The sequence below is a fragment of the Phyllobacterium sp. LjRoot231 genome, from assembly GCF_964253365.1.
GTDB lineage: Bacteria > Pseudomonadota > Alphaproteobacteria > Rhizobiales > Rhizobiaceae > Phyllobacterium.
The window spans coordinates 4,184,425-4,238,163 of record NZ_CAXUQT020000001.1 but is presented as its reverse complement, the minus strand read 5'-3'; the positions used below and the strand labels follow the sequence as shown (position 1 = coordinate 4,238,163).

Below are 53,739 nucleotides of genomic sequence, written 5' to 3'. Positions count from 1 at the left end.
TGTATTACAGTTCGGCCTGCTTGCGTGATCCACCAGGACGTCCGTCGTCCGCTTGCCCCCGTTTCCTGGTGTCTTGCTGTGTGCGGTGCAACGGAGCCCGCGCGCCGGAACGTTCAATCGTCACAATATCCTTGGCGGAAAATTTGACAGTTGCAGGTCGGCCTTTTCGACGTTCTTGCCGTAAGCGAGTTTCTGCCAATAGCCGGCGGGTGGTCTTGCGATGTCGTAAAGATCGCAAGCCTGGGCGATCTGCAAATCGCGGACACCATAATGCTTTGCAATCTCTGTCATCGGGTAAGACCAGACCAGCTCGTAAAGCACGGCACGGGTCAGCTTCATCATCTTCATTCCAATTGCGTTGGCCCAGCTTGGTGCCGGCTACGTCATCGGGTTTGCAACGAATTCAAACGCCCTTCAGCAGACAGCCGGCTGCCAGGACGATGAAAGCGACTAGCAGGAGCCAATAGCTATAGACGCCAAGAATGGCGACTGCGATCCCAAGCACAGGCAGCAGTGATATTACCGCCAGGATAACCGCAATGAAAAAGACGATTTTCGTGGGTGCACTCAGATTCATTCTGACTTTCCTTTCAAGCTTAGCACAACCCTGTCAGCATGCCGGAATTTCAAATAGAAATGATATCAAGTCCCTTTCGGCTGCCCCGGAAGAAGTTGAAGAACCACCGGCAATAGCCTCGACGATGCCGAGAATGATATCCGGAATCATGCCCTGACCGCTTTTGTTGACGATTTTACTACCAAGAAATCCAAGGCCAAAGAATGATCCATCAGATAACAGACATGGAGTATTCCTCCTCCGTCCATTACATCAATGTCATGCTTTCTCATGGACAGTATAAAATCAAGATGTGTTTTTCTTTGCTAACAAGATAGTTAATTGTAGACCTGGGTTGGCAAGATACTCTTGTGCTGCAGACCTTGTAAGATTGAAGAGGCGGTCGAATATCGGAATTTCTGACAACGCCGATCCAGGCGGAAGCATAAAAAGCGTTGAGCATTGCTCTCGGAGCGCTGCTCTTGATGAAATGTTCAGCAACAACGCAAGTCAACCGACGCCTGGCGATCCGCAAACGGCGGACAACAGCAATTCGGAAGGCCGTCTTCCCCGGACAGCTCCCGGAGTAGCTGAACAATGCCGATCACGGTGACAAGGCGAATTCATGAGTCTAGCCTGGAGACAACGAGTCCGTTCAGCGGTTGAACGTGTCGCGCGTTTGACAGTGATAAGGCATAGCTGCCCTAATTCTGGCCCGGCCCGGTCGATCCGGATGTCAATCGGCATTGAACTTTTGCATGCCGGAACACACACGTTACCAGCGATTCAAGGGCCAGCGCTCTGCCGCGTTGCGGTTTTATGGCTCCTTGATGTAATGTTTGAACAGCATGGTGTTCTGGTCAAACAGGCTCATGGCAGCCTGGCCTTCCGGGGACTTCATGAAGACTGCCGCACCATTCTCGGCATCCTTGAGCGAAGCCCAGTGCACGATCACAAACCATTCACCCTTGGGACCGGCACCTGTCTCGCGGGAGATGAAACCGGGCTGTTTCGCGATCAGAGCAGCCACCGCCTGGTCGGCATTGCGAAGTGCATCCATATTGCCGCCGGCCTTCATCTGGCCAGCCACAACTTCCAGAGCCACACGCTGATCGGCGGCACTGGCGGGCAAGGCGGCTGATGCGGCCAGCACAGAGGCGGCAAGCGCCAGTGCGAGCGGGATTGTACGGGTCATGTTCATGGGTCCCTCCGGTTTCACGCGTTCCGATGCGCATCTCTTGAAGGAGCCAGAAAATTCTGCTTCCTTGTGGGCTGGTCGGATAAAGAAACGAAACAGTTTCATTTTATTATGAAGCAATATCGATGTAAACTGCTTTCTTCAGGGATAGGCTTTGCCCATGACAGATCTGATGAAAAAAACCGTTGGAAAGGCCGGTCGCCCGTCCCGAGGGGAAATGGCCGGCCGCCGTGGGCAGCTGCTCGCAAAGGCCTTGGAACTCTTCACAAAACAGGGGTTTGCTGGAACATCCCTTGATCAGATAGCCAGCCAGGCTCATGTCGCCAAACGCACCATTTATGAGCAATTTGGCGGCAAGGAAGAGCTGTTTGCCGCTACCATTGAGCAGGCAGCAACCGCGCTGATAAGCCGTTTCCCCACGCCGAAAGCCCGGTGCACAGATCTGAAACAGGATCTTCAGGAGATAGGCTGTCTTGTGCTGGACCATGTCCTGCAACCCAGGAGTCTTGCTATCTACCGTCTTGTGGTGGGCGAATCCGGACGGCAACCAAAACTGGCCCGTCTGTTTTACGAACACGGCCCAGCACGGGTGATCAGTTGTGTTGTCTCCCTCATCGCCTCTTATCTGCCGGAAGGAGCGCCGGAACCGGTCTGTTTGGCTCGGGATTTTATCGCCCAGGTCGTTCTGGAGAAGCAGCAAAGGGCATTGATGGGATTTGCCGGAAAGATGGATAGGGCAGAAATAGCTGATGAGGTCGCCAGAAATGTTACGAATTTTCTGGCAACCCTTCAAAAGTAATGGACGTTTTCCCACTCGATCATTTCGGCGCTCCGGAATTTGCTTTCAGAGGTCGCCATCGGTTGCGCCGTTCTCAACCGCATGCTGGCATACGGACGCGCGGAGTCCGTCCGCCACCATGACAAACAGGCATAACAGGCGGCATCGAAGATCGAACTGCGTCGAACTTCGGCTCAGTGCACCAACGCCCCCGCTGCTACTGTGAAGACCAAACACTCAGTCCTCAAGAGTAATGACAAGGCCCGGCACAGCAGGGTTATTGGTCCACGACGGACCCGTCCTTGTGCAGTCGCGTATGAATTTTTCGTGGTCTGTAGGGAAATTTCTCGGCAGCGTCCGGTCGCAGCGTGACGCCTATGCCAGGTTCGTCGCTGATTGTCAGGAAGCCTTCTCCATCGTGACGGGCGGCGCCCACGAGGAAGCTGTCGGAATCGGGACGCTTGTCGGTCACATCCCATGTGTCGTTCGGAAACTCCTGCAGGACGAAATTTGGCGCGGTAGCGGCGATCTGCAGGCAGGCGGCCGTTGATACCGCACTGAGTGGATTGTGTGGGACGACACCGGCATGCGAGGCTTCCGCCAACGCCGCGATTTTACGAGCGCCAGAGATACCGCCGACAATGCAGACATCAGGTCTTATGAGCTGGACCGCGTTGCGCGCCAGCAGCATCTGGAACTCCCAAAGGGAGGTCATGCGCTCGCCGGTCGCGATCGGGATCGAAATTTTTTCAGCGACGTATGCCATTTCATCGAGATTGTCAGGAAGGATCGGATCTTCGATGAAAAGCGGATAGAAAGGCTCGATTGCCCGGCCCAGCTGCACTGCTTCATAGGGCATCATGCGCCGATGGATTTCGATGCAAAGGTCCATTTCCGGCCCAGCGATCTTCCGGTATTCCCGGACGGTTTCAACGGCATCGCCAATCTTCTGGGCATGGGTCTGAAAATAGGGCACGTCGCGTTGCGTGTCGAGAAACGGTGTCAGGTGTCCGACCGCTGTGAATCCCATTTTCTTGGCGTCTTCGATACCGGCGAACAGCTCCTCCTTTGTTTCACCGAAGACGTGGTAATAGGCTCTTGCCTTGTCGCGTACCTTGCCGCCGAGAAGCGCGTAGACGGGTGCCTCGAAATGTTTCCCGGCAATGTCCCAGAGTGCAATGTCGATGGCACTGATTGCGGCCATGATCGCCGAGCCGCGGAAATGCGCCCAGCGATACATATACTGCCAATGATGTTCAATCCTGAGAGGATCCTGACCAAGCAGGTAGTCCTTGAATCGGAGCACGGCGCCGGCCGTGGCCTCGTGGAAGCCCCAAGCACCACCTTCACCAAGGCCGACAAGCCCATTGTCCGTACGAATTTCGACAAACAGATACTTGTCGATAAAGATGCTTTCGACGCTTTCGATACGCATGAGAATTCCCTTTTTGGTTAGATAAGGCACTTGTCGTGTCGACTAGCGCTCCGAAATAAGTGTCACGGCTTCCGGGTCGATGCGGACCGTAATTGTCTGGCCGACATTGGGAGGATTTCGCGCGGGCAAATCGGCGCGAAGCGTAACGCCGCCAATCTGGAGGAGGCAATTGACGACCGCTCCAAGGAAATTGACTGATTTGACGTGCGCGTCGAAACAGTTGGCGCCGTTTGGGCCCGATGGTGTCACCGGAACGATGCTTTCTGCCCGTATGCAGACTAGAACGAGTCCCGCCGCCGTCGATTGACCCGGCCACGCGAAGCGACCCTCGATCGTCACGCCGTCTGTCAGGGTTACAAGGGTGTTTCCGCCACCGGCCCATTTGGCGACGTTTCCTTCAAGGATATTCGCATTACCGATGAATTCCGCAGCAAACCGGCTCGCCGGACGATCATAAAGATCCCTCGGCGTGCCGGATTGGACCATTTTCCCATCTTTCATCAAAATGATCCGGTCGCTCATCAGCATCGCTTCAGACTGGTCGTGTGTGACGTAAAGCGAAGTTTTGCCTAGCCGCCGCTGTAGTTCGACAAGTTCGAACCGCATGCGGTCGCGCAAGCCGGCATCCAGATTACTCAGAGGCTCGTCGAACAAAAGAAGCCTCGGGGACGTCACAATCGCCCGCGCGAGCGCTACCCGCTGCTGCTGGCCACCGCTCAATTCGGTCCCGTAGCGATCGGAATATCCGGTCAAGCCGACAGTGCTCAGGGCTTCGCTTACTTTCGCCTCGATTGTTGCTGCTGGTTCGCGCCGGGTCCTGAGACCGTAGGCAACGTTCTCGTGGACGGTCATATGGGGCCAGACCGCATAGGACTGGAAAACCATATTGATGTCGCGTTTTTCTGGCGGAACATCCCGTCCATCGGCGGCAACGATTTCCCCGTCGATGCGGATCGTTCCGCCGGAAGAGGCTTCCAGGCCGGCGATGCAGCGCAGTGTCGTCGTCTTTCCGCAGCCACTTGGACCAAGGAGCGAAACAAATTCGCCGTCTTCTACAACGAAGCTCACATCCTTGACGGCTGTGACGCTGCCATAGGTAACCACGAGATCTTCAACGCTTAGCTGAGCCAAGTCATCACTCCATATTCACGCAGCTGTACGTCAGCCACTCTGGGAAAGCTTCACACGAAGAAGGAACCGGCTGACGAGAATTCCAACCATCAGTATGAACGTCTGGAGAATGCCGATGATCGCCGCATTTTGAACATTGCCGAATTCCAGATAGTCCCACGACATCACCGACAGGACCTTGTTGCTCGGTGAAGCGAGAATGATCGCTGCGCTGATCTCACGAATTGAGAAAATGAACACCAGAATCCATGCGGAAAGGACGCTTGGCCGGATAAGCCTGAAGGTTATTTGTGACGCCGTGCGCCAATGAGACGCTCCGCAAAGCGCCGAGGCCTCTTCCAACGACCTGTCGATCTGAATGATCGAGGTATCGATCATGCGGTAGGCATAGGGGATGTAGGTTGCAACAAAGGCGATAACCAATATCCATACCGTTCCGTAGGCTGGAGTCATCAGATAGGTCCAAAAAATTCCTGTACCAAAGACGATGCCCGGCACGGCAATCGGGAACATGGCTATGTAATCGAGAATTCCCGCGCCACGGATACGCAATCGACGGATCGAATATGCGAGGACAATCCCCAGTAGGACGCAAAAAGTCGGGGAGACTACGCCTACAAGCAATGTATTGCCGATTGATTGTCTAACGGCGACTGAGGCAACGACAGAGCGGAAATTGTCGAGTGTATAACTAGCGCTGAGTATATTCGACGAAGTAAAGCGCGTAAAAGCGACATAAAACAGCGCGAAGTAAGGAAGGATAATCGCCAGCGTCACATAGGCAAGGATGAAGCCGATGGCAGGAATTCGCCAGCTCCGAAGTTTGAGAAATCGTGTACGAAAGCCACGCGCCGTCACCGTTACGAAGCGCGTCGCTACCCGGGATGCGAACCGGTAGAAGGCGACGCCCATCAGTGAAATCCAAAACAGCAATGTTCCGATGGCCGCTGCCCGGGCGTAGTCGACCGGATAGGTCGCGGTCGCACGGTAGATGTCGATGGCAAGAAACGGCATCGCTTGCGTCCCGCCGAGCGCGGCGGGGATGGAGAACGTACCGCACGTCAGAACGAAGACGAAGAAGAATGCCGAAATAATCGACGGCCGCACGACGGGAAGTGTGACCTTGAGTGCGGTTGAGAAAACACCGGCTCCGTTGAGATAGGATGCTTCTTCCATCGAAGGGTCCATGCCCTTCAGAGCGGCAGAGACTGTCATATAGGCGTAGGGAATATTGTAGAGGGCCATGACGAGAATGACGCCCGTCGCGGTCATCACGTTGATCGCATAGCCGGTCACCCCAAAAACCTCGCGTGCAAGAACATTGATCAGTCCAGCATTGGGCGAACCGAGAATAAGCCAGGCCAAAGCGCCAACGAATGGCGAAAGATAAAGCGGAGCAATAACGGCATTTTCCATCCACGCCTTTGCAGGGATGTCGGTCCGCGAGATAAGCCATGCCAAGGCGATGCCGACAAAACATGCGAGGAAGGAGACCGCAAGCGACGCTCCAATCGTCACGATCAAGGTCGTGAGATATGGCATTGTGGCGTATACAGCGATCACACTGCGCAAGGAAAAATGGGCACGTGGGTCGACAAACGTACCGGTCCGCACCGCGCCGAGAAACATCAACACAATCGGCAGCAGGACCAGAACAGCGAGAATTAATCCGAGAATGACCGGAAGCGCCAATCTCTGGCGTTTCCTTCTGACCAGACCAACGGGAATTTTATCCGTAATGGGTATGGTGGCTGAAATTGTCATCGGACTGTCTCAGCGACCGAAGATCTGGTTCCACTCGGCAATGATCGGCTTGGCCGGATCCACGTAACCAGGATCGCTCAAGTAGTCGATGTAGAGATTTTCCGGATCCTTGTACCAGTCTTCCTTGTACCAATCCGCTTTGGCAGTCTTGCGAGGATCGACCGTATCTTCACGCGCGGAGCCAACACCTGCGACGCTGAACCATGCAGCCTGGCCTTCCTGACTCATTGCCCAATCCTGGAACAATCGGGCGGCATTCGGGTGGGGTGCTCCGGCCGAGATAGTCTGCACGGTGAGGTTGGCAGGTGTCGGGGTTGGGAAAACCCAGCGGATCGGTGCACCCTTGAGGTAAAACCCGCCCATGTCGCTTTGCGATGCCTGATCGACGATGGCATGTTCTCCGGCGGCAAGCCGGTCATACATGGGCGATTTGCTGTCATAGACCTGAGGCTTGAGTGCTGCCATCTTGGCAAGAAAATCTGGTCCGAACTGATCGCGCTTGCCGCCCAGGAACATATAAACGTAAGAATAGCTGCTACCGCCGGAAGCGGGCGTCCCCGTCGCAATACGTCCTTTCCAGCGCGGGTCGGTAAGTACATTCCAGCCACCTTCCCGGATAAGTTTTTCTTCCTCCGGCGAGACGAGCTTGGAGTTCCAGGCGATGCCCATGGCGTTCACAAACGCCGTATACCAAACACCTTCCTTCTTCATCTCGGGCCGAATCCCGGCAGCGGAGGCAGGCGTATAGTCAGCAATCAGTTTTTCGTCATGGGCAGATTCAATGAGGACAGTGTCCGTTATCTGAATAACATCAGCTACATGCTGGCCGACACGTTCCTCCGTCAACCAGCGCTCGAAAAGCGGATAGCTCGGACCGCGGACGTTCTGTGTCGTGATGCCATACTTTTTCGTAAATACTGCCGTCCAGACAGCCGTGGGGTCTATTGCGGTGGTATGATAGAACGTGAGCGTGCCCTCGGCCTTAGCCGCTGCAATCGAGTCACCGCTCGGCTGTGGGGCGGATTGAGCGCTTGCGCCTTCAGGGAAAATTGACAGGCTGGCAGTACCAAGTCCTGTGACTGCGGCCATGCGAAAAAGATCGCGCCGTGTGAAAGTTGTTTCCGGCAAGCCACTGGTATTTTTCATATCGATCTCCTCCCAGAGTAACGATTTTCAAGACGTAGGCGCGCGCCCTTCTCATGTGGGCGGCTTTACTATTTTCGTACATTTGCGCAAATATATTTGACTGTCAACATACATTTGCGCAAATATATTTGCGTTTGAAAACGGCTTCGCGTAACGATGGCTGATTGGTAAAACGGGGACCCCGAGGTGGACTTGTCGAAGAGCATACCCGAAAGCGCGCCGCTGAATGAGCCGACTTATCTCCGCGTAAAACGCGCCATCATCGGCGATCTGGTGTCGGGAAATTTCGCGCCCGGCACGCATCTGACGATCGAGACGCTCACGTCGCGCTATGCCGTGAGCCATATGCCGATCCGCGAAGCGCTTCGCCAACTTGAGGGCGAGGGTATCCTGATTTCAATCGCGCACCGTGGTTTCAGGATCGAGGCCCTCACTGAGACCTACATCCGAAACATTTACGATATTCGCGTCGGCATTGAATCGATGCTGGTGCACCGTGCTGTCGAAATGGCAATGGACAGCGATATAGAGGCGCTGCGTCATATGCACGAGGACCTCAATGCCTTGATACGGTCTGGAAAGCCCATGGTGGCGTCGCAAGAGAATATCGCTTTCCACAAACGTATATATGGAATCGCGAATAACCCGGAAGCTGAACAGATACTTGAAGGCCGAACCAGGGTAGTGCGAACGGTCGCCGACAGTCTGGGTGGATACACCCCGGATATGTTTGAAGTGGTAATTGCCGAACATGAGAAGATAATCTTGGCCTTCGAAAGCCGAGATCCGGAAGCCGCGGGGCGGGCAGTATTCGATCACGTGAGCGCCGCCCGTGACAGGCTTCTGCGGCGGATGGCCGCGAAAGAAGTCTTCAACCAAGAGGGTACTGCCGCTGGAGCGCCAACCTCGCTCGAAGCCCAGTAATAGCGGATCGATCTTCCGATCATAGGGAAGTTGTTCATGGTGTAAAACTGACTTTATGATCAGAGGTGCGGCACAAGGAATCTTATGTCCGTACCGGTCTCAATTCCGGTACCAAGCATTGTCAACTAATTACGGCCCAGGAAGACGCTGAAAGGTACGTACAGCCGACAACGAAGTAACCACAATTCGTACGTGCCTCCAGCATTTTTTCCAACAAAATCAAAGATATGCTGCCGCTATACTGCGATTGTACAATTTAGGGCGCCAATCGAATTTGGTTATTATCGGCATTTTCAAACGAACGTTTTTTCATCACTTGTGAGTTCGTACATGCGCCGTCGTGGTGGAGAAATCAGACTAGTCGCTTCGCGTTATTCTTATGCGGCAAGGCGAGCAAGGGTGGCGCCGGGGTCACCTCCACTATTTTAGGCGCGCAGTTTCCGATTTTTTAATAAGATCGGCTATTCGCTCTGCGATCATGATCGTCGGAATATTAGTATTGGCGCAAGGTATGCTCGGCATCAGTGAGGCGTCGCAAACGTGTAAATTTTGCACTCCGTACACTTTGCCAGATGGCGATGTGACAGCCATAGGGTTGTCTTCCACACCCATCCGGCACGTGCCGGATGGGTGCCATGTACCACCCACATATTTGCGGACAAAGGCAGTGAGCGCATCATCGTCATTGATCAGACCATCGAGCGTAACCCCGAGCGTGATGAAGCCATGAATGAGGTTCTTGCGCAGGGGGCCGGCATAGTCGAGCATCGCGGCAAGCGCACCGCGTTGAATCGCATTGAGCAGGCCGGGTGCTGTGACCTTGGCGACGCGCGGCGAGTAGCTCGAAGGAAAGATGGTGTCCCCGAAACCGTTCATCAGCGGATCGGCCAGCGTGCGTGCGCCGAGGCGTAGCGCGAGTTTCAGCCGTTCCAGATCGCGCTCGTCTGACAGCATCCTGAAATCGACAGCGGGTTCCGTCCTAGCATCGGGAGAGGCGAGTCTCAGCATGCCGCGCGAATAGGATTTGTTGACCCAGAAGAACATGCTGCCCATACGCCTGCCGACCGAATGCCAGCCGGATCGAGAAAGGATTGCCGCGTGCATGTCGCCTTGCGGCGTTCCTTCCAATCCTGACGAGAAGCGCAGGATGCATTGTTCGTGATGTTCTGCCTCGTCGGTTACACGGGCAGCACGTGGCAGAAAAGCGGCGACGGCGATGGAGGGATGTTCCATCAGGTTGCGCCCGACGCCCGGCCGATGAGCGACAACAGGAATGCCGAGGCTTGAGAGTTCCGCGGCCGGTCCAATACCGCTGCGCAACAGCAATGCCGGGCTATGGATAGCACCGGATGAAATGATGATCTCGGAAGCCCGGATTGTTGTGGCAGGCTCACCGCCATTTGCGAGGAGCGTGGCCCCGATGGCGCGTGTCCCCTCGAAAAGCAGCCGTTCAATGGTCCGCTCTGTGATGATACGCAGATTGGGCCGCTTTCGCACCTCTGGTGTCAGATATACTACCGACGTTGGCACCCTTTCACCCTTGTCGCTGACCGCCACTGCACCAACGAAGACACCGTCCTGCCAGTCGCCGTTCTGGTCGGGCCTCATCGGATATCCACTCGCGGACAGTGTACGCGCAACGGCCCCGACAAAGGGGGACATCCTGCCTTGCGCCAGCCGCCTAATGGGCAGGGGACCGTTCTTTCCATGCAACGGGCCGTCGAAATCGCAATCATTTTCAAGCTTACGAAAATAAGGCAGACAATCGTCCCAGCCCCATCCCTCGGCTCCCAGCGATTGCCATTCATCGTAATCACCGGGAGCGCCGCGATTGGCCATCAATGCATTGATGGCCGATCCGCCGCCGAGGAGCTTGGCTTGCTCATAACGGCGGGTCATGGGGGGCGCACTGTTGCTTGCATTGAAGCCCATGCGGGCCGTCAGGGAATTCCAGATATTGCTTGTGTTGAGATAGGCACGGCCGGGATAGGGGCTGCGAATTTCGTCGGGCATCGTATCCAGTGTCAGGTCACGGCCAGCCTCGACGAGGGTCACGGTCCTGCGCAGATCCTCCGACAGACGCGCGGCCAGCACGCACCCGGCCGATCCACCGCCGAGAATAAGGAAATCGCTTATCACGCCGGCGTTCTCCAGATCTCAATGACCATTGGCGCGCTCTTCCGGCACCGGCTTGGTCTCTCTGGCATTCAGTGCGATCAGAATGACGAGGAGAAATGATACTGCGGTCAGGAGCGAACTGATCGCCGCAATGGTCGGATCGATCTCGTCCCGCAACGCGGTAAACATCCGCTTGGTCAATGTCTGATTCTCACCGCCTGCGATGAAAAGGGCAACGACCGTCTCATCGAGCGCCGAGATGAAGGCGAACAACATTCCCGAAATCACACTCGGCCTGATCTGGGGCAGCGTGACCACGAAGAAGCTGCGCAGCCGGTTCATCCCGAGACTGCGGGCGACCATTTCCTGCGTGGGATCGAACTTGCGCAAGCCCACCAGCACCGCGGTGATGACATAGGGAATGCCCAGCATTACATTTGCCAGCACGAGCCCCGGTATCGTCGCAAGCAGGCCGACCTTTGCGTAAACGAAGAAGACCCCGATGGCGATAATGACGATGGGCGTTACCAAAGGCAGGAGCAGGATGATCTGGAGGCTTTGCACCAGCCGCGATTTTGAGTTGTTGAGGGCATAGGCGGCGGCGGTGCCGAGAACGGTGGAGATAACCGAGCTGGATACTGCAAGGATCAAGCTCACTTTCGTCGCCTGCATCCAGGCCGTGCTGCCTAGATAAGCTTCATACCAGCGTAGCGAAAAGGACGGTGGCGGGAAGCTGAGGAACCGTGCGCCGGAGAACGACATGGGCACGATGATGATGACCGGGATCATCAGGTAAAGCAGGACCAAGCCGACAAAACCGTACAGTGCAATGCGAGCTGGTGTCATCGGAATCACCTCATTCCCATCAGGCGTTCGACCGGGATCACGCGGCTGGCCGCCCAGAAGATGACGAAGACACAAACAAGCAGGACAACACTGATCGAGCTTGCAGCGCCCCATTCGTTATAGAGTTCGACATTGCGGCTGACGAGCATGGAGACCATGAAGGTCCGGCCGCCGCCCAAGAGCTCAGGGGTGATATAGAAACCGAGTGTCAGGACAAACACCAGCACAGCGCCGGCGATGATACCCGGCAGCGACAAGGGGAGGAAGACGCGGAAGAAGACGTGCGATGGCGTGCCGCCAAGGCTTGCGCCGGCCATGGTCAGTTCGGCGGGTATTTTCTGCATGGTGGCGTAGAGTGGCAGCACCATGAACGGCAGCAAGATATGAACCGTAGCCATGACCGTGCCAAATTCATTGTTCACCAGGATCAATGGCGCATCGATCAGACCCAGAGATTTCAGGGTGCTATTGATGATGCCTGTACGTTGCAAGAGGATTAGCCAGGCGTAGGCGCGTACGAGAACGCTTGTCCAGAACGGGAGCACCACCATCGCCAGCACAACAATGCTCCAGCGGCGCGGCAGCGATGCAGCCACATAGGCGACAGGATAGCCGAGCAGGGCCGTCGCCGCCGTCACGATAAAGGCGATGCGGAATGTCTGGAGAAAGCTGTGCCAATAGACATCCTCGCTCAGGATGCGACGATAGTTCTCCAACGTGAAACCGTCGTGATAGACCGACTGCCAGGCGAGCCAGAGCAGGGGAACCAGCAAGAGGGTGACAATGACGGCCAGAGCCGGCACCAGGAGCAGAAACATCAGTATTTGCTCCTGGCGGTCGTGTCTCCGGAAGGCTTCGGGTTGCGATCGAGGCAAGGAAAATCCTTCGGTCAGAGTATGTGTCACGGCTTCTGGATAAACTCGGCCCACCGCTTCTGAACGGCTTCGCCTTCGGGTGAACTCCACCATTCCGTCGAGATCAGAATCTGCTTTGCCGCATTGTCTGGTGCGCTCGGCAGTTCAGCGGCACGTTCGGCCGGGATCTTGCCGGTTTTGAAGGCTTCTGGATTGCCAGGACCATAGTCGATCTCGAGCGGCAGATTGGCCTGAATTTCCGGCGCCAGAGCCTCGTTCACGAACTTGATGGCTGTTTCCAGATTGGGCGCGTTCTTGAGGATGCAGAGCGACGTGTTCTGCAGAAAGCCCTGACTGAAGGTAAAGCCGACATCGCCGCCTTCTTTCTGAACCGCACTGACACGCCCGTTCCATGCCATTTCCATATCGACTTCACCGTCGCTCAGAAGCTGGGCCGATTGACCGCCGGAGGTCCACCAGACGGTGATATAGGGTTTGATTTCTTCCAGCTTCTTGAACGCCCGGTCGACGTCGATGGGATAAATCTTGTCCGGGGCAACGCCATCGGCAAGAAGGGCGGCCTCGAGTGTGGCCAGCGGATGGTTGCGAAGCGCGCGCGTTCCAGGGAACTTCTTCACATCCCAGAAATCGGCCCATGACTGTGGCGGATTATCGCCAAACTTGCTCTTGTTGTAGGCAAGCACGCTTGAATAGAATTCATAGGCGGCCGAATAGGGCGTCTTGTATTTTTCCGGCATCTTCTCGGCATTGGGAATCTTGCTGAAATCAAGCTTTTCGATGAGCCCCTGTTCACCACCGCGGATGCAATCCTTGGTAGGCGTATCGACCACATCCCAGATCGGCTTTCCGGTCGCGCCCTGCGTCTTGATGACAGGCCAGGCATCGGGCGAACTATCCTGATTGATAGTGATGCCCAGCTTTTCGGCGACCGGATCAAGAATGGCCTTGGTCTGGGCTTCCTGATAGGCTCCCCCTTGCGAAATGAAGGTAATCTGTTCGGCAAAAGCGGATGTGGCCATCAGTGCCGTGCCCGCGATGGCCGCCGCGAGGGTAACTTTGGAATGTCTGTACAGCATGCTCGTTCTCCTCTGTTTTTGATGAGGCTCCAGCCTCTTTAAATGGTCATTCAAATCAACGGGTCTTATCGCCCGATTGCATCAAGGAACTGGTACCAGCCGGCAACAAGCCGGACGGCGGGTTCTCGAATGGGGTAGAAAGGAACTTTCTTCAGGCGTTCTGACGCAAGAAGGCCGATGTCCGGCTGACCGCCGGTAACGATTTCGGCGAGATATTTGCCCATCAGCGCCGACATCGCGACGCCGGTGCCATTATATCCAACGGCGTAGCTGATCCGGTCGTCGAGCCGTCCGACATGCGGAATGCTGTCGAGCGTCATGCCCACCAGCCCCGACCAGCGATGCGTTACCTTGACATCGGCAAGTTCGGGAAACTGCGCGACCATGGCTTTTTGCAAGGCGGCGAAGGCGGAGGGTGAATCGGTCTTGCCGAAGGCACCGCGACCGCCGAACAAAAGCCGGTCGTCCGACTTGCGGAACCAGCGCATCATGCGCCGCGTCTCGGTATAGCTGCGTCCCTTCGCAAGCAGGTCTTCTGCCGGTTTGCCTGTCAGCGGCTCGGTCGCGATGATAGCGCTGCGGAACGGGATCAGTGTCCGCTGCACAGTTTGCGTAGCCGCTGTCAAATCCGAGTAGGCGTTCGTTGCGATAACCGCATGGCGGACATTTACATTGCCGTCCGGTGTCTCGAGCACCAGCCCGGCACCATCGCGCCGAATCACCGTGACCGGGCTCTGTTCGAAAATCTCGATGCCCGCAGCTGCTATTCCGGCAGCAAGGCCGCGAACGAAATTGAGCGGGTGGATCACGCCGCCGTGGATGTTGAGAAGTCCGCCGGTGAACCCGGCAGATCCGGTTTCCTCCAGCATCTGCGCCGGCGAAAGGATAGATGTAGAATGATCGCCCAGCACGTCGTTGAGCCAGGCAACCTCTTTCCTCAAGGCTGCGAGCGAGATTTCATTATGGGCGCAGCGAAGGCTGCCGCTTTCCTGAAAATCCGCCTCCTTCATTCCGTAAGCTTCGACCAGTTCTGCGACATGATCGATGGCTTCGATACCGAGAGCGTGCATATGCCGGGCCATATCGATGCCCCAGCCTTCGGCGACGCCGGAGAAAGTCAAGCGGAACTTGCCCGAAACCACGCCGCCATTGCGCCCGCTCGCACCCCAGCCGACACGGCTCGCTTCGAGCACGACCGGGCTCAGGCCCTTGCGCGCCAGATAGCGGGCTGCAGAAAGTCCCGTATAGCCCCCGCCGATGACGGCGACATCATATTGCCTGCTGCCCGACAGCTTGCCAAAACGCGGCTCGCTGGCGGCTGTGTCACTCCACAGTGACGCAATTTCGGACAGTGGAGGGGCGAAGACCATGGGTGTAGCTTCTCCGGATCAGGCAGCTGTTGCCGACTTGTGGAAGTCGAGAATTTCCGCGTCCACCGCGTCGGCAAGCTGCTTCAGCGACGAGAAATGATAGTCGGGCTTGGTCAGGACCTCAGGTTCCGGTGTTCCGCCAAAACCCTTCAATCCCTGGCGCCGTTCGATCCAGCACACGGTGTAACCAAGGTCCTTGGCAACGCCAATGTCATGATGCTGGCTCTGCGCCACATGAAGGATCTCGTTGAACTGGTAGCCGTGAGCGGACTGGCGGCCGCGGTTGAACGCGAAGAACTGCGGATTCGGCTTGGCAACACCCGTCTCATCGCATGTCACGCTGTCGTGGAAGGGATTGCCAAGCGTGCCCGAATAGGCCGAGAAAGCGGTACGGTCCGCGTTGGTCATGGCCACCAGACGGAAATTCTTGCGCAGCCGCGTCAGTGCGGCAATCGAATCGGCAAAAGCGGGCCAGCGGAATATCGAAAGCTGGAAGGCGTCAGCCGTCGCCTGGTCATTTCTGAAGCCGAGCTCGTTGGCGAGCGACAGATAGACGTCCTTCATGGCGAAGCTGGAGCGGCCATAGAACTTGTCGCGCCCGCGCTTGTAGGCTTCGAAGATTTCGTCTTCGGGGGCACTGGCTGCCTTGTCGCCGCCAAGTTCGCGGATGGCGCTGATCACGCCCGTTTCGAAATCGATTAGCGTGCCGACAACGTCGAATGTGAGGACTTTGAAGGATGTAAGTGACATTTGCATTCTCTCGTCAGTTTGTTCGGATTGAGGGTGTTGCCTAATAAGAAGCCTTGGGGACCACGATGGTATCTTGAGGGTGGAGCGCGATGGTCATTCTGGATCCCACGGGCTGGATCTTTGTCAGTCCCGTATGATTGCTCGGTTGCCGCAGGCTCAGCCTCGTGCCATCGTCGAGTTGAACGAAGACACGGGCGCTTTCGCCTTGGTAGAGTACTTCGGTGACGGTGCCGACCATGCGGTTCAGGATCCCGTCGTCTGTTTCATCTGCGATCAGCAGTTTTTCAGCGTGCACGGCGAGAAATATGTCTCTGCCTTGAGGGATCGGACGCGCCGAGCGCAGGAGATACGGTCCGAGTGTCGCACTGTCAGTGTCTGCATATTGCACAGGAACCAGCGTCGCTTCGCCGATAAAGCTTGCGACAAAGGAATCCGCCGGATGATCATGCAACCGGACCGGAGTGTCGATCTGGACGATCTTGCCGCGATTCATGATGGCGACACGGTCGCTCATTGTCAGCGCTTCGCGCTGATCATGCGTCACGTAAATGATGGTTGCGCGGAGCTTTTGATGCAAATGACGCAGCTCGATCTGCATGTTCTCGCGCAACTGCTTGTCCAGTGCCGACAGCGGCTCGTCCATCAAAATGAGCCGCGGTTCGAAGATGATGGCGCGTGCGAGCGCAACCCGCTGGCGCTGGCCGCCCGAAAGTTCGGTGATGCGCCGGTCCTCAAAGCCTGTCAGTTCCACCATCGCAAGCGCGTCACGCACCTTTGCGGCCCATGTCGATTTCGGCAGGCGGCGTGCCCGCAGCGGGAACGCTACATTTTCGCCGACGCTCATGTGAGGAAACAGCGCATAATTTTGAAAAACGATGCCGATCTCGCGCTTGTGAGGTGGAGCATATGTAATATCACGGTCGCCGAGAAAGACCGATCCGGAGGTGGGTTGTACGAAGCCGCCGAGAATGCCGAGAAAGGTGGTCTTGCCTGAACCGGAAGGACCGAGCAGAGAAACGAATTCCCCTGCACCGACCTCGAGGCTCACATCGTCAAGGGCTTGAAAAGCTCCGTAACTCTTCCTTGCATTGCGGATCGAGACACCGACACTTTCAATATTCTTTACGATATTCATTGAAATCCACTGCAACTTTCCTTGCAAACCAGCCCTGAAGCCAGATACAATCCTGTTCATTGAGCGGAGATATACAGCTCTTTTCGCTGACGAAGGTCTACCCCCGCCAGACGACAAAACCGTATCGAATTCCCCTTGTTCTTGGCCTCTTTGAAAAGCCTGTTGATGGTAAGAGACCAAAAGATGGACGAGCTGGCAATTGAAAAAAAGTTGGCGGAGGTATTACATGGTGTAATGACATCGCTGCGCCGTTCCTTGCCGTCCATGAATGCCCTCTTTACTTTCGAGGCCGCAGCGCGTTGCGGCAATTTTTCCAAAGCTGCGAACGAACTGAATGTCACGCCGGCCGCGGTCAGCCGCATGATCGCACGGCTGGAAGAACATCTCGGCACACAGCTTTTCGTTCGCATTCCGACTGGGTCGTCCTTGAGCGAGGCCGGCACCATCCTTTTCGACAGCATCACCAAAGGCTTTTCGGGAATTGAGAATGCGTTGCGTGAAATCGAGGATCGGCAGACCGGCCTCGAAACGGTTTCGCTCTCGGTTTCAACCGGTTTCACCACGCACTGGCTGATGCCGCGCATGAGCAAGTTCAAGGCGGAATTCCCGAATGTCGACCTGCGCTTCCAGCTCGTCATAGGAGCCCTTGGCGGCTCGGTTGCCGACGTCGATCTTGGAATGCGCTTTGTCGACGGATCGGACGACCGGCACGAGGCTGCACTGATCATGCCGGAAATCCTGATGCCGATTTGCAGCCCGTCCTATTATGAACAGTACGCGACCGGACAGGACGGCGTGGAGGCGCCTGTATACACGATCGTCAATCTGGATAGCGCCCAGCCGGACTGGTCCGGATTGTTCCTGCCGCGCCAGGCGGGCGAGACCGTCAATTCGCTGATCTTTTCCGATTATGCCATCGTCGTCCAAGCGGCGCTTCTCGGCCAGGGCGTGGCGTTGGGCTGGCTGAATGTCGTCGCTCATTGGCTGCGCACCCGGGCCCTTGTGCCGGCCCGGCAGGATCTGATGGTGACGGGACGACTTTGCCATCTGGTGCGAGTGCGAGACAAACCACGCCGCGCTGTGGTGTCGCTCATCCGTGACTGGATCATCGCCGAACTGCTTGAGGACATTCTCGATTTAGACCGGCAATATCCCGCTCTGGGTTTACGGCCCTTGCTCGATAGGAGTTAGGCTACTCCACTTGGCGGTGAACGCCGATAACGGTGACATTGTCGCAGAAACATTGACCGATCAGAACACCGATGATCCTTCGCAGATGGAGCCATTGCTCAACCAGATCGATGGTGAGATTGGCCACGTCACAGCCGACGGCGCCTATGACGGCAAGCCCACCTACCGGGCCGTTCCTGAACATAGCGATACCGCCAACATCGTCATTTCACCTCGTTCGACGGCGGTGGAAAGCAATGGCGATACGGCGCCGCCTGATCAAAGAGACAAGCACATCGCGGCGATCGCAAAAGACGGTCGGCTGAAATGGCAGGCAGCCACCGGCTATGGCAAGCGCTCATTGGTTGAGACCGCGATCGGTCGATACAAGGGCTGATCGGTCGACGTCTGCGGGCCCGTTCGTTTCCGTCTTAGAGGGTGTTTGGAAATTAAGGATTCCGGCGTTGTCTTGCCAGCGTAATAGGGGAGACAGGAATGAATTCTAGCCGATACCCGTCAGATTTGACGAATAGCCAATGGTTGATGATCGGGGAGCTGCTCCCGGCAAGGAAGCAGCGCGGACGTCGCAGACGGATCAGCCTTCGCGCTGTCATGAACGCGATATTCTATCTGCTGCGCACCGGCTGCCAGTGGCGGCAATTGCCGAGCGAGTTTCCTGCTTGGCGCACGGTCTACTGGTATTTTCGTTCATGGCAGCGCACCGGCGTTTGGGTGCGGCTGCAGCGCGCGCTATATCGGCGCGTTCGAGTTAAGGCCGGTCGCGCGGAATGCCCCAGCGTTGTGATCATGGATGGCCAATCGGTGAAGACAACCGAGATTGGCGGGATCCGCGGCTTCGACGCTCAAGCGGGTGAAAGGCCGCAAGCGGCACATCCTTGTTGATACGCTTGGCCTGCCAATTGCCAATCGCGTCGAAGCTGCCGATATTTCGGACAGACGGGCCGGAGCCCTGCTGACGAGCGGGCTGAAGGCGATTTTTCCGGCGATCACGACCGTCATCGCTGATGCCGGTCATGAGAGCAGAAAACTTGCCCATGTGCTCGCAGAAGAGCAAGGTTGGCAACTTCACATCGTCAAACGAGGGCAGCGTGCGTTCAAAATCGCAGGCTTGACCTGGATCGTAGAGCGCAGCTTCGCTTGGCTCGGACGCAACCGCCGACTCAGCAAGGACTACGAATATCGCGTCCAGACATCAGAAACGATGATCGACATCGCGGCTGCTCGCCTCATGCTTAATCGGCTCGCTCAAGGTTAATTTCCAAACAACCTCTCATGCCATGCGCACCAGTTCCAAGCCTTTGATGGCGTTGTACGTGTGGCGCGGGGGCGACTTGGCCGCAAAGTCGAAGATCATCGGGAAATAAACCTAGCGTTAGCTATTGACGCCCATGTGACCTATGCTGCACTGCAAACGTTCGATCAACTACGCCTTCGCACTGCAGCAAGGATCCGCCATGTCGACCTCAGCATCCTTTAATGCCAAACATCTACCATACCTTGATGCGGTCCGAGGTTTGGCTGCGTTTTGGGTTCTTGCCTCGCACGCGGCGGTGCTGAATGCGGTTCATTGGCCTATCATCTCCGAAGGCGGTTTTGCGGTCGATCTCTTTATGATGATGTCAGGCTTCCTTATGAGCCACCATTATGTCCAGCGCTCAGTTGTTGAGCCTTGGGGAGCGCCGAGCACGTGGCGAGCGTTTTGGTTGAGACGCTTTTTCAGGATCGCTCCTGTGTTCTACCTTCTTCTGCTCGTTTCGTTTATCATCGGCAACTCAGTCGGCGACTGGCGTGAGCAGATTGCTACAGTTTGGCCTTCAACGGCAACCGCGATGCTTCGGTACACTGACCAGTCACCGTTGAACGCACTTGTTCACGGATCATTCTTGTTTGGTCTGCTTCCTGAATACAGTTTTCGCACACCTTTGCCCGATTGGAGCATTGGTCTGGAAATGCAGTTCTATGTAGCCTTCCCGATCATAATGCTTCTTTGGGCGAGGGTCGGAGCAGCCACGGCTGCACTGGCGGCCGTTGCCGTTGCTTTTGCCCTTCAGATGATCGCACCGGCCTATTTTGACGCCTATCCGATGCCGGCGAATTTGGCTTTGAAAATCGATGTCTTCCTGACAGGCATGCTCTTGGCAGCAGCGGCGTCTTATGCTGATAGGCGATCTGCCTTCCTTGGCTCGTTGGCGATGTTGGTGCTTGTGCCGGGTATAATCCTCGGGGGGAAGTCGGCGACGTATGCCGCTACACAGGGTGCAATCGCGCTTGGGTTCGGGTTCCTGGTACTTCACAAGCGGATTGCCACACGTTTCGGCCAACCGTGGATCGAAGACTTCGTCGGCAAGCTTGACTGGCGACCACTTCGTTTCCTTGGCGACACATCGTACAGCGTCTACCTCGTTCATCTGCTTTTGATGATTCCGATTGTAGGAGTTCTTTCTACGCTCCCCGCCTATGTCGGGATGACGGAAAAATATCGCGTGCTGCTAGCGGTCGTACTTACAGCCCCACCCGTCTATGTCATCAGCTGGGGGCTGCACAGAACAATCGAGACGTACGGTATCAGATTGGGAAAGACACTCCTCAAGCGCTTTCGCCCTTCGCTCAAGCCAAGCCATCGAGCCGCGTAAGCGAGGGATCCTTTGGCTTATGCGACAGGCGTGTCGGGCGGACAAGTGGGCTCGTGAACGGGCGGTCGCTGGCCTAGCTCGCCGGGTCCGGTGTGCAGGGCGCGGTCGTCGTTGGGGTTCGGGGAAGTAGGGCACGGTGTCCGTCTTGGTGCGTAGCGGCACGGTGGGCTGGGTGTCCCTGACCTTGGAGCTGGTGAGGGGCTGGTCAGCGGCGATCGACCGGAACAGCTTCTTGGCCGGTCCTTCGAGCCACTCGACACGGCCGGGGTAGGCGGTGGAATAGCGCCAGGGCGTGGTGATGAAGGGGATTTCGTCGGATGACAGGCTGAGCGCGAGGTCTCTCATTATGCCGGGGGTGAGGTCGGGGTCGGTGGAAACGGACTTGGTGGCCGCGTCCAGGAAGCCAAACAGCCGGGCCGGGTCGGTCAGGGTCTCGCCGCTCATCGCCTTCTTCGCCATGGCGGCGACGAAGTCCTGCTGACGCTGAATGCGCCCGATGTCGGACCCGTCACCGAGGCTGTGGCGGGCCCGGACGTACCCCAGCGCCTGTTCACCCAGTAGCGTCTGCCACCCTGCGGGCAGGTTGAGTTGGACATACTTGTCGCGGATCGGCTCGGGGATGCAGAGGTCCACCCCGCCGATCGCGTCCACCATGCCCTTGAAGCCGGTGAAGTCAACCTTGACGAAATGGTCGATGTGGATGCCGGTGAGCGTTTCGATGGTCTTCCAAGTGCAGCCGATGCCGCCGAAGTTGAAAGACGAGTTGATCATGCCGCGGTGCCTCTGCTGGCCCGGCAGCCCCTCTCGGGAGCGGCAGGCGGGAAGCTGGACCAGCGAGTCGCGCGGGAAGCTGATCACGGCCGCGTGGTTCCGCTTGGGGGACAGGTGCGCGAGCATGATGATATCCGTACGCTCCCCGGCGTAGTTCTTGCCGCCTCGCTGGTCCGACCCAAGCATCAGAATGTTCAGCGCAGCGGTCGGCGCCTTGGCCGGGCGGGCGTCGCCCAGATCCTCGCGGGTGACCTCGATGTGCCTGACGTTGCCGGTCAGCTTCGCGTACACCCCGCACACCGTGGCGGCCACGGCCAGCATGATGACGGTGACGATGGCGAGCAACCTGAGCAGCCGGCGGCGGCGGGACGGGGACTTGTCCTCGGGTGCCGGCGGCTCGTCGATCAACCCACTGCTCACGAGACTCTCCAGCAAGAGGGCCGATAACTGCATCTGGCAGGGGCTTGCCCGAACCCAACATATCCTGCCAAATAGGATTCTAGTCATACGCATCTAAAACGCAAGGGACAACGCAGTCGCAGCGGCGCCGTCGCAGGAGCAGCTTTCTCCGGGGCTGCTCGACAGCAAGCGGGCGACGACCCACTTATTCCGCGTCGGTTCGTGGAAGGTTGCTCGAACCGGGGGAGAATCTCGCGCAAGACTCATCGGACCGATACACCCAACAAACCGATATCCACCGATTATGTCGAAGTGGTCGATCTCGCCGAGATCGACATGAATTTCATGATACCGGCGGCACCCCCCTCGGTCGACCTTCCCTAGCGCCAATTGATTTGACAGGCTGATCAGCGGGGTATCCACTCATCCGCGGGAGGGCAATAGGGAGGACGAGATGTTCAAGCTTATTGCAGTGGTTTTGTCGGCGATGTCGGTCGCTGCATGGACCGCTTCGGCCCTCGCCGAAGAGAGCGGGCACTGGAAAGGTAGAGCGGTGCTTATTGTTACCAATCAACCGACGGTCAAGGTAGCTGACCAAAGCGACCATCAGCTCATGTTGACCGAATTTGATGGCGTTGTATTCAGCGAAGGGGACAAACCCTTCCTGGAGAATGCGCGCTACCAGGTCGTCGACCTCAATGACTCGGGCGGCATGGTGAGCGGGGGTTACAAGACGTTTACGGCTGGCGACGGCTCGCAGGTATTTGCCCAGTACAAGGTGACCGGTGGAGCACCGCCTACGTTCAATGGTGAGTGGACGTTTGTGGGAGGCACCCAAAAATACAAGGGCATCAGCGGTAACGGCACGTTTAAGATAACTTGGGTGGGCGACACCGCCGCATGGGATTTGCTCGAAGGAGACTACAAGCTTCCATAGCATGGTCAGTGAGCTTTCGTGGAACCTCGACGCGGTTGGCGGGGCGGAGCAATGGTTTCGCTAGCCAGAATTGCAGTGGGTAATTATCCCCAGAATGGTAGTAAATGATCCTTTATTCTAGGACTAAAATCAGCGTATACCCGCATCAGGTGACTGCAGCTGACTGGCGGACCTAGGGACAGGGCATACTCGCCGAGTGCGTGGGAAGAGGTTCACGGCTTCCCGCCATGGAAACCTATTCACCAGATTCTAGATGTTAATCGCGTCCAGTTCCCTTTCGATATTCTTACGGCTGCCGCCATGTTTTGCGATCAGCTCAAGGGCACGGTTTTTGCTCAGGTCATATTTCGTCATGAGGTATTCGACCTCATAGTCCTCACTGGACGAGACTTTCGAGCGATCCCGATTATCCTGTTTTGATTTGTCGTCTGCCATTTGAGCACACTCCAGTTGCTGTCTAACCAGCAAAACAGTACTCGCTCATTTTCGTTCCATGTCGGAGTGGAGCAGCCCGGTAGCTCGCCAGCCTCATAAGCTGGAGGTCGCAGGTTTCGAATCCGGCCTACCGCAGCCATATTATGAGGGCAGAAAGTAAATGCTCGCAAAGAAAAGTACAAAAAGGACAATCGCAAAAGCAATTATTTGAAGAATCCAAGCTCCGTTTTTAGCCATTGCCTTTTCTTGTTTTTATTGGCTCATCGCAATGCCGTATCGTCTACCTCCCTTTGCTCAAGCGCACCTAAATTCTTCGCGAGCGCCTGAATAGCTTCCTCTACATCTAGCCACCGTCGGTGTTTACATGAACCTCGATCTTGCTCGTGGGATGATGGCATTCGGCGCCGATCTGTTGAAATACCGCTGTCCGGGTGATCTGCCCGAGTTAAGGATCGAGCCAGAAGAGGAGCACAACGTTCCTCGTGGTGAAGTAGTGAAGCAGCAGGCCAGTTGGCTTGTGCGTGAAGTCGCAAGGAACTCTTTCGTCCCTTGTCATAACTAGGACACAACCAGGTGCAGACTCCTGACCAGGGGCTTTCCACGCCTTGATCAGCTTGATTCAGTAAGCCTGAATTGCAGTTCGCCACGACCGAAACAAAATGCTGAGGCTCAATGCGATGTATTCCGCCGTTGACCGCATCCCGGTATCGATCATCATTTCCAACTACAATTATGCACGCTTTCTGCGCCCATGCATCGATAGCGCACTGGAGCAGGATTATGGAGACGTCGAGGTCGTCATTGTCGATGATGAATCGACCGACGATTCTGTGGAGATCATCGAATCATATGGCGGCAGGGTGCGCCCGTGCCTGAGAGAACGAAATGGCGGGCATGCGGCGGCATTCAACACCGGATTCGCGGCGTGCTCCGGAAAGATCGTTCTTTTCCTCGACGCAGACGATTATCTTTATCCGAATGCGGTATCCGAGGCCGTCAGTGAATGGGAAGAGACAATCGCCCAGATGCAATTCAGACTGCATGTCGTTGATGAACAACAACAGATCAAGGATATCTTTCCTCCGCCCGAACTGCCGTTCGACTCTGGTGATGTTGTTCCGAAACTCTTGCGTAAGGGGCGTTATCAAACCCAGGTTACAAGCGGTCTAGCCTTTGATCGGTCGGCGCTGGAAATGATTATGCCGATCCCTGAACCGGACTTCCGGCAAGGGGCCGACGGATATCTGGTTACGCTGGCACCTCTCTATGGGAAAGTGACGTCGATAGAGACCTGCCTCGGAGCTTACCGAATCCATGGGAGCAATCATTCGGTCTTTGCAGAGAAATTTGGCCAACGCGCACGCTGGCGGGTACAGCATGATTTCCGTCGCCTGGAAGCCCTGTCGGACCAAGCGGCGGAGATCGGTCTGACGGTGCCGCCGGATGCCAATCTGCGCGATCCAGTTCATCTGGAAGAGCGCCTTGCGTCTCTGTGCGTGGACGAGCGCCAGCGTCCCGTGGCCGACGATTCCAAGCTGGCTTTGGCCGTCGCAGGCGTGGCCGCCAGTCTGGAAATGAACGCATCCTTGCGCCGTCGCGCTGTCCTTGCGGCGTGGTTCCTATCCATCGGAGTCCTGCCGCGGAAGATGGCGAAAACGGTCTTGTTATGGAAGCTGGTGGCATCGTTTCTTATCACGAATGTCAAAGATCATCCGTCATGCAATGGACTAGATGCTCCAATTGAACAGTGTGTTGGTGCCTGAAATGGCTTATGGAAGTCGACAAGGCGATTGCGGACTTTTAGGCGCAAATCAAAAAGTGGCATTATCGGCATTTTCAAAAGAAGGTTTATTGATGGGAATCGAATTGTACAAAACGTCCGATTCCGATGGTTTCAACGACGTTGTACGATTGCATTGTGAAGGTGGGCTTATCGCGCTATCGGTGCGATACTTAGGGCGTTGCGATAGGGACGGTTCACATGGCTACTGGCACTGTTAAGTGGTTCAACTCGACTAAAGGTTTTGGTTTTATCCAGCCAGACGATGGCGGTACGGACGTTTTCGTCCATATCTCAGCCGTGGAGCGGGCTGGGCTGCGTGGCCTCAATGACGGTCAGAAGATCAGTACGAGCTGGTGCAGAACAAGCGTTCGGGTAAAAACGTCCGCGGACCAGTTAAGCGCGCTCTGAAACGCTCTGGCCTTTTTCAAGCGGCTTCGGGACCCGGCCTGACGGCTGATCAGGAAATGGACTTAATGTGACGATTGTCGCCGGAAGAATCTAAAGACTAGCTTTGAAAGATGAGGAGCCGTAGTGTTTCTGTCATGCAAGTGTGCGCTCTCGATCATATCGTTCTCTGTGTCCGAGATGTAACGGCGACGCGCCAGCCATGGCCAAGTCCGATTGTTTCCAACGAAAGCAAATGTTATAAAACCATATATATTGCAAATTAAGACCTAGGGTTTATAACAAGTATTATGGCTATCCAAACCCACCGAGATCGCGCCCTGGAGGTCGCACGTCGACAAGGAATCGCACGGGGTCGTGATTTCGATGCTGCCGGCGTGCCGCGTGTTTATCTGCAAAGGCTGCGCGACGAGGGAGTTCTCCAGCAGGTCGGTCGTGGCCTCTATAAACTGGCGCACGCTGAGGTCGCCAGTGCCACCAGCCTGGCTGAAGCCGCACGTATACAGCCAAAAGGGGTCATCGGCCTGCTGTCGGCGCTGCAATTCCACAACCTCACGACCCAGACGCCGCATGCCGTGTGGATGCTGCTCGGGCCAAAGGACTGGGCGCCGACCAATCCGTCGGTCTCGCTGAAGATCGTCCGCGCCAGCGGTGAGGCGCTGACGGCCGGCATAGAGACTCATCAGATCGACGGCGTGCCTGTTCCGATCACATCGCCAGCAAAGACCATCGCCGACTGCTTCAAGCACCGCAACAAAATCGGCCTCGATGTTGCGATCGAAGCACTGCGGGACCTCGTCAAATCGCGAAAGGGGCGGGCAGGGCTGAACGAGCTTTGGCGCTACGCTGAGATCGATCGCGTCCAGACCGTGATGCGTCCCTACATCGAGGCCATGGTTTCATGAAGGCGCCGAAGAATATGGGCGTCTCTGTACGCGATCGGCTGACTCAGCGTGCTCGCGAACGTCGTGAAAACGCCCAGCTGCTGATGACGCGTTATGCCATCGAGCGTGTGCTCTATCGTCTGAGTGTTTCGCCGTACCGGGATCGTTTCGTCCTAAAGGGCGCGATGCTGTTCAGCCTGTGGGCGCCTGTGCCCTACCGTGCTACCGGCGACCTTGATCTCCTCGGTTTTGGAGAGAACGCTCCTGCTGTAATCGCCGCCATATTTGTCGAAATCCTTGCCACCCAGGTTGAAGATGATGGAGTAATCTTCCGGCCTGAGACGCTGCGTGCCGCCCTGGCACGCGAGGAAGACGAATATGCTGGCGTGCGGTTGGACTTCGTGGCCGAACTCGCTGGCGCGCGCCTGCCCATGCATGTCGACATTGGATACGGCGATGTGATTACACCGGAGCCGGTAGACATCGAATATCCTGCACTTCTGGGACAGCCAGCGCCGCACCTCATGGCCTATCCACCCGAAACTGTTGTGGCGGAGAAGTTCCAAGCCATGGTGGCGCTCGACATGCTCAATTCGCGAATGAAGGATTTTTTCGATCTCTGGGCCATCGCGGGCGCCTTCGCCTTTGAAGGAGAGGTTCTGGCGCGGGCGATCCAGACGACCTTCGAGCGCCGCGAGACGCCGCTTCCCACCGAGACGCCACTGGCGCTGACGGCGGGCTTCGCCGACGAAAAGCAAGTCCAGTGGGCGGCGTTTCTGAGGCGGACCGAGATCGCCCTTGCACCGGAACCACTTCCGGAAATCCAGGCGCGTATTGCCGAACTTGTTATGCCGCCCACGATCGCAACGACTGAGGCTGCACCGTTCAATGCGCGTTGGGCGGCAGGCGGTCCCTGGTTCGACGGATAGCATTTCAAGGTTGCGCTTAGAACTCTACGTGCAACTACGACAGTCTATGCGCAACTATCAATGCAGCCGGTGCCGAGGCCCCGATGGCATCGGTTTTCCAAGCGCGATATGGTTTGATGACGGTACTTTTAGAGGCAGATTCGGGTGCGTCGCCGGACGCCGAGAGGTGTAAAAATCGTCCAATTGGTCCCGATAGTTAGCGAAACCTCAAAAAAATTTTCACGGCGATTTTCCCTTTAAATTCAATAGCGTAACTTTTTGACGGTGCAGGCGTCGGAGTTTGCTCGCTGCCAGAATAAATTTGCAAGTGATTTCAATGCGTTATATGTTATTTAAACAATCGAGTGGGAGTAGGGGAAACGGCGGCAATAGCGTAGTTTCGGCGGCCCCTTTCGCTGCCGGTCTCTTGCCCGTTCCGTCTACTCCTGACTCCGGCTGACCGGCGTCAGTCCCTTTCTCGAATTCACAAATCCGATCTGTGTTCGATCCTCGGACGGTGTAAAGCAGTTTCAGAGAGTGAGAGGGCTGTAGCGGAGAATGGCGTGCAAATAGGCGGGTACTAAGCGCCCGATCTCGGTCATCGCGCCATCGCGATCCCTGACCTGGAAGCGGCCATGGTGTCTTGCGCCTCAACCGTCGAAAAAATTTGCAGGACGATGTCGATTTCCGCAAACCCCGTTCGTCGTTCCGATGCCAGGCCGATGAGGCCGGCTCTAACAAGGAGACAGACGATGCGTGTGATGGTGTTCGTGAAGGCTACCCGAACCTGATGCACAGCAGCTGGAGGGCGTGGCAGCGAAAGAACTACAGAGCATCATCCCCACCGGCAACGTACAACGCATGCAAAACCTCGTGTTCCCGGTGACAATCAAACCTGACACCACCACCATCGAGGTCGACGGCAGGAAAATGCTCCTGTCGCCGGGAATGTCTGTGACGGTAGAAGTCAAAACCGGTAAGCGGCGGATCTTAGAATATCTGTTTTCGCCGCTTGCGGAGATTTCGTCGCAAGCCATGCAGGAGCGGTGACGGTGGTCGCAAGTTTCGCCGCGAGGCGCCCCTTCCATCGTCGCAGCTGGCCGTACAGATGATGACATTCAAAATTCCAAATTCCATCCCGAAGCCACCGCAACAGAGCCGAGCAATGAGAATTCTGCGAGAGATGATCACAGACGCCGTGAAAGATTACACAGTCATCGTCTATAGCGAAGACGTGAACGACCCGGTCTATTGGGGGCGCGATGTTGACAAGACCATCGCCGCGATCAAGGCCCACAAGGAAATCAACGTCCTGATCCGTGATGGCGGCAGGCCCGATGACACAGTTGGCTGGGTGATGGTTCTGCCGGGGCATTTACCGCTATTTTTCACGGATACTGAGGGCACGGCGCTGCATAATCCATCGGTATTGATGTCGGCGTATCATTTCTACCGAATGTCAGACTAAATCTGCCGCAACGCCGCGCCGCGATATCGGGCGGCCACTACGCGCCGTGCTCAACGCTGAATTGTTGAAGCCGAGCTAATCCAGTTCTCCACATCCGCGGTCAGGTCACGCCGGTACTTGGCCGCGCATAGAACATATGGCCGCCACGATAAAGCTTGATGTCCACCGGGACGCTGCAGGTGTCGAGGTCAAATGGTTGATTGCGGATATCTAGGTACAAGTCAAAAACTGCTATTATCGGCATTTTCAAATGAACAGTTGCTGCTGTCTGGTAACATTGTACAACGCCGATTTGGGAGACGATCAGCAAAGGTCGAACACAAGCCACATCATTGAAACGAATTCCTCGGAAATATTCGTTCAAACCGTATAAACTCGTTTGTACGGCTAAGCAGTGAGCGGGTGTAGCATTCTCGATATTTGACCCCATTCTCATTTCTTGGAGGCACGATCATGCGTATTGCGATTCTAGGAGCAGGAGCCGTCGGCGGTTATTTTGGGGCACGACTCGCGGCTGGCGGTTCCGATGTGACCTTCGTCGCGCGCGGCGCCCATCTTGCAGCCATTCAAAGGGACGGGCTGCGTGTAATCAGCCAACGTGGTGATGTCCATCTGCCGGACGTCAAAGCGGTTGACGACATCGCCAAAGTCGGTGAGGTCGACCTTGTCATCGTCGGCGTGAAGTTATGGGACACGGAACTAGCCGCCGCCACCCTCAAGCCATTGGCCGAACACGGCGCGGCGGTCCTCTCCTTGCAGAACGGCGTCCATAAGGACGAGGTCTTGCGCGGGCACTTGCCACCCGGGGCGGTCATCGGCGGACTCTGCTATATCGCAGCCGTGATCGGTGAGCCGGGAACCATCCGGCACGACGGAACAATGCAACGCATTATTTTCGGCGAATACGATGGAACCCGCTCCGCCCGGGTCGAAGCCTTCTATCAAGCCTGCATCGCAGGCGGCATCGACGCCGACGTCAGCAGCGAGATTGAACGGCTGATCTGGGAGAAATACGTCTTTCTCGTCGGACTGTCGGCAACAACGTCGGCTATCCGCCAAACCATTGGACCAATCCGGGAAAATCCCGCTGCCCGTGCCCTCTTGTTCGACATTATGAATGAAACGGTTGCCGTCGGCCGGGCAAAGGGTGTTCCCCTTGCTCCGGACTTTGCCGAGGACCGGCTCGCCTTTTGCGATACACTTCCGGCTTCGATGACATCGTCGATGCACCATGATCTTGATCGCGGCAAGCGGATGGAGTTGCCGTGGCTGAGTGGCGGAGTCGCCGCCTTGGGAGAGGAACTGGGCATACCGACACCCATGAACCGGGCGGTCGCCAGCATCCTGAGCATCTACGCATCCGGGAACACAGGCGCGGTGAGTGCGTCGGGTACTTAGTTCGGACAGATGTGAGCGATTTCGCCCATGTTTCATAGCGGCGCTCCGCGGATTGCGACAATCGGCAGCTTTGAGGGTAACTCTGACCTAGGGCGATATTCGACGCTGGCTCCAGACCTGGGCCAGGCAAGCGCCGTCAACATGATTGGACCATCACGAACGCTGCAGGCTCGCCTCTACGGGCGAGCCGCTGCGAATGGTCTGGTACACCACGCAGTAGCGTTCGGTAAGCTTGAGGAGTTGGTCGAGTTTGTCTTGGGGTGCCTCTGTTTCGACAGCGAAGGTTAGGCGGATCTGCGCGAAGCCGACAGGCGCATCCCTGGCACCGAGGGTACCGCGGAAATCGAGGTCACCCTCCGCGGACACGACACCGGATTTAAGTGGGATCTCCAGTGCGGTCGCCACCGCTTTCATGGTCACGCCGGCGCAGGCGACGAGTGCTTCGAGCAGCATGTCACCGGAGCACAGTTCCAGGCCGGTTCCCCCCGTCGCCGGGTGCAGGCCCGCAACGGCGAGAAGGCGTCCAGTCTCCACTTTGCAGGCGATGTTTTGATCATCGAGCGTGCCGTACGCCTTCAACGTGATGTATGCGTCCTTCGGATTGGTTTTGTAACGCTCCTTGAGCGGCGCCTGAATGGCGCGCAGTCCAGCAGCATCCATAGTGGTTCGCCTCCTTTTGTCTGGCGCTGTTCTTTTAAGGCTATTGACGAAGTCGTCGCGCCTGGATCGTGGCGAGACAGTTTGTTTCTCTCAAGGGTTGCTCCGCGTCAGCAAATTATCAAGTGAAAACCGTCCCGGTCCCCAGGCCATAATTCCGAGCGCCATTGCCGCCCATGTCACATGAAGTGGCCAGCCTTCGGGAACGGTGAGTTGAACGATAAGCGTCATCAGCAGCAATCCGAGGGCGGCAAACCGTGTCGCGAGGCCGACAACGAGCAGCAGCGGCAGAACAATCTCTGCGGAAGCGGCCGCAAAAGCAAAAATGCCCGGTGCAGGAAATGGGTATGGGCCGCCCGGCAAATGCAACTTGAACTCCGAGTTGAACAGCAGCACCGCGACATCGTTCAACTGCAGAAAGCCGTCCCACTTGTTGATGCCCGACCTCCAGAATGGCACCGCAAGTCCGATGCGCAGTACAAGCTGAGTCAAGGAAGGCGGGGCAACCCCGGCAATGAGGCGGTTGGCCCGCTCAAACAATCCGCGCAGTCCACTCGGGCCTGCGTTGCCAATGTCCTTATGAACGGTCATTCCCTCAATCTCCTTGGTGGATCGCGGTAAATGCCCCGGCCTCAAGCATTCCAACGATATTGGCGGACAGATCGAATTCCGGTGATGCTGCCATACCTGCCGCAACAGCCGTACCAAACGTTTCCCCCTTGATCAGCCAATCCAGGAAAGCGAAGCCGCCAGGCGGCAGGGTCCGAACCGTGACGTCGAGCGCGGGCCGAGTCACCAGGGCGCTCTCGGGTCCGGTGGCTTCGATGGGCCCGACCGGACCGCTGCTGCGGTTTGCTACAAAAATACTGACCGCCGGGTAAGGTGAAAAGACAATCCGCGTTGCCGGATGCGGCGCAAGAACGATCCCCCCAAGCCGCTCAGGCGGAATCGATGCCAAGTCCTGCGGTGAAAGGGGCGGGACGTCGGCCGCATGGTAGGCATCAAGCCAAGCGCGTTCGATGCGCGCGACGTCCGCCAGCCAGGGCATTGGCCGCGCATATTCGTATCGTTCGATAAATGCGGGGAAGTCGCGGCCATACTCGAACAGCAGCGGTGAGGTCGGCGGGCTGGCACGAATATGAGAGCGCGCCATTGCCCGAAAAAAGTCCTCGCCCGTTATGCGCCGCGTTGCCGGAAATGTCGCTGCCAGCGCTTCGATGAGGCTGACCGTAACGTTGTTGCGATAGACATTGTAGCGTTTGTCCGCGAGTTTGCCGTTGGGTCCGGAAACCTGGAAGGGCGTTGCATGGTCAGGATCAAGCAGAGCCAAGGCAAAAGCCGCCGCATAGGAGGGTACGCCGCTTAAGTCTGGAATGGAAAAATCAAGCCGCGCCATGGACTGTTCCAGGCATGAAATTCTGAGCGTGGCGATCAAGAATGACTTGTGCCGCGAGCGCCTCCGCCTTGAGGACAGACCACGCGGGGATGGTACTGTCCCATTCGACAAGGCTTGGAATAGGGCCGCATCGGCTGATCACGATGTCGAAGAGTTTCCAGACGGCGTCGGCAACCGGTCCATCGTGGCTGTCGATGAGAAGGAGAGCCCCCTCATCGTCCTGCTGTTCGGCATGTCCCGCCAGGTGAATTTCGCCGACATGTTCGAGGGGATAGTCGGCCAGATAATCCAGTGCGGAAAAACCGAGATTGGCGGCCGAAACAAAGACGTTGTTGACGTCGAGCAGCAGACCGCAGCCTGTGCGCCCCACAAGAGCCCTGATGAAATCAGTCTCGCTCATCGTCGACTCTTTAAAGACCAGGTAGGTTGATGGGTTTTCGAGAAGTATCGGGCGGCCGATGACCTCCTGCACCTCGTCGAGATGATCGGCAACGCGTGTAAGGGTGGCTTCGGTATAGGGCAGTGGCAGCAGATCGTTGAAGTAGGTCGTGTCGTGCGTCGACCAGGCGAGATGTTCCGATACGAGTGCTGGCTCGTAGCGTTCGATCAACCCCTTGAACCGTCCGAGATGCGACTTGTCCAGGGGCTGCGGCCCGCCAATCGACATGCACACGCCGTGAAGCGAGACAGGGTAGTCGCTCCGGATACGGGCAAGTGCATGATGCGGCGGACCGCCGGAACCCATATAATTTTCTGCGTGGACTTCAAAGAAGCCCGCATACGAATTGTCATTGAGGATTGCCGCCAAATGCTCGTGCTTGAAGCTGGTACCCACACGGGCCGCAATGGCATGTTCCGGAAAGTGGACGGCTTGTGACACGCGAGGTTCCGGCCGTGCTGCCAAGGTGCTCATCTCCGCCTCCACTTTCCGGTGTTTTACCTGTTACGATGGAACGTCGCGGGTCAGCGCCTCGGGAGAACCCTTCTTGTCGCCAGGCAGCTGCATAGTGGCGCAGGTGCCGCCATCGACGAATTTCCAGGAATTGCCCTGATAGTCGATGGTGGAAGTACCTTGGCAGGTTGTGCCGGGGCCTGCGGCACAATCGTTCTGGCCCTTAAGAGCCACTCCGAAGCATTTCTCCTTGCCCGCATCCATCGCCGCCTTTACCTGTTCCGGGGTCAGCGGTGCGGCCATTGCAAATGAGGAAAGCGCGAATGATACAGCGCTCGCCAATGCAGCTGCGCTAATGGTTGATCGCGTTGACATGGCTATCGTCTCCCTTGGTTACGTGCGCCGGTTCATCATGCGCACACAGGGCAATTCGGTCGGGAGTGGAAGAAGGTTACGAGTTGCAGGTTCACAACTTCGTGAATCAGCATTGCGCCGTCGCTACACGAGATGCGGGTGTGTCGGAACCGATATTTTCCCAATTGCTGCGATCCCACGCCTGTCAGGACATGCGTGTGCATGCAGTCACCTTCGTCAGGCATGGCAAGCCTCACCAGCGCAGGATTCCGCTTGCCCTTCCGCACGTACCTTTTGGATCGGTGGGCACGGCACATCGCCATAGGAGCAGAAGACGCAGCAATCGCCCTCTTTTGGTTTGAGCAGCGTTCCGCAGCCCGTGCACTCATAGAAGTATTGACAGGCATCGGTTGGCATGGTCTCGGCGGTTCGATATCCGCAACGGGGACACGTGAGGATCGAAATGAACTGCGTCATGCGGATTGCACCAGCTTGAGCAAGGAAGGTTCGAGGTAGTTCCAGCCGATCGCCGTCAGGGCAATCAGGGAAGCCAGAAGCAGCAGTACGAAGGATGCTTGCGATCGGGGCTGCGCTGCGCATGCCGCTTCGGGACCACAGGCAGTGCGGTGCTTGCGCCACCACGTGAACCAGCCGGCGGCTATTCCAACGGTGCTCGCCACGAGAAGAGGGAGCCGCCATGGGGCTAGAGCTGCAATGGTTCCGAATACACCCGCACCAGCACCGAGGGAGGAAAGTGTCAGCGGAATGACGCAACAGGACGAGGCCGCGATGGCTCCAAGACCGGAGACACCCCCTAGAACGGTGAGTACGCCTCCTCCTACCCGCATGACGGGGGACGGAGCGTCCGCCATTGGCTGTGTGGTAATCGGCTCGTGAGCGGTCATGGCTGTTTTCCTTGCAAGATGGGTGTATCCTGAACCCTGTAGCCACTACAGGCTCAAGAGAAAAAAACATGCGTGGCTTGACGATTGGCAAACTGGCGGAAGCAACGGGGGTCCATCTTGAAACGGTGCGTTATTATGAGCGCATCGGCTTGATGCCCGAACCTGCCCGGACCGCTGGCGGCTATCGGAGCTATGGTTCCGAGCATGCGCGACGGCTGTCATTTATCCGGCGGGGGCGGGAACTTGGCTTTGGGATTGAGGACATCAAGGCCCTTCTCACCTTGGCAGAGCCGGGCAACGGGTCGTGCACGGACGTTCGGACGTTGACGATGACCCATCTCGATGATGTTCGGGCCAAAATCTCCGATCTCCAAAAGCTGGAACGCATCCTCGCACAGACGGTTGATCAATGTTCCGGGGCCGAGACGCCCATTTGTCCCGTTCTCGATATGCTCAAAGATGGTTCCAAGTCAGTCAATCCCAGAATTTCGAAAATCATCTGACGACTGGAAAGCTTGTCGTAAGGCAGACTGCCACCTTGAATATCCCCAGCTGTGCTAACAATCAAGCGAACCAACGCAGCCGCGAACTGGATCTTCGAACAATTGATCTGGCGCAAATTCGCCGCATCGCTTCTTACCTATGCTAAAATGTTGGTGAAAGACGGCAAAGTGGTCCCACGCCAAATGAAAGGACACGGCTGTCAGCAAATCGAACAGGGCTCCTATGGGCCCAAAGGCAAGGAGGGAGAGTCCCATGGCATTTGCTACATTGCGACACACGACCATACTCGCCGCCATTGTTGCCGTCGGCATGACCGGTGCCGCCGTTGCGCAAACGACCGCGACTGATCCACAGAATCCTGACACTATGTCCCCGCAGACTGCGCCGTCTGAGTCTGGGGATATGACCGGGCAAGATCAGGGTACCCAGCCCGATCAATACTGCATGATGCGATCTGGTATGATGGGCCGGAACATGATGCAGTCCGGCATGATGGGCGGAATGCCCCGGATGGGCATGCGCGGGCACATGATGAAGTTCATGTTCGCCATCGCCGATGTCGATGGCGACGGCGCGCTTTCCTTCGAAGAAGTGACAACGATCCATAAGCGAATCTTCGACAAGGTAGACGCCAATAAGGACGGCAAAGTGACGCCCGAGGAGGCTCAGGCGTTCATGCGGCAGTAAGAAATCGAAATTGGTGGGATCGCGATTGATGGATTGACCTGCCGCGGACTTCCATTTCACTGTAACTTTTATCCCGCTCCGCACGAATAAGGATTGAATCGGAGTGTATTCGGTCGAAACGCGATTGAAGGAATTGATGCTCGCAAGTCTGGCGGGTGATGCGCGCAGCTATGGCGTTCTTCTGGAAAATGTCGCCAAGCACCTGCGCTTTTATTTCCTGCGCCGGCTTGCGGACGCGCACAAGGGCAATGCCGACGATCTCGTACAGGAGACGCTGATGGCATTGCACACGCGGCGCGCAACCTATGAGATCGACCGGCCCTTCACCGCCTGGCTGCATGCGATTGCGCGCTACAAGCTGATCGATCATTTCAGGCGCAACCGCATGCGCGCAACGGTTCCGCTGGACAACGTGGGAGACCTGTTTGCGCAAGATCAGTCGGATGCAGCAGCGGATCGCATGGATGTGGAGCGGCTCTTGCAAACAGTACCGGAAAAATCACGGGACCTGATCTACCGGACGAAGATCGAGGGCCAATCCATCGCCGAGGTAGCGGCAAGCACCGGCCTTTCGGAAACGTCCGTGAAGGTGAGCATACACAGGGGAATAAGAGCAATTACCGCGAGACTAAAGTAGATGCCGCAGATGACGACAAATGATCTGATCGCACGTCTGACCAGCGAGCTGAAGCCAGTGTCGCAGACGGCTGTCCTCCAGCGCGTCGGCACAGGCCTCGGCGTCAGCCTCGTTGTGTCTGCGCTCCTTATGTATTTCTGGTTTGGCCTCAGGCCCGATTTTGCCGCCGCGACCTTCACCGCATCACTCTGGATCAAGTTCGCCTATACGTTGATCCTCGCCGCGACCGGCGCATGGGCGGTCAAGCGCATTGCCCATCCCCTCGGTTCTATCGGCGTCAATCTTGGATTGATGGCTGCGGCGTTGGCGGTGATCGGCTTCCTTGCCTTCGCGCAACTGGCGACTGCCGAGCCCAGGCAATACTACACCATGCTGATGGGCCGCACCGTCACCACCTGCACCGTCACCATCGTTATACTGTCGCTGCCGCTGCTGGCCGGGGCTTTCTGGGTGCTACGCGGCCTCGCGCCCACGCGGCTGACTATGGCGGGCGCAGCGGCCGGGCTTGCTGCCGGCTCGATCGCTTCTTTTGTCTTTTCGTTCCATTGCGAAGAAAACGCCATGCCCTTCATCGCCGTTTGGTACACGCTCGGCATTCTTGTTTCCGGCCTGATCGGCGCAATCACCGGGCGGTATATCCTAAGGTGGTGATCAGCGATTTTGCCATCGATTGCGTTTTTATTGTCGTTTTTCGAATGCACAAATGATCGATAAAGACAACGTGAACGTCGTGCCGTTTCCGATATGCTATCGTCACGCCGAACAATGGAGTATCTACGTTTCATACGAGGCATTCCGATGCCGGCATTTTTATTACGAATCGTGACGGGGCTGATTTCATTCGCCGCGCTGTTCTTGTTGTTCTCGATCGCATGTTACCTTTCGGGCCATGACCGGCTGATGATGCTGTACATGTACTGGTCACCGTTCTTTCTCTCACTGGCCGTCGCTTTGACCCTGCCTCTTGATATCAGCCCTGGTCATCGATCCGGCTGGCGATGGAAGTGAAAAATCCACCCTTCAATGGAGGCTTGCCTTTCTATCCACGTTTGAAGGCTGCGCTCCGTGCTGTGCGAGATCATCGACGATCGGGCAATCAGGCCGGTCATCGCCCTGACAGTGTGCGATGAGATGCTCAAGCGCCTGTTTCATCGTTTTCAGCTCGGCGATCTTGAGCTGAAGCGCATCGATATGTTCCAATGTCTGCGCTTGGACTTCCGCGCTGGACCGGTTCGTGTCGCTCCACAAAGCCAGAAGATGACGGATACCTTCAATCGAAAAGCCGAGATCTCGGGCGCGATGAATAGACCGAAGTGTATGCACATCTCTGTCTGTGTAGGGGCGATACCCGTTCCCGGTCCGGTTTGCGATCGGGATCAGGCCGGTGCTCTCATAATACGTATGGTCCTTGCGGAAACGCCTGAAATCGGATCCCTTTCAACTGAGGCGACGCCGTTGCCCTTGCCCTTGCCCTTGCCTTGGCGTCTTCCTGTGAATCTTCGGACAGCTGATTCATTGGCCAACGATCCCCACACTACTGCTCGCACCCGTGATATAATTACGTATTTAGGTCTGGCCAGTGCGGTAGATGCTCCCGTTCCGATCACCACCAAACAAATTGGAGATGTTCGCATGGAATGATCGCGACATTGGCACACTTCTTCGCAAGCAACAGTCCAAATGGATAGGTCGTTGCTCAGAGGGTGAAATGTCAGGCAAGAAGAAGTTGTTCAGGAAAACTGTTGTGCTCTTCAGCTCCCGCCGCGGCAGGGGCCGAAGACGTGCGCGCCGGCAAATAGTACGCAAGGCCACTAGACAAATAACTTTAGGTACAATGATAGCGGTGGCTATCTGGATTGTTATTATGATCATAGTCCAGGTTGTCCTGCCGCGCACTCCAGCTGGAGTCGGGGGCGACCAAGCCGATGTTGGAGGCAAAATTCGCGATTCAAAGGGATTGTGAACTCGCTTCTTACGTTCATCAGGTACCTTGTGCTTGAAACCGCCACAATCCCGAGTCACCTTCCCGCCGTTATGAAACGCTTTGGTCTGCAGCAGATATTTGCATTGATCCTGATGGTCCTCGTGACCACGGGGATGGGAATGTCTGTCGTTCAGGCAAGCGACATGGCCGTCAAAATGGCAATGACGACGGACATGAGCTCGACCGGCCATGGCAATTGCAATGGCTGCGATGCCAGCGGAAAGACCAAGGCTGTTGTTTGTACCGTGGTCTGCGTCACACCCGTTTCCGTAGCGCTTCCGCAAATTGACCAGCTTGTCGACGCTCCTGCCGTCATCATGCCCGTCCCGCCGAAAGCGGGCCTGCTGCACGGTCAAACCTCACCGCCAGATCCGTTTCCTCCCCGATCGATTTGACATCGGCTGACATCGCACCAGTTGCATCCAGCAACTGATCGCGGTGGTTGAGCGTGTCCGCGTGCATCTCAGCGCGCGGAGGTCCAAGGGATATGTTCCTGAACCTTTCGGCAAATCGAAAGCCGGCACGCTCCGTTGTCAATCGTGATCACGGAAGGATCAAAGAGTGAATATCGAAAACAGTTTCCCTGTTTCCCGCCGGAGCCTGCTCCTGGCAGGAGCGGGACTTGTCTTCATGCCGTCCATGCGGCCGGGTGCAGCCCGTGCAGCAGACATACGGGAACACCAAATTACGGTTTCGCCTGCGCGGGCACCCTTGACGGGGAAGGATCGTCCGGCAACCGATGTCTGGGCCTATGACCGTCAGGTGCCCGGACCCACATTGCGCCTCCGTCAGGGTGAACCTGTGCGCATTGTCGTTGCCAACAGGCTTGATCAGGGCACAACGGTCCATTGGCACGGCATCAGGCTACCCATCGCCATGGACGGCGTGCCGGGCATCAGCCAGCCGCTGATCGAACCGGGCGAAAGCTTCACCTATACGTTCACGCCGCCCGACGCCGGGACCTTCTGGTACCACCCGCATGCCAACAGCCTGCAACAGCTCGGACACGGGCTTTCTGGCGTCTTAGTCATCGAAGAGCGCGAACCCGCGGCAGTCGACCGCGACCTCGTCTGGATGTTGTCGGACTGGCGGCTCGGAGCGGACCGCCAGATTGTCGCCGGCTTCGGCAATGCGATGGAAGCGGAGATGTCCGGCCGCATCGGCAACACGGTGACGCTGAATGGCACTGTGCCGGATGACCAGTACGTCCGGGCGGGTGAGCGTATCCGCCTGCGCCTGGTCAATGGTGCGCTTGCCCGCATCATGGCCTTGCGCTTCGAGGGGCATCGGCCACTGGTCGTGGCCATCGACGGCCAGCCGTGCGAGCCGCACGAGCCGGACGGCGGGCGCATCCTGCTCGGCCCCGCGATGCGCACCGATGTTATCATCGACATGCAGGGCGAAACGGGCGGTCGCTATGCCGTCATCGACGATTTCTACCCGGGCGACCTCACCTACACCCTGACACATCTTGCCTACAGCAACGAGCGTCCCATCCGCACCAACGCTCCCGACACACTGCTGCGCTTGCCCGCCAATCCGCTTCCGGAGCCCGATCTCGCCACGGCCGAGCGCCATGAGATCACGCTGCAGGGCGGCATGATGGGGGGCGGTGCATTGAAAGGGGTCGGCGGCATGCAAGGCATGATGCCCGATATGGGCAGCCATCCGGCCTGGGCCATCAACGGTATGTCCATGACAGGTGACGGGCAGGCAGGCATGCCGCCGCTACTTACTCTTCAGCGCGGGCGCAGCCACGTGCTGACGATCCGCAATGAAACGGCCTGGTGGCACCCGATGCATTTCCACGGGCACAGTTTCAAGGTGCTGACCCGCAACGGCTCGCCCGTTCCCCATCGCCAATGGAGCGACACAGTTCTGTTCGCCCCGAAGGACGTGGTCGAGTGTGCATTTGTCGCCGACAATCCCGGTGACTGGATGCTGCACTGCCATGTGATGGACCACCAGGAGGCTGGTCTGATGACCATCCTCCGCGTGGCCTGAAACCAACCCCTAACAAACCAAGGAGACTGAAATGAACAAGAATATTCGTATCGCTACCTTCCTCGCCGCACTCGCAATGCCGCTTCCGGCAATCGCCGCCCCCATCCACGCGATCATGTACAAGAACCCGTCCTGCAGCTGCTGCGAGACCTACGCTGGCTATCTCGAGAAGAACGGCTTCGAGGTTGAGATGAAGCCGTCGAATGACCTCACGCAGATCAGCACCGCGGCGGGCGTGCCCGAACAGCTTCAGGCCTGTCACACGATCAAGGTGGACGGCTATGTCATCGATGGATTCGTGCCTGTCGGCATTGTCAAAAAGATGCTGGATGAGCGTCCTGCCATCGCTGGCATTTCCTTGCCCGGCATGCCGATGGGATCGCCCGGCATGGGCGGCACCAAGACCGAGCCGTTCACTGTCTACGCCTTCACCACGGACGGCAAGGCACCCACCGTCTATGCGGTTGAGTGACCGCGCATCAACGATCCAGCAAAGGAGATACATTCATGACGATTTCTATCCCCACAATTTCCCGGCAAGGCACGCTGAGGCAACGCGTGCTTGGACCTCTCCGCCAATATCTTGGTGGACGCCGCGGTCTGCTCGTCCTCGGCGGCGGCGCGCTTGCTCTCGGCATCGCACTCAGTTGGAGCTGGCTGGCCGCGGCGGGTCTTTTGCCGTTGCTGAGCGTACTGCCGTGCCTGGGGATGTGCGTCTTTGCCCATTGCACGAGCAAAACGACGGCTGATCCTGCCAACCTCCAAACCTTGCCGGATCAGACACCGCCGGATTTGCTGTCGGGGAGCAAGGATGCTCTTCAACTCGTCAGGACATCGGACGGGTCCTGGGACATGCCTGCCAACACGAACCATTAAATGCTGCGCTCTCACGCGCGGACAAAAGCTGTTGCGACAGCCACAAATGAAAGGAAAACTGCAATGTATAATTCACTCAAATTCTTTGGGTATGCAGCCACGATAGTGGCCGGGCTTGCCCTCACATCACCGATTTATGCCGCCGAAACCAATCAGACTCCAGGGTCAAACATGGAGCCCGGCATGATGGAGCATGGCGGTATGATGAACATGATGCAGCAGATGACCCAGATGATGGAGAGCTGCAACAAGATGATGCAAACCAAGATGGATGTCACTCCCGACTCCGGAAAGCCCAACGAGCAGAAGGATATGCCGGCTCAGCCTGACACGAAGGGTTAGTGGAGTGCTGCAACCCTCCGCAAGAAGGAAAGGCGCGATGATGCAAGACATGATGGGAGGATTGATGGGATGGGCCATGGGCGCAACCAGTCTCCTCGCGATCCTCGTGCTGGCGCTGCTGGCGGCGGCACTGGTCAAGTATCTGTTCTTCCGGTGAGGCGGCAAATTCGGGCGGCACTCACGGCCTGCCGCCCGAATATGACCGGATCGAACCTGACCTTCCCACCGGGGGAAAGCGCAGAATTGCATAACGGAACCTGGAGGAGTTAACTATGGAAACTCGAACCGAGAAAATGGAACGCAGGATATTGATCCTGTATCGTCAGGCCTGCCGACAAGGCAGAACAGACGTTGCCGAGCATCTTCTTTGTGCGCTGGAAACGCTGGATCAAAGTTCCGGCAAATACGCGTTTGGGAACCGCCAGAGCGGGTTGGCGGTCGCGTATCGAGAACTCACGCTGCCCCGTCGGCATTGAGTTGATCACAAGGAAATGAGAGTCCCGCTCGATAAAAAGGGCTGTTGGCCATGACCAAAGCTGTTCGATCCCAATGGAACCTCTCCCGGCGCGCGTTCGTCATCGTTACCGGAAGTTTTGTGCTGCAATTGAGCGGGACGATGCGTACCGTTGCCGCCGATCCGCCGCAGAATTTCGTGGTGCGCGACGCGCCGGTGCCCGTGCCGGAGCTCCAGTTCACCGACGGCGAAGGCAGACCCCGCACGCTCGACGACTTCCGCGGCAAGGTGGTGCTGCTCAACGTCTGGGCGACGTGGTGCCTGCCGTGCCGGAAGGAGATGCCGACGCTCGACCGGTTGCAGGCCTCGCTCGGCGGTCCTGATTTCGAGGTTGTCACGCTTTCGATCGATCGGGGCGGAACGGAGGTGGTGAGGAAATTCTACGCCGAGATCGGCATCCAGCATCTCACCATACACATCGACACCTCGGGCAAGGCTGGCTTCGTGCTGGCGACCGCCGGTCTGCCGACGACGCTTCTCATCGACCGCCAGGGTCAGGAGCTCGGGCGGCTGGTCGGTCCAGCCGAATGGGACGCGCCGGATATGGTTGCGTTCCTCACGTCGATCATCGCCCAGAAACAAGGCCGCTTGTCCGTTCCGCGACAAAAGGACCAACCGTCATGATTATCTTGAACCCCTCCGCAATGCCTGCTCGCCCCGAACCGCGAGTGCTTCCCGGAAGGCTCGCTCACTTGCTGCAGGGGCACCGCGGGCTGATCGTGCTCGGCGCCCTGGCGCTTGGTCTCGGTGCGGCCTCCAATTGGAGCTGGCTTGTCGCGGCAGGTGTTGTCCCGCTGCTGTTGAGCGCGCTGCCGTGCGTCGCCATGTGTGCGCTTGGTCTCTGCATGAGCCGAATGAATAGCTCTTCTAAGGGCAAAGCATCACCCATAGCGTCCTCCGAAGGCGCAGAGGCCGATGGCTCGATGAAGGTTGGCAGTTCGTGCTGCTCGCCCGCTGCGGATATTCCACCGAGGTGACCGCCATGCGTATCTTGCATTCCGCAGCGCTTGCCTTCGCCCTCATAACGGCAATCGTCACGCCGGTCGTGGCGCATTCGCTCGAAGAGGTCGACCAGGATCTCCGCGACAGGGACAAGTATTTCCAGCCGGAGGACAGCGAGGCTCCCGGATTCACGTTGCAGGATGCCGACGGCCGCGTCGTCCGCCTCGGCGACCTGCACGGCAAGGTCGTCGTGCTGAATTTCATCTACACGAACTGCCCGGACGTGTGTCCCCTCCATGCCGAGCGGATCGCCCAGCTCCAGGCGATGATCAACCAGACACCGATGAAGGCGATGGTCGAATTCGTCACCATTACGACCGATCCGAAGCGCGACACCGGCCAGGTCCTGCGTGACTACGGTCAGGCCCACGGCCTCGACCCCGTGAACTGGATGTTCCTGACTGCTGCCCCCGATCAGCCCGAGGACATCACCCGCAAGATCGCCGAGGCTTATGGCCTCAAGTTCACGCAAGGCGACGACAGCATGCAGATGCACGGCATCGTCACTCACGTAATTGACCAGGACGGGCGGCTGCGTGCCAGATTTCACGGCCTGCAGTTCGAGCCGGTCAATCTGGTGATGTTTGTCAATGCGCTCACCAACAGGACACAAAAGCCTCATGGACATCCGGAGCCAGGCCTCTGGGACAAGCTGAAGGGACTGTTCTGATGATGCCGGACGCACCCGATCCTCAGCTACCCGGCTCGGCTTCTGATCCTGCAGCCAACACTGAGCCGTCTCCTCTGCCGGTGAAGCCGGCCCGAAGTCTCAAACCCCTGGTGTTCGGTTCTCTCATTCTGGCAGGGGTCTCGGCCCTTCTTTCGGCCTTGGCCTTGCTGTTTGCGGCCGGAGTGCTTCCGCCGCTTCGCGATGCCGGCTTCGAGCGCCAGGTGCGCTCCTATCTCCTCGCCAATCCCGACGTGATCGTCGAATCCGTGAACGGCATGGAAGCCCGCCAGAAGGCTACGGAAGAGAACGAGCTGACCTTGGTTCTGGCTCAGCGGCACGACGATGTCTTCAACGATCCAGCTTCGCCGGTCGGCGCCAATCCCCAGGGTGATGCCACGCTCGTCGAGTTCTTCGACTACAATTGCCCCTACTGCCGCAAGGCAACGCCGATGCTCGACGGACTGGAGCAGGCCGATAAGGGACTGCGTCTCGTCTTCAAGGAATATCCCATCCTCGGTCCCGGCTCGGTCTTCGCTGCCCGGGCGGCGCTCGCAAGCCAGAAGCAGGGGAAATATCTCGCCTTCCACAAGGCCATGATGACTTACAAGGGCCAGATCACAGAGAACTCCAGCTTGGAAATCGCGGCGCAGGTCGGGCTCGACGTGGAGCGGCTGAAGAAGGACATGGAGGATCCCGCAATCGACGAAGCGATCAACCGCAATCGGGCGCTCGCCGGTGTGCTACGCATCTCCGGTACGCCGACCTTCGTAGCTGGCAAGGAAATTCTGCGCGGTCTCGTCGATGTCGACACTTTGAAGCAACTGATCGCCTCGGTACGAGGAGGATAGGGTGGCCATGTCAACTATCTCCAACATCGGCTTGGTCACCGCCTTTTCGGCGGGACTGATCTCGTTTCTGTCACCGTGCGTGCTCCCGCTGGTGCCGGGTTACGTGTCCTACATATCGGGAAATACGCTCGACCGGCGCGATCACGCTGGCGTCGGCCACCTGACAACGCTTCTGCTCAGTGCCTGCTTCGTGCTCGGTTTCTCGACGGTGTTCGTGACGCTCGGCGCGACCGCGACCGCCTTCAGCCGGCTTCTTCTCTCCTACCGCTACGAAGCGACCCTCGTCGGCGGCGCTATCGTCATCGTGTTCGGCGTGTTCATGACGGGACTCATCCGGCTGCCCTGGCTCGAGAGGGACGTGCGATTTCATGGCAGCATTCGCGGCGGGCGGCCATTTGGCGCCTTCCTTCTCGGCATTGCCTTCGGCTTCGGCTGGACCCCGTGCATCGGGCCGGTGCTTGGCGCCATCCTGACGGTGGGCGCGCTCTCGTCGACCGCATCGACGGGTATTGCCTTGCTGACAGTCTATTCGATCGGGCTCGGCATTCCCTTCCTGGCATCCGCAGCCTTTGCCGACAGCTTAATGAAGCGGCTGAAGACGATGCGCCGACTGGGGCGAACCCTCCAGATCGGCGCCGGCGCGGTGATGATTACGATGGGAATCGCCATGATCACAGGCACGATGTCGGCTTTCTCCTTTTGGTTACTCGAAAACGTCCCGATGCTCGCCCGCATCGGCTAGGGACGAGGAGGTGCAATATGCAGAAAAAATTGAAACCGCAACGAAACCTGTCCCGCCGCGAATTTACGATCGCAGCGGGTCTCTTTGCGTTGTGCGGCATGCCCACTGCCGCGCTGGCCGCTGAACCGCAAAGCTTCGATGAGCGTTTCGAGTTTCTCAGCAATCACGGCAACAGCACCTGCTCGGCGGTATTCACGGAATCGATCGCCAAGATGCCGGTCACGGCGCGGCTGCAGGGCTCGTGCTGCGCGCCCATGGACCGACACCGCTATGGCGAGCAGGTTCAGGCCCTCACCAAGTACGCCGCTATCCCCGAGATCCCGCCAGACCCCTATGACATTGCCGCGGGAAGCGCTCAGAAGGCGATGCGTTACTATGACATGGCGCTGTCCCCGGACGAGGAGAAGGCGTACAAATACGCCATGGACAACTCGGACGAGAAGGGACCCTGCTGCTGCCAATGCTGGCGCTGGCGCGTTTACGGTGGGCTCGGCAAATTCCTGATCCGCGAGCACCGCTTCACCGGCGAGCATATCGTCGAAGTATGGAATCTGTCGAGCGGCTGCGGCGGAGGCGCCGAACATCACCATGGCTAAGGAGACGTCCCGATGGGCTTCTACTGCGAAGTGATCCTACCGAGGCTCTGCGATCTTGCGATGCGCAACAACCGCCTACGGCCCTATCGCGAGCGGGTGATCGGCGCGGCGGAGGGGCGCGTCCTCGAAATCGGTATCGGCTCGGGCCTGAACCTGCCTCTCTATCGGCCGCCCGTGACGGAGATCCTCGCGCTCGAGCCAGCTCCGAAGCTCGTCGCCATAGCTCGTAGCGCTCCCCATCCGGGCATGCCCGTCCGCTTCATCGAGGCTTCCGCGGAGGCTATTCCGCTTGATGATCACAGTGTTGATACTGTCGTCACGACCTGGACTTTGTGCACCATTCCGCAAGCCGCCACAGCGCTCGGTGAAATGCGCCGCGTGCTGCGGCCCTGCGGCAGGCTGCTGTTCGTCGAGCATGGGCTGGCGCCGGACGAGGGCGTGCGCCGGTGGCAAGAGTGGCTGACGCCGGCCTCTCGGTGCATCAGCGGCGGCTGCCACCTCAACCGGCCGATCCGCTCGATGATCGAAGCGGCGGGGTTTCGGACCGAGCGTATCGAGACGGGTTACATGCCGGGCTTGAAGCCGATGAGCTTCATGTACGAAGGCAGCGCGCGGCCAGGCTGATTCGCACCGCGCGACGGTTCTGTTGCAACGGCTGAGTTAAGGTGCTGAAGGCTTGATGCCGAACAGTTATGCGGCGAGGATTGCGAACTGCTCAGCCAGGGATGGATTCGGATTGAAGGCGTACCTCGCCTGTCGCTTGCGCATCATGTGGACCATTTCGATGCCGGACAAGATGATGCGGGCAGTGGCCGTCGATTTGAAGCCAAGCATTGTCCGCACGCGGCGCTTGATGCGCCGATGATCCTGTTCGATCCGATTGTTCAAGTATGGACTTTTCCTGATCGTGATCGGTTTCAGCTGACGCCGGGCGCGATCCTGCAAGCGATTTGTCGTGTCGCAGGAAAGAATCGCCTCACGGTTGGTCTGGCTTCCGTCGATGACGACACGATCCGGTCGGCCATGGCGCTCTAGCGCCTTGTTGAAGAAGCGCTTTGCCGCAGTGAGATCGCGATGCTGGCTAAAGAGGAACTCGACCGTATCGCCAACGCTATCGATGGCGCGGTAGAGATACATCCACTGGCCTCGAACCTTAATGTAGGTTTCGTCCACATGCCATTTACCGGTGACGCAACGCTTGCGCTTGTTGAAGTGCTCGAGCAACAACGGTGAAAAACGAATGGTCCAGCGATGGATGGTCGTGTGATCAACCGCAATGCCGCGCTCGGCCATCATCTCCTCAAGATCGCGCAAGCTTAGATTGTAGGCAAGATACCAGCGTACACACAGAAGTATCACTGATCGGTCGAACTGGCGGCCCTTGAACATCGAATCCCCCTGAGATGATCGACGGGTTTCTTGCCATGCTGCCGGTAACCAAAACGTTGCAACATGTATGGACGCCCCCGTGGGTGCAAGAGAAATCTTTTGGAGCTGATATTGCGTATAGTCGGGTGCTGACATGTATCCGGCCTCTGATGCAGCGTTCAACATGCCGCGGGCCTGTATGGGAGTTCGCGGACCGGGTCCAATTCAGATCCGCGTGCTCTGGGCACGTCGTTGCAATCTGGTTTTCCCGATCCCGTCTCGTCGACCGTTACGCCATACCTTCCATTTGACCTTCCTACACCTTCAACAGCCCCATGATCGCTGCAGCGGTTATTCTGCCGCGATCTGAGCCCGATAGATTCCACCCTTGGCCATCAATGCCCAGACGATGCGAGCCATCTTGTTGGCAAGGGCAACCGTCACCAGCATCCGTGGCTTGCGGCTCAGCATGCGCGCCAGCCATGATCCTGCCACGGCTCCCTTCCGTGCCGCCCACCGCACAACCGCGCTCGCCCCGATGATGAGCAGACGGCGCAACGTCCGTTCCCCCATCTTCGAGGTCTTGCCAAGCCGCTGTTTGCCGCCGGTCGATCGTTGCAGCGGTGTTAGCCCTAACCACGCGGCAAAATCACGCCCACGTTTGAACGTCTCAGCCGCAGGTGCCAGCGCTGTCAGCGCCGTTGCTATGACCGGACCAATCCCGGGAACAGTCATCAAACGACGCGCCACCTCGTCCTCTTTGGCACGGCGGGCAATCTCGATATCTAGGAGCCTGATACGCTCCTCCAATGCATGCAGCGCCTCGACCAATGCCCCAAGGACCGGACGCGCCATATCCGGTAAAAGCTTCTCCGAGTCCTCCACAGCTAGGATCAGCTTGGTAACATGAGCGGGACCTTGGGCAACGATAATTCCGAATTCGGCAAGATGACCCCGCAGAGCATTGATAACCTGCGTCCGTTGACGCACGAAAAGATCGCGTGTCCGGAACACAATGGCTGCAGCCTGGCTCACCTCGCTTTTTACGGCGACAAAACGCATGGTCGGGCGCAACGCTGCCTCACAGATCGCTTCAGCGTCGGCAGCATCATTCTTGTGCCGCTTCACGAACGGCTTCACGTAGGCAGGCGGGATCAGCCGAACCGTATGGCCAAGATTGCCGATCTCCCGCCCCCAGTAGTGACTGCTGGAGCACGCTTCCATCGCAATCGTACAGCTTGGCTGCGCAGCAAAGAACGTGAGCAACTGATCGCGGCGGAGTTTCTTGCGCAAAAGCACCGAACCAGTCTCATCAGCCCCATGGGCCTGAAACACGTTCTTCGCCAAATCCAGACCAATAATGCTAATCTCTTTCATGGACGCCTCCTTTAAATGGTGATCAACGTCTCCATTCTGGCACATCGATGCCGTCGGGGGGCGTCCACCCCATCAGATCCAGGCTCCGCAGTCAGCGATCCGCTGGCGTAGCGCTTCCTTGATCACGTTCTCTGCAAGGCGCAGCTGTTTGCCGTATGCGAGGTGATAAACCATTTGCGTGATTTCCGGATCCCTGGGACCATAAATCTCCCAGTCCAGAAGGTTCTGTCACAAATTTTTTGGCGTAGAAAATGATTTCGCGCATGCGGCCAGAATGAGGTACAAAGCATCAGTTTTGGGTGCGTAGTTTAAAAGAAATGTTTGCGATTTCGGCCGTCATGCGATTTGTAAATCCATAATGGAGAATATTTTTCTACATTTTCGCTCTATCAAAAATTTTTGCGACAGAACCCCTTGGAGAGCTGGCGTGCTCTCAATTGTCATAGATTGGCGTTAGGAAGAAATCGGCTTCACAATAAAGGGCATGATTCCAAAAATGATAAGCGAACGTCCAGAGTTCTTCACCGGGACTGAAATGCCAACAGCGGGTTGGTGGGAGGCGCTATGGCCTGATCCGGCCAGTGTACTTTCGACGGTGGGGCTCAAGCCGGGGTTGGAAGTCGTCGACCTGTGTTGCGGCGACGGATGGTTCACCTTGCCAATCGCAAAAATCGCTAGCCATGTTGTCGCGGTCGACCTGGACCCGGCGTTATTGGAAGTCGCGAAGAACAAGCTTGCCGCCGAAGGGTTGACTAACTGTAAGTTCGTCATCGGGGATGCCTATGAGATTGCGAAACTCGTCCCTGAACCGATGAATTTTATCTACATGGCGAACGCGTTTCACGGCGTTCCTGATCAGCCTCGACTGGCAAGAGCCGTCTATGAAACACTGGCACCGGGTGGTCTGTTTGCCATCGTCAATTGGCATCAGTATCCCCGCGAAGAAACGACAGTTACGGGAGAGCCTCGTGGTCCAAGCACCGAATTGCGGTTATCGCCAGAAGAGACGGTCGACGCAGTGACATCGTGCGGGATGATGCTTGTCGATATCGTAGAGATTCAGCCCTACCACTACGGCGCAGTTTTTAAACGGCCATAATGCTAGTGACTGTGCTGATGGTGTGCATCTGGAATCACCACCCCACTCGTTCGCCATCGATAATGGCTTTCGAAATTGTGCTAGAGGCCGGGATGGTTTCGCCGGCCTGCCGTCTAGGCTGGCCAATGAATGCGAAAGAAATTGCAGCCATGAAGCCGATCACGACACAGATACGTGGACCCGAGAGTAGCCTATTAGTTCACGCTTCGGAAACATGTTCGTGCGCGGAATTGGCCGTGGCGGACTGTTCGTTGCGGTCATTTAGATACGTCGAACAGCGAGGATTCCGAGTATGTCTCGGCCGACCTTCAAGGTTCCTACGGACCCTTTTCCGCGTCACTCAGCGCTAAATTCGAGGAGGTTCAGAAAAAGTACAGCAGCGAAATCCATATCAGCGTCTATCACGAAGTTGGGCCGATCGATCTTACCATGGGCGATATTAGCAACCCGGCGGAACTCTATTGGATGATGCAGGACTGGCTGAAGTCGTTCCAGGACGACCCTGGGCGCAACGCGAAGCCATACTACGTGACTCTGGCGCCAATCACGATCGCCAATGGTCCGATGACGCCCAATAGCGCCAAACACCGCAGCAGGATTATCGACGGGATGAACCTCATGGAATTCATCATTCAAAACCCAACACGTTATGAGTTCGTCGCTCCAACAACGCTTACCGATATCGTGAAGGCCTTTCAAGGCTATCAGGTAGATCTCGATCTCGTCGCGGCGGCGGCATCGGCAGCAATCAACGACGTGACAAAGGCGCTCACTCCCGCCGATTTTGCTATGAAGATCGGCACGACCTACCCGCAGGGCATGGAGCCGTCGCCGATGCCAACGCTCGAGAAAGGGGCGGCGGCAGTATTGGCGAGCAAGGGCCAAGAAATCATCGCGGGCGATCCACTCTTCAGTGTACTGCGTGAACGCCTAAAAACCGGAGCGGCGCAACTTGGCTTCGATTTGGGTGCTGGCTTGAGCGAAGGCCACACGCTGTGGGGCCCAGGTAAGCAGGCCTTCATGGAAGCGTTATCCGCCGATCAGCAAGCAAGCTTCAAGGATGCTGTGGATTTCGCCTTGGAGCGCAATGCCAATGTCGATTTTGCACGAGTTGGCGCAAGGATCGCCGCCGCCGATTCACTTGTTCAGGCAGAGCGGAGCCGCGAGCCACTTGGCCATTTCACGATCGGATTCGATAGCGCCACTGGAATTTATGGCGATCCCAAGCTCGGCGTTGCAGGCAACACGGCCACCGGTCCGGGCGCGTTCGCCATCCGCGACAAGCTGACCGCAGGCGGACAACGAGGGTTCAATGCCGTCGTCGCATATCATTTGTCGCGCACCTATGTGGATTGAGAGGTAAACCGGCATGCCCCCAATCATTCGAAAAGCCGGCCGCTCCGATCTCGATATCATGATCGACTGGGCCGCAAGGGAGGGCTGGAATCCCGGCCTTGACGATGCGCCTGCCTTCTGGGCGGCGGATGCGGAAGGATATTGGGTCGCCGAGGAAGACGGTGTCGTCGCGGCGGCGCTTTCGTTGGTCCGCTATGATGCGACCTATGCCTTTCTCGGTTTCTACATGGCGCATCCGGATTATCGCGGCCGGGGCATAGGCTTCGCCCTCTGGCAAAGGGCGGTATCGAACGCGGGAGACCGTAGGATCGGGCTCGATGGCGTGGTGGCGCAGCAGGACAACTATCGCAAATCGGGTTTCGTCTATGCGCATGCTAATTTTCGGTATGGTGGCGAGGTCCAACGTGTTGAGCCACCAGGCACGGAGCTGGTTTGTGTCTCTGCGGCGCATGTCCCGATGGTGGTCGCTTACGACGCGCGTTTCAATCCGGCGCGGCGCGATGCGTTCCTGCGGGAATGGCTGAAGGCGCTCTCAACGCGCGAGAGCTTTGCGTTAATCCGAAACGCAGAGATCTTGGGCTACGGCACCATCCGCGCCTGCCGGGAGGGCCACAAGATCGGACCGTTGTTTGCCGATACGGAAACGAGCGCGGACCTAATCTTTCGCAAACTGGTGACGAGCGTCGGCGGTGGCCGGATCTATCTCGATATCCCCGAGCCGAACGCCGCCGCGCGGGCGCTTTGCGATCGCTACAATCTGAAGCCGGTCTTCGAGACGGCGCGGATGTATCGCGGCCGGGCGCCGGATCTGCCCCTTGGCCAAATCTACGGGATCACCACGTTCGAGCTTGGATAGGGGATTTGGCTGGCATCAGGCCAGTGGAAATGATTGTGCTGTCTGCAGATGATCAGGACGCTCGAAAAAACGCTGATCAGCCTTTATGGGTTTTCACCCTGTATCTCGACTGAGTCAGCGTCGACCATTCATCGGATCATCGCTTTGACGGTACTATAATGGAATTGCCAAATCCGATTTTTGACGTTCGCAGTGTGTGCAAAATGTCCGATAGATGTCGATAGTTCACAGAATTTTTACAGCTGCAGCTGCGCCGAATAACCCTGTAAAATCAAAAGGCTAACTTTTTGATGGTTCCGTTCGCGGCACATAAAGCGCGAGAATAAATTTTCGACAATAAAAACAAATGCTTAGGGCAGAGAAAATAATCGAGTGGGAATAGCGGGAAATCGGCGGCAATAGCGTAGCATAGCGTTGCAAATGGCGGGTCTTCGACGATCACCCGCTCATCGTGCCTGCGCGGGAAAAAGGTGCTTGCCGGTCGACCAAAAAGAGGACCAGGTCCGCCTCCTGGCTTGCCGTCACTTCAATCGTGGTTTGGTCGGCGCTGATCGTTAACGCAGTATGCGTTTCGGCGTGTTTGTCTCCAACCGATACCGCGCCGCGGAAAACATACAGCCAACGATCGAACCCCGGGACCGTCGGCAGGTCGATGCTTTCACCCGCCGACAGGTGGGTATCGTAGAGGTAAATGGCCTGGCGAACGAAGCTCGGTGCCGCCGAGCCAACCGGCCCGGTCAGCAGCCGCCATTGATTGTTACGAGTCGCCTCGTCCAGATCGATGAACTGAACGCCTGGTTCCATGTTCGCCGCCTCGGGCCGGACGAAGATCTGCAGCATCTCAATCTGATCGCCGCCGGCCACTTCCTCTTCGTGGGAGAAGCCGCGGCCTGCGTTCATCACCATCAAACGATCGGGCGAGATGACCTCGCTCCGGCCGGCTGAATCGGTGTGCTGCATACGGCCCGAGCGCATGTAGCTGATGATCTCATCGTTGCGATGCTCGTGCATCTTTACGACCAGGCCGGGCTGCAGACGGGCATGATCGATAAGGCCGAGCCCGCCGAAGCCTGCGTCATCCCTTTGTCCCAGCGAGATACCTGGGCGGATGCGGCGGAGTTGGAACGGTCCTTGCGCCGTTACCAGATGGGTATCAGGCGGTACGACGCCAGTTCCTCTGATGGCAGTTGCTTCTACGGTCATGTTCTTTACTCCTTGGCTTCGTGCGGGCTGGATATCGGTTAGGACTGGATGGGCGGAAGAACCTCGGTGAACAGCAGCTGGATAAGCTGTTGGCCTTGAGGCGTGCCCCAGTTCTGGGCAAGTTCCGCGATCATGGTGTTGGTTGCGGTCAGAACGACGCCGGCGTCCTGCATCCGGCGGCGCGACATGTCCTCGGAAAGCTCGAACGGCGATCCCGAAGCGTCCATGACGGCTTGCACGTTATAACCTTCGCCAACCGCGTCGATCGCCGGGAACACGAGGCAGACGTCGGTCGTCACGCCGGCCATGATCAGGTTCTTCCGCCCCGTCGCCTCGACGGCCGCCTTGAAATTGGCGTCGGTCCAGGCGTTGACGATGCCCTCGCGCCGGACGCGCTTTTCGAAAGCCTCCGGCAGAATGTCTTTCAACTCCGGTAGCAAAGGCCCCTGCAGCCGGTCTTCCTGGCTGGAGGTCAGCACGGTCGGGATGCCAAGGATGCTGGCGGTCTTGGCAAGTGCCAGCGACATGCGCTTGGCCTGCTCGACATCGATGTTCT

General features: G+C 57.4%; 62 protein-coding genes and 5 pseudogenes (1 of these 67 only partly in view). 37 read left to right on the top strand and 30 right to left on the bottom strand.

Translation table 11 applies throughout. The features are described from left to right. Positions 1-120 precede the first annotated feature (120 nt). From ACSQ3H_RS21220 to ACSQ3H_RS21210, 3 genes are all read right to left on the bottom strand, one after another. Positions 121-342 carry a hypothetical protein gene (locus tag ACSQ3H_RS21220; RefSeq protein WP_436118866.1) on the bottom strand — a complete coding sequence of 74 codons (222 nt, stop codon included), beginning with the start codon at positions 340-342 and terminating at the stop codon, positions 121-123. Between the two features lie 61 nt (positions 343-403). Then, positions 404-577, bottom strand: a complete 174-nt coding sequence (locus tag ACSQ3H_RS21215; protein WP_436118865.1) for a hypothetical protein — start codon at positions 575-577, stop codon at positions 404-406. 796 nt (positions 578-1,373) lie between these two features. After that, positions 1,374-1,757, bottom strand: a complete 384-nt coding sequence (locus ACSQ3H_RS21210) for an antibiotic biosynthesis monooxygenase family protein (RefSeq protein WP_436118864.1) — start codon at positions 1,755-1,757, stop codon at positions 1,374-1,376. A 157-nt stretch (positions 1,758-1,914) separates the two neighbouring features. Here ACSQ3H_RS21210 and ACSQ3H_RS21205 point away from each other — a divergent pair, with 157 nt between their 5' ends. Beyond that, the gene (locus tag ACSQ3H_RS21205; protein ID WP_436118863.1) at positions 1,915-2,553 is read left to right on the top strand and encodes a TetR/AcrR family transcriptional regulator; all 639 of its coding nucleotides are present in this window, start codon (positions 1,915-1,917) and stop codon (positions 2,551-2,553) included. 256 nt (positions 2,554-2,809) lie between these two features. Here the strand turns inward: ACSQ3H_RS21205 and ACSQ3H_RS21200 are convergent, their stop codons facing one another. Genes ACSQ3H_RS21200 through ACSQ3H_RS21185 form a run of 4 tightly spaced genes read right to left on the bottom strand, consistent with a single transcriptional unit; the run spans position 2,810 to position 8,008 of the window. Continuing rightward, entirely contained in the window at positions 2,810-3,967 is a 1,158-nt protein-coding gene (locus tag ACSQ3H_RS21200; RefSeq protein WP_436118862.1) for a mandelate racemase/muconate lactonizing enzyme family protein, read from the bottom strand. A 42-nt stretch (positions 3,968-4,009) separates the two neighbouring features. Further along, the gene (locus ACSQ3H_RS21195; RefSeq protein ID WP_436118861.1) at positions 4,010-5,098 is read right to left on the bottom strand and encodes an ABC transporter ATP-binding protein; all 1,089 of its coding nucleotides are present in this window, start codon (positions 5,096-5,098) and stop codon (positions 4,010-4,012) included. Between the two features lie 30 nt (positions 5,099-5,128). Next, positions 5,129-6,862 carry an ABC transporter permease gene (locus tag ACSQ3H_RS21190; protein WP_436118860.1) on the bottom strand — a complete coding sequence of 578 codons (1,734 nt, stop codon included), beginning with the start codon at positions 6,860-6,862 and terminating at the stop codon, positions 5,129-5,131. A 9-nt stretch (positions 6,863-6,871) separates the two neighbouring features. Next, positions 6,872-8,008 carry an ABC transporter substrate-binding protein gene (locus ACSQ3H_RS21185; RefSeq protein WP_436118859.1) on the bottom strand — a complete coding sequence of 379 codons (1,137 nt, stop codon included), beginning with the start codon at positions 8,006-8,008 and terminating at the stop codon, positions 6,872-6,874. A gap of 192 nt (positions 8,009-8,200) precedes the next feature. Here ACSQ3H_RS21185 and ACSQ3H_RS21180 point away from each other — a divergent pair, with 192 nt between their 5' ends. Further along, entirely contained in the window at positions 8,201-8,932 is a 732-nt protein-coding gene (locus ACSQ3H_RS21180) for a GntR family transcriptional regulator (RefSeq protein ID WP_436118858.1), read from the top strand. Positions 8,933-9,352: 420 nt separating this feature from the next. On the opposite strand, the gene ACSQ3H_RS21175 is transcribed toward ACSQ3H_RS21180, so the two are convergent. The 7 genes from ACSQ3H_RS21175 to ACSQ3H_RS21145 all read right to left on the bottom strand — a co-directional run bounded on the left by ACSQ3H_RS21175 (position 9,353) and on the right by ACSQ3H_RS21145 (position 17,102). Then, a complete protein-coding gene (locus ACSQ3H_RS21175) occupies positions 9,353-11,071 on the bottom strand; it encodes a GMC family oxidoreductase (protein ID WP_436118857.1) in 1,719 nt (572 codons plus the stop codon). Positions 11,072-11,089: 18 nt separating this feature from the next. Next, positions 11,090-11,896: an ABC transporter permease gene (locus ACSQ3H_RS21170; protein WP_436118856.1), complete on the bottom strand. Its 807-nt coding sequence runs from the start codon at positions 11,894-11,896 to the stop codon at positions 11,090-11,092. Positions 11,897-11,901: 5 nt separating this feature from the next. Next, complete coding sequence (locus ACSQ3H_RS21165) at positions 11,902-12,714, bottom strand: ABC transporter permease (protein WP_436118855.1); 813 nt, start codon at positions 12,712-12,714, stop codon at positions 11,902-11,904. An 83-nt stretch (positions 12,715-12,797) separates the two neighbouring features. Further along, positions 12,798-13,847 carry an ABC transporter substrate-binding protein gene (locus ACSQ3H_RS21160; protein WP_436118854.1) on the bottom strand — a complete coding sequence of 350 codons (1,050 nt, stop codon included), beginning with the start codon at positions 13,845-13,847 and terminating at the stop codon, positions 12,798-12,800. A 65-nt stretch (positions 13,848-13,912) separates the two neighbouring features. Continuing rightward, positions 13,913-15,217, bottom strand: a complete 1,305-nt coding sequence (locus tag ACSQ3H_RS21155) for an NAD(P)/FAD-dependent oxidoreductase (protein ID WP_436118853.1) — start codon at positions 15,215-15,217, stop codon at positions 13,913-13,915. Between the two features lie 18 nt (positions 15,218-15,235). Next, complete coding sequence (locus ACSQ3H_RS21150) at positions 15,236-15,967, bottom strand: HAD-IA family hydrolase (protein WP_436118852.1); 732 nt, start codon at positions 15,965-15,967, stop codon at positions 15,236-15,238. A gap of 40 nt (positions 15,968-16,007) precedes the next feature. Beyond that, positions 16,008-17,102 (bottom strand): ABC transporter ATP-binding protein, encoded by a 1,095-nt coding sequence (locus tag ACSQ3H_RS21145; RefSeq protein WP_436118851.1) that lies wholly within the window; start codon positions 17,100-17,102, stop codon positions 16,008-16,010. Positions 17,103-17,336: 234 nt separating this feature from the next. Here ACSQ3H_RS21145 and ACSQ3H_RS21140 point away from each other — a divergent pair, with 234 nt between their 5' ends. The 5 genes and pseudogenes from ACSQ3H_RS21140 (at position 17,337) to ACSQ3H_RS21120 (ending at position 20,926) form a co-directional block, all read left to right on the top strand. Beyond that, positions 17,337-18,293, top strand: a complete 957-nt coding sequence (locus ACSQ3H_RS21140; protein ID WP_436119526.1) for a LysR family transcriptional regulator — start codon at positions 17,337-17,339, stop codon at positions 18,291-18,293. Continuing rightward, a pseudogene (locus ACSQ3H_RS21135) lies at positions 18,286-18,698 on the top strand (transposase); the annotation flags it as partial. The gene ACSQ3H_RS21140 and the pseudogene ACSQ3H_RS21135, both read left to right, overlap by 8 nt. 69 nt (positions 18,699-18,767) lie before the next feature. Beyond that, entirely contained in the window at positions 18,768-19,175 is a 408-nt protein-coding gene (locus ACSQ3H_RS21130) for an IS5 family transposase (protein ID WP_436118850.1), read from the top strand. After that, positions 19,111-19,548 carry a transposase gene (locus ACSQ3H_RS21125; RefSeq protein ID WP_436118849.1) on the top strand — a complete coding sequence of 146 codons (438 nt, stop codon included), beginning with the start codon at positions 19,111-19,113 and terminating at the stop codon, positions 19,546-19,548. The genes ACSQ3H_RS21130 and ACSQ3H_RS21125 overlap by 65 nt, the downstream gene beginning before the upstream one ends. 199 nt (positions 19,549-19,747) lie before the next feature. Next, on the top strand, positions 19,748-20,926 hold the full coding sequence (locus ACSQ3H_RS21120) for an acyltransferase family protein (protein WP_436118848.1): 1,179 nt from the start codon (positions 19,748-19,750) through the stop codon (positions 20,924-20,926). A 453-nt stretch (positions 20,927-21,379) separates the two neighbouring features. Here ACSQ3H_RS21120 and ACSQ3H_RS21115 read toward each other — a convergent pair. Further along, positions 21,380-21,883 (bottom strand): annotated as a pseudogene (locus ACSQ3H_RS21115) (LCP family protein); the annotation flags it as partial. A 667-nt stretch (positions 21,884-22,550) separates the two neighbouring features. Here ACSQ3H_RS21115 and ACSQ3H_RS21110 point away from each other — a divergent pair. Further along, positions 22,551-23,033: a hypothetical protein gene (locus ACSQ3H_RS21110; RefSeq protein ID WP_436118847.1), complete on the top strand. Its 483-nt coding sequence runs from the start codon at positions 22,551-22,553 to the stop codon at positions 23,031-23,033. A gap of 249 nt (positions 23,034-23,282) precedes the next feature. Here ACSQ3H_RS21110 and ACSQ3H_RS21105 read toward each other — a convergent pair whose 3' ends face one another. Together ACSQ3H_RS21105 and ACSQ3H_RS21100 are read right to left on the bottom strand one after the other, a co-directional pair. Then, positions 23,283-23,468 (bottom strand): DUF3606 domain-containing protein, encoded by a 186-nt coding sequence (locus ACSQ3H_RS21105; protein WP_436118846.1) that lies wholly within the window; start codon positions 23,466-23,468, stop codon positions 23,283-23,285. 127 nt (positions 23,469-23,595) lie between these two features. Further along, on the bottom strand, positions 23,596-23,688 hold the full coding sequence (locus tag ACSQ3H_RS21100; protein ID WP_436118845.1) for an SWIM zinc finger family protein: 93 nt from the start codon (positions 23,686-23,688) through the stop codon (positions 23,596-23,598). A 144-nt stretch (positions 23,689-23,832) separates the two neighbouring features. On the opposite strand from ACSQ3H_RS21100, the gene ACSQ3H_RS21095 reads away from it, so the two are divergent. From ACSQ3H_RS21095 to ACSQ3H_RS21065, 7 genes and pseudogenes are all read left to right on the top strand, one after another. Continuing rightward, positions 23,833-24,030: a hypothetical protein gene (locus tag ACSQ3H_RS21095; RefSeq protein WP_436118844.1), complete on the top strand. Its 198-nt coding sequence runs from the start codon at positions 23,833-23,835 to the stop codon at positions 24,028-24,030. 115 nt (positions 24,031-24,145) lie between these two features. Beyond that, positions 24,146-25,199: pseudogene (locus ACSQ3H_RS21090) on the top strand (glycosyltransferase family 2 protein). Between the two features lie 250 nt (positions 25,200-25,449). After that, positions 25,450-25,628, top strand: a pseudogene (locus tag ACSQ3H_RS21085) (cold-shock protein); the annotation flags it as partial. A 318-nt stretch (positions 25,629-25,946) separates the two neighbouring features. Next, on the top strand, positions 25,947-26,561 hold the full coding sequence (locus ACSQ3H_RS21080; RefSeq protein ID WP_436118843.1) for a type IV toxin-antitoxin system AbiEi family antitoxin domain-containing protein: 615 nt from the start codon (positions 25,947-25,949) through the stop codon (positions 26,559-26,561). Beyond that, positions 26,558-27,469, top strand: coding sequence for a nucleotidyl transferase AbiEii/AbiGii toxin family protein (locus tag ACSQ3H_RS21075; RefSeq protein ID WP_436118842.1), 912 nt, complete (start codon positions 26,558-26,560; stop codon positions 27,467-27,469). The genes ACSQ3H_RS21080 and ACSQ3H_RS21075 overlap by 4 nt, the downstream gene beginning before the upstream one ends. A gap of 756 nt (positions 27,470-28,225) precedes the next feature. Then, a pseudogene (locus tag ACSQ3H_RS21070) lies at positions 28,226-28,498 on the top strand (HlyD family type I secretion periplasmic adaptor subunit); the annotation flags it as partial. 115 nt (positions 28,499-28,613) lie between these two features. Further along, positions 28,614-28,916 carry a hypothetical protein gene (locus tag ACSQ3H_RS21065; protein ID WP_436118841.1) on the top strand — a complete coding sequence of 101 codons (303 nt, stop codon included), beginning with the start codon at positions 28,614-28,616 and terminating at the stop codon, positions 28,914-28,916. Between the two features lie 100 nt (positions 28,917-29,016). Here the strand turns inward: ACSQ3H_RS21065 and ACSQ3H_RS21060 are convergent, their stop codons facing one another. After that, on the bottom strand, positions 29,017-29,346 hold the full coding sequence (locus ACSQ3H_RS21060; protein ID WP_436118840.1) for a hypothetical protein: 330 nt from the start codon (positions 29,344-29,346) through the stop codon (positions 29,017-29,019). Positions 29,347-29,369: 23 nt separating this feature from the next. Between ACSQ3H_RS21060 and ACSQ3H_RS21055 the strand changes: the two genes are divergently transcribed. Beyond that, positions 29,370-30,314 (top strand): ketopantoate reductase family protein, encoded by a 945-nt coding sequence (locus ACSQ3H_RS21055; RefSeq protein ID WP_436118839.1) that lies wholly within the window; start codon positions 29,370-29,372, stop codon positions 30,312-30,314. A 153-nt stretch (positions 30,315-30,467) separates the two neighbouring features. On the opposite strand, the gene ACSQ3H_RS21050 is transcribed toward ACSQ3H_RS21055, so the two are convergent. From ACSQ3H_RS21050 to ACSQ3H_RS21020, 7 genes are all read right to left on the bottom strand, one after another. Beyond that, positions 30,468-30,974 carry an OsmC family protein gene (locus ACSQ3H_RS21050; RefSeq protein WP_436118838.1) on the bottom strand — a complete coding sequence of 169 codons (507 nt, stop codon included), beginning with the start codon at positions 30,972-30,974 and terminating at the stop codon, positions 30,468-30,470. A gap of 90 nt (positions 30,975-31,064) precedes the next feature. Further along, positions 31,065-31,562 carry a DoxX family protein gene (locus tag ACSQ3H_RS21045; RefSeq protein ID WP_436118837.1) on the bottom strand — a complete coding sequence of 166 codons (498 nt, stop codon included), beginning with the start codon at positions 31,560-31,562 and terminating at the stop codon, positions 31,065-31,067. A 4-nt stretch (positions 31,563-31,566) separates the two neighbouring features. Continuing rightward, positions 31,567-32,367, bottom strand: coding sequence for an HvfC/BufC N-terminal domain-containing protein (locus ACSQ3H_RS21040; protein WP_436118836.1), 801 nt, complete (start codon positions 32,365-32,367; stop codon positions 31,567-31,569). Continuing rightward, entirely contained in the window at positions 32,354-33,280 is a 927-nt protein-coding gene (gene bufB / locus ACSQ3H_RS21035) for an MNIO family bufferin maturase (protein ID WP_436118835.1), read from the bottom strand. The genes ACSQ3H_RS21040 and bufB overlap by 14 nt, the downstream gene beginning before the upstream one ends. Positions 33,281-33,310: 30 nt before the next feature. After that, positions 33,311-33,634, bottom strand: coding sequence for a BufA1 family periplasmic bufferin-type metallophore (locus ACSQ3H_RS21030; RefSeq protein WP_436118834.1), 324 nt, complete (start codon positions 33,632-33,634; stop codon positions 33,311-33,313). Between the two features lie 216 nt (positions 33,635-33,850). Further along, the gene (locus ACSQ3H_RS21025) at positions 33,851-34,090 is read right to left on the bottom strand and encodes a GDCCVxC domain-containing (seleno)protein (protein ID WP_436118833.1); all 240 of its coding nucleotides are present in this window, start codon (positions 34,088-34,090) and stop codon (positions 33,851-33,853) included. Further along, on the bottom strand, positions 34,087-34,518 hold the full coding sequence (locus ACSQ3H_RS21020; RefSeq protein WP_436118832.1) for a mercuric transporter MerT family protein: 432 nt from the start codon (positions 34,516-34,518) through the stop codon (positions 34,087-34,089). Before ACSQ3H_RS21020 ends, ACSQ3H_RS21025 begins: the two co-directional genes overlap by 4 nt. 68 nt (positions 34,519-34,586) lie before the next feature. Here ACSQ3H_RS21020 and ACSQ3H_RS21015 point away from each other — a divergent pair, with 68 nt between their 5' ends. The 5 genes from ACSQ3H_RS21015 to ACSQ3H_RS20995 all read left to right on the top strand — a co-directional run bounded on the left by ACSQ3H_RS21015 (position 34,587) and on the right by ACSQ3H_RS20995 (position 37,354). Beyond that, positions 34,587-35,021, top strand: a complete 435-nt coding sequence (locus ACSQ3H_RS21015; RefSeq protein ID WP_436118831.1) for a MerR family transcriptional regulator — start codon at positions 34,587-34,589, stop codon at positions 35,019-35,021. Positions 35,022-35,274: 253 nt separating this feature from the next. Continuing rightward, positions 35,275-35,709 (top strand): EF-hand domain-containing protein, encoded by a 435-nt coding sequence (locus ACSQ3H_RS21010; RefSeq protein WP_436118830.1) that lies wholly within the window; start codon positions 35,275-35,277, stop codon positions 35,707-35,709. 103 nt (positions 35,710-35,812) lie between these two features. Continuing rightward, positions 35,813-36,346, top strand: coding sequence for a sigma-70 family RNA polymerase sigma factor (locus ACSQ3H_RS21005; protein ID WP_436118829.1), 534 nt, complete (start codon positions 35,813-35,815; stop codon positions 36,344-36,346). A 9-nt stretch (positions 36,347-36,355) separates the two neighbouring features. Next, positions 36,356-36,997 carry an NrsF family protein gene (locus tag ACSQ3H_RS21000; RefSeq protein ID WP_436118828.1) on the top strand — a complete coding sequence of 214 codons (642 nt, stop codon included), beginning with the start codon at positions 36,356-36,358 and terminating at the stop codon, positions 36,995-36,997. A 147-nt stretch (positions 36,998-37,144) separates the two neighbouring features. Further along, positions 37,145-37,354, top strand: coding sequence for a hypothetical protein (locus ACSQ3H_RS20995; protein WP_436118827.1), 210 nt, complete (start codon positions 37,145-37,147; stop codon positions 37,352-37,354). Between the two features lie 12 nt (positions 37,355-37,366). On the opposite strand, the gene ACSQ3H_RS20990 is transcribed toward ACSQ3H_RS20995, so the two are convergent. Continuing rightward, positions 37,367-37,717 (bottom strand): MerR family DNA-binding protein, encoded by a 351-nt coding sequence (locus ACSQ3H_RS20990; RefSeq protein WP_436119525.1) that lies wholly within the window; start codon positions 37,715-37,717, stop codon positions 37,367-37,369. A gap of 732 nt (positions 37,718-38,449) precedes the next feature. Between ACSQ3H_RS20990 and ACSQ3H_RS20985 the strand changes: the two genes are divergently transcribed. From ACSQ3H_RS20985 to ACSQ3H_RS20925, 13 genes are all read left to right on the top strand, one after another. Next, positions 38,450-38,725 (top strand): hypothetical protein, encoded by a 276-nt coding sequence (locus ACSQ3H_RS20985; protein ID WP_436118826.1) that lies wholly within the window; start codon positions 38,450-38,452, stop codon positions 38,723-38,725. A 235-nt stretch (positions 38,726-38,960) separates the two neighbouring features. Next, a complete protein-coding gene (locus ACSQ3H_RS20980; RefSeq protein WP_436119524.1) occupies positions 38,961-40,334 on the top strand; it encodes a multicopper oxidase family protein in 1,374 nt (457 codons plus the stop codon). Between the two features lie 31 nt (positions 40,335-40,365). After that, positions 40,366-40,806 (top strand): DUF411 domain-containing protein, encoded by a 441-nt coding sequence (locus tag ACSQ3H_RS20975; RefSeq protein ID WP_436118825.1) that lies wholly within the window; start codon positions 40,366-40,368, stop codon positions 40,804-40,806. Positions 40,807-40,841: 35 nt separating this feature from the next. Next, complete coding sequence (locus ACSQ3H_RS20970) at positions 40,842-41,210, top strand: hypothetical protein (RefSeq protein WP_436118824.1); 369 nt, start codon at positions 40,842-40,844, stop codon at positions 41,208-41,210. A 63-nt stretch (positions 41,211-41,273) separates the two neighbouring features. Further along, entirely contained in the window at positions 41,274-41,552 is a 279-nt protein-coding gene (locus tag ACSQ3H_RS20965; protein ID WP_436118823.1) for a hypothetical protein, read from the top strand. A 272-nt stretch (positions 41,553-41,824) separates the two neighbouring features. After that, a complete protein-coding gene (locus ACSQ3H_RS20960; protein WP_436118822.1) occupies positions 41,825-42,028 on the top strand; it encodes a hypothetical protein in 204 nt (67 codons plus the stop codon). Positions 42,029-42,078: 50 nt separating this feature from the next. Then, positions 42,079-42,690, top strand: a complete 612-nt coding sequence (locus ACSQ3H_RS20955) for a TlpA family protein disulfide reductase (RefSeq protein WP_436118821.1) — start codon at positions 42,079-42,081, stop codon at positions 42,688-42,690. Further along, positions 42,687-43,043 (top strand): hypothetical protein, encoded by a 357-nt coding sequence (locus ACSQ3H_RS20950; RefSeq protein ID WP_436118820.1) that lies wholly within the window; start codon positions 42,687-42,689, stop codon positions 43,041-43,043. Before ACSQ3H_RS20955 ends, ACSQ3H_RS20950 begins: the two co-directional genes overlap by 4 nt. 5 nt (positions 43,044-43,048) lie before the next feature. Then, positions 43,049-43,738, top strand: a complete 690-nt coding sequence (locus ACSQ3H_RS20945) for an SCO family protein (protein WP_436118819.1) — start codon at positions 43,049-43,051, stop codon at positions 43,736-43,738. Continuing rightward, entirely contained in the window at positions 43,738-44,586 is an 849-nt protein-coding gene (locus ACSQ3H_RS20940; protein ID WP_436118818.1) for a DsbA family protein, read from the top strand. The genes ACSQ3H_RS20945 and ACSQ3H_RS20940 overlap by 1 nt, the downstream gene beginning before the upstream one ends. 7 nt (positions 44,587-44,593) lie before the next feature. Next, positions 44,594-45,328, top strand: coding sequence for a cytochrome c biogenesis CcdA family protein (locus tag ACSQ3H_RS20935; RefSeq protein ID WP_436118817.1), 735 nt, complete (start codon positions 44,594-44,596; stop codon positions 45,326-45,328). Positions 45,329-45,345: 17 nt separating this feature from the next. Further along, entirely contained in the window at positions 45,346-45,924 is a 579-nt protein-coding gene (locus tag ACSQ3H_RS20930) for a hypothetical protein (RefSeq protein WP_436118816.1), read from the top strand. Positions 45,925-45,936: 12 nt separating this feature from the next. After that, positions 45,937-46,548 (top strand): class I SAM-dependent methyltransferase, encoded by a 612-nt coding sequence (locus ACSQ3H_RS20925; RefSeq protein ID WP_436118815.1) that lies wholly within the window; start codon positions 45,937-45,939, stop codon positions 46,546-46,548. Positions 46,549-46,614: 66 nt separating this feature from the next. On the opposite strand, the gene ACSQ3H_RS20920 is transcribed toward ACSQ3H_RS20925, so the two are convergent. Continuing rightward, positions 46,615-47,313: an IS6 family transposase gene (locus tag ACSQ3H_RS20920; RefSeq protein ID WP_436118814.1), complete on the bottom strand. Its 699-nt coding sequence runs from the start codon at positions 47,311-47,313 to the stop codon at positions 46,615-46,617. Between the two features lie 330 nt (positions 47,314-47,643). After that, on the bottom strand, positions 47,644-48,669 hold the full coding sequence (locus tag ACSQ3H_RS20915) for an IS110 family transposase (protein WP_436118813.1): 1,026 nt from the start codon (positions 48,667-48,669) through the stop codon (positions 47,644-47,646). Positions 48,670-49,165: 496 nt separating this feature from the next. Between ACSQ3H_RS20915 and ACSQ3H_RS20910 the strand changes: the two genes are divergently transcribed. The 3 genes from ACSQ3H_RS20910 to ACSQ3H_RS20900 all read left to right on the top strand — a co-directional run bounded on the left by ACSQ3H_RS20910 (position 49,166) and on the right by ACSQ3H_RS20900 (position 51,980). Next, positions 49,166-49,768 (top strand): class I SAM-dependent methyltransferase, encoded by a 603-nt coding sequence (locus ACSQ3H_RS20910; RefSeq protein WP_436118812.1) that lies wholly within the window; start codon positions 49,166-49,168, stop codon positions 49,766-49,768. A gap of 429 nt (positions 49,769-50,197) precedes the next feature. Next, a complete protein-coding gene (locus ACSQ3H_RS20905; RefSeq protein WP_436118811.1) occupies positions 50,198-51,124 on the top strand; it encodes a hypothetical protein in 927 nt (308 codons plus the stop codon). A gap of 13 nt (positions 51,125-51,137) precedes the next feature. Continuing rightward, on the top strand, positions 51,138-51,980 hold the full coding sequence (locus ACSQ3H_RS20900) for a GNAT family N-acetyltransferase (RefSeq protein WP_436118810.1): 843 nt from the start codon (positions 51,138-51,140) through the stop codon (positions 51,978-51,980). A 438-nt stretch (positions 51,981-52,418) separates the two neighbouring features. On the opposite strand, the gene ACSQ3H_RS20895 is transcribed toward ACSQ3H_RS20900, so the two are convergent. Both ACSQ3H_RS20895 and ACSQ3H_RS20890 read right to left on the bottom strand, forming a co-directional pair. Continuing rightward, positions 52,419-53,183, bottom strand: coding sequence for a pirin family protein (locus tag ACSQ3H_RS20895; protein ID WP_436118809.1), 765 nt, complete (start codon positions 53,181-53,183; stop codon positions 52,419-52,421). Positions 53,184-53,221: 38 nt separating this feature from the next. Beyond that, positions 53,222-53,739, bottom strand: the 3' portion of a protein-coding gene (locus ACSQ3H_RS20890; protein WP_436118808.1) for an isochorismatase family protein. The gene runs 76 nt beyond the window's last position; the window shows 518 of its 594 coding nt (coding positions 77-594); its start codon lies off the right edge, out of view; its stop codon occupies positions 53,222-53,224.

Bases quoted from the DNA above. Each gene is read 5' to 3' on its own strand.
- ACSQ3H_RS21220 (WP_436118866.1), bottom strand. From the start codon at position 342: ATGATGAAGCTGACCCGTGCCGTGCTTTACGAGCTGGTCTGGTCTTAC.
- ACSQ3H_RS21215 (WP_436118865.1), bottom strand. From the start codon at position 577: ATGAATCTGAGTGCACCCACGAAAATCGTCTTTTTCATTGCGGTTATC.
- ACSQ3H_RS21210 (WP_436118864.1), bottom strand. From the start codon at position 1,757: ATGAACATGACCCGTACAATCCCGCTCGCACTGGCGCTTGCCGCCTCT.
- ACSQ3H_RS21205 (WP_436118863.1), top strand. From the start codon at position 1,915: ATGACAGATCTGATGAAAAAAACCGTTGGAAAGGCCGGTCGCCCGTCC.
- ACSQ3H_RS21200 (WP_436118862.1), bottom strand. From the start codon at position 3,967: ATGCGTATCGAAAGCGTCGAAAGCATCTTTATCGACAAGTATCTGTTT.
- ACSQ3H_RS21190 (WP_436118860.1), bottom strand. From the start codon at position 6,862: ATGACAATTTCAGCCACCATACCCATTACGGATAAAATTCCCGTTGGT.
- ACSQ3H_RS21185 (WP_436118859.1), bottom strand. From the start codon at position 8,008: ATGAAAAATACCAGTGGCTTGCCGGAAACAACTTTCACACGGCGCGAT.
- ACSQ3H_RS21170 (WP_436118856.1), bottom strand. From the start codon at position 11,896: ATGACACCAGCTCGCATTGCACTGTACGGTTTTGTCGGCTTGGTCCTG.
- ACSQ3H_RS21165 (WP_436118855.1), bottom strand. From the start codon at position 12,714: ATGTTTCTGCTCCTGGTGCCGGCTCTGGCCGTCATTGTCACCCTCTTG.
- ACSQ3H_RS21160 (WP_436118854.1), bottom strand. From the start codon at position 13,847: ATGCTGTACAGACATTCCAAAGTTACCCTCGCGGCGGCCATCGCGGGC.
- ACSQ3H_RS21155 (WP_436118853.1), bottom strand. From the start codon at position 15,217: ATGGTCTTCGCCCCTCCACTGTCCGAAATTGCGTCACTGTGGAGTGAC.
- ACSQ3H_RS21150 (WP_436118852.1), bottom strand. From the start codon at position 15,967: ATGTCACTTACATCCTTCAAAGTCCTCACATTCGACGTTGTCGGCACG.
- ACSQ3H_RS21145 (WP_436118851.1), bottom strand. From the start codon at position 17,102: ATGAATATCGTAAAGAATATTGAAAGTGTCGGTGTCTCGATCCGCAAT.
- ACSQ3H_RS21140 (WP_436119526.1), top strand. From the start codon at position 17,337: ATGACATCGCTGCGCCGTTCCTTGCCGTCCATGAATGCCCTCTTTACT.
- ACSQ3H_RS21130 (WP_436118850.1), top strand. From the start codon at position 18,768: ATGAATTCTAGCCGATACCCGTCAGATTTGACGAATAGCCAATGGTTG.
- ACSQ3H_RS21120 (WP_436118848.1), top strand. From the start codon at position 19,748: ATGTCGACCTCAGCATCCTTTAATGCCAAACATCTACCATACCTTGAT.
- ACSQ3H_RS21110 (WP_436118847.1), top strand. From the start codon at position 22,551: ATGTTCAAGCTTATTGCAGTGGTTTTGTCGGCGATGTCGGTCGCTGCA.
- ACSQ3H_RS21105 (WP_436118846.1), bottom strand. From the start codon at position 23,468: ATGGCAGACGACAAATCAAAACAGGATAATCGGGATCGCTCGAAAGTC.
- ACSQ3H_RS21095 (WP_436118844.1), top strand. From the start codon at position 23,833: ATGAACCTCGATCTTGCTCGTGGGATGATGGCATTCGGCGCCGATCTG.
- ACSQ3H_RS21080 (WP_436118843.1), top strand. From the start codon at position 25,947: ATGGCTATCCAAACCCACCGAGATCGCGCCCTGGAGGTCGCACGTCGA.
- ACSQ3H_RS21075 (WP_436118842.1), top strand. From the start codon at position 26,558: ATGAAGGCGCCGAAGAATATGGGCGTCTCTGTACGCGATCGGCTGACT.
- ACSQ3H_RS21065 (WP_436118841.1), top strand. From the start codon at position 28,614: ATGAGAATTCTGCGAGAGATGATCACAGACGCCGTGAAAGATTACACA.
- ACSQ3H_RS21060 (WP_436118840.1), bottom strand. From the start codon at position 29,346: ATGGGGTCAAATATCGAGAATGCTACACCCGCTCACTGCTTAGCCGTA.
- ACSQ3H_RS21055 (WP_436118839.1), top strand. From the start codon at position 29,370: ATGCGTATTGCGATTCTAGGAGCAGGAGCCGTCGGCGGTTATTTTGGG.
- ACSQ3H_RS21050 (WP_436118838.1), bottom strand. From the start codon at position 30,974: ATGGATGCTGCTGGACTGCGCGCCATTCAGGCGCCGCTCAAGGAGCGT.
- ACSQ3H_RS21045 (WP_436118837.1), bottom strand. From the start codon at position 31,562: ATGACCGTTCATAAGGACATTGGCAACGCAGGCCCGAGTGGACTGCGC.
- ACSQ3H_RS21040 (WP_436118836.1), bottom strand. From the start codon at position 32,367: ATGGCGCGGCTTGATTTTTCCATTCCAGACTTAAGCGGCGTACCCTCC.
- bufB (WP_436118835.1), bottom strand. From the start codon at position 33,280: ATGAGCACCTTGGCAGCACGGCCGGAACCTCGCGTGTCACAAGCCGTC.
- ACSQ3H_RS21030 (WP_436118834.1), bottom strand. From the start codon at position 33,634: ATGTCAACGCGATCAACCATTAGCGCAGCTGCATTGGCGAGCGCTGTA.
- ACSQ3H_RS21025 (WP_436118833.1), bottom strand. From the start codon at position 34,090: ATGACGCAGTTCATTTCGATCCTCACGTGTCCCCGTTGCGGATATCGA.
- ACSQ3H_RS21020 (WP_436118832.1), bottom strand. From the start codon at position 34,518: ATGACCGCTCACGAGCCGATTACCACACAGCCAATGGCGGACGCTCCG.
- ACSQ3H_RS21015 (WP_436118831.1), top strand. From the start codon at position 34,587: ATGCGTGGCTTGACGATTGGCAAACTGGCGGAAGCAACGGGGGTCCAT.
- ACSQ3H_RS21010 (WP_436118830.1), top strand. From the start codon at position 35,275: ATGGCATTTGCTACATTGCGACACACGACCATACTCGCCGCCATTGTT.
- ACSQ3H_RS21000 (WP_436118828.1), top strand. From the start codon at position 36,356: ATGACGACAAATGATCTGATCGCACGTCTGACCAGCGAGCTGAAGCCA.
- ACSQ3H_RS20995 (WP_436118827.1), top strand. From the start codon at position 37,145: ATGCCGGCATTTTTATTACGAATCGTGACGGGGCTGATTTCATTCGCC.
- ACSQ3H_RS20985 (WP_436118826.1), top strand. From the start codon at position 38,450: ATGTCTGTCGTTCAGGCAAGCGACATGGCCGTCAAAATGGCAATGACG.
- ACSQ3H_RS20980 (WP_436119524.1), top strand. From the start codon at position 38,961: ATGCCGTCCATGCGGCCGGGTGCAGCCCGTGCAGCAGACATACGGGAA.
- ACSQ3H_RS20975 (WP_436118825.1), top strand. From the start codon at position 40,366: ATGAACAAGAATATTCGTATCGCTACCTTCCTCGCCGCACTCGCAATG.
- ACSQ3H_RS20970 (WP_436118824.1), top strand. From the start codon at position 40,842: ATGACGATTTCTATCCCCACAATTTCCCGGCAAGGCACGCTGAGGCAA.
- ACSQ3H_RS20965 (WP_436118823.1), top strand. From the start codon at position 41,274: ATGTATAATTCACTCAAATTCTTTGGGTATGCAGCCACGATAGTGGCC.
- ACSQ3H_RS20960 (WP_436118822.1), top strand. From the start codon at position 41,825: ATGGAAACTCGAACCGAGAAAATGGAACGCAGGATATTGATCCTGTAT.
- ACSQ3H_RS20955 (WP_436118821.1), top strand. From the start codon at position 42,079: ATGACCAAAGCTGTTCGATCCCAATGGAACCTCTCCCGGCGCGCGTTC.
- ACSQ3H_RS20950 (WP_436118820.1), top strand. From the start codon at position 42,687: ATGATTATCTTGAACCCCTCCGCAATGCCTGCTCGCCCCGAACCGCGA.
- ACSQ3H_RS20945 (WP_436118819.1), top strand. From the start codon at position 43,049: ATGCGTATCTTGCATTCCGCAGCGCTTGCCTTCGCCCTCATAACGGCA.
- ACSQ3H_RS20940 (WP_436118818.1), top strand. From the start codon at position 43,738: ATGATGCCGGACGCACCCGATCCTCAGCTACCCGGCTCGGCTTCTGAT.
- ACSQ3H_RS20935 (WP_436118817.1), top strand. From the start codon at position 44,594: ATGTCAACTATCTCCAACATCGGCTTGGTCACCGCCTTTTCGGCGGGA.
- ACSQ3H_RS20930 (WP_436118816.1), top strand. From the start codon at position 45,346: ATGCAGAAAAAATTGAAACCGCAACGAAACCTGTCCCGCCGCGAATTT.
- ACSQ3H_RS20925 (WP_436118815.1), top strand. From the start codon at position 45,937: ATGGGCTTCTACTGCGAAGTGATCCTACCGAGGCTCTGCGATCTTGCG.
- ACSQ3H_RS20920 (WP_436118814.1), bottom strand. From the start codon at position 47,313: ATGTTCAAGGGCCGCCAGTTCGACCGATCAGTGATACTTCTGTGTGTA.
- ACSQ3H_RS20915 (WP_436118813.1), bottom strand. From the start codon at position 48,669: ATGAAAGAGATTAGCATTATTGGTCTGGATTTGGCGAAGAACGTGTTT.
- ACSQ3H_RS20910 (WP_436118812.1), top strand. From the start codon at position 49,166: ATGATAAGCGAACGTCCAGAGTTCTTCACCGGGACTGAAATGCCAACA.
- ACSQ3H_RS20905 (WP_436118811.1), top strand. From the start codon at position 50,198: ATGGGCGATATTAGCAACCCGGCGGAACTCTATTGGATGATGCAGGAC.
- ACSQ3H_RS20900 (WP_436118810.1), top strand. From the start codon at position 51,138: ATGCCCCCAATCATTCGAAAAGCCGGCCGCTCCGATCTCGATATCATG.
- ACSQ3H_RS20895 (WP_436118809.1), bottom strand. From the start codon at position 53,183: ATGACCGTAGAAGCAACTGCCATCAGAGGAACTGGCGTCGTACCGCCT.